The following is a 56,975-nucleotide window of genomic DNA, read 5'->3' on the forward strand; positions in this document are numbered from 1 at the left end:
CTGGCATTAGGGCAAGCCCCCTCCCACAGTGTTGATCGCCGTCAGTGTTGGGTCAGTTGGATTTGTGCCTTGGCCTGCTTCACCACATTCTCGACAGTAAACCCAAATTTCTCCTGCAACTTGGCCAACGGCGCCGATGCGCCAAAGCTGTTCATCACCACCTTGGCCCCGGTTTGCCCCACATACCTATCCCAACCCAAAGGTCCAGCCTGCTCCACCACTACCCGTGCCTTCACGGCGGGCGGCAGTACGCTGTCGCGATAGGCCGGGTCCTGGTCTTCAAACAACTCCCAGCTGGGCATTGAAACCACCTGCGCGGCAATCCCTTCGCTTTTCAATTGTTCATAGGCCGCCACGGCGAGGCTGACTTCACTGCCCGTCGCCAGGAGCAGGACTTTGGGGTTATCCGCCGCTGCCAACACATACGCCCCTTTGGCCGCCCCTGATGCCGCCGCATATCGGGTCCGATCCAACGTCGGCAACGGCTGGCGCGACAACACCATACAACTGGGCCGGTGGGTTTGCGCCAGTGCGACTTTCCACAGCTCCAGGGTTTCATTCCCATCACCCGGGCGCAGTGTCAGCAACCCCGGCGTCGCCCGCAGTTGCGTCAGGTGCTCGATGGGCTGGTGCGTCGGCCCGTCTTCGCCCACCCCAATCGAGTCATGGGTAAACACGAACACCACCGGCAATTCCATGATCGCCGCCAGACGAATCGGCGGTTTCATATAGTCGCTGAACACCAGGAACGTCGAGGTGTACGGCCGCAGGTACGACAGCGCCATGCCATTGGCAATCGCCCCCATCGCGTGTTCGCGGATGCCGAAGTGCAGGTTGCGGCCACTGTAATCCTCGGCACTGAAACGTCCGGCACCGTCAAACGTGAGGTTGGTCTTGGTCGACGGCGACAAGTCCGCTGAACCACCCAGCAGCCAGGGGATGTGTTGCGCGAAGGCATTCAACACTTCACCGCCCGCCGCACGGCTGGCGATACCTTTGGCGTCCGCTTCAAAGTGGGGCAGTTCGGCCTGCCACTGTGCAGGCATTTCCCCGGCGCGCATCCGCTTCAGCTCATCAGCCAGTTTCGGATCGAGGCTCGACAGGGTCTGGTTCCATTGCTGATACAGCGGCTCGGCGCGCTCCAGCAACGCGTCACGCAACACCGTGCGCGCTTCATCCGGCACCAGGAAACTCGAATCCTCGGGCCAGCCATAGGCCGCCTTGGTCAGACGGATCTCCTCTTCACCCAACGGCTCGCCATGGGCCGATGCGGTGTTGTGCTTGTGGGGCGAACCGTAGCCGATCACGCTGTCGACCACGATCAAGGTCGGCGCGCCGGTGTTGGCCTTGAAGGTTTCCAGGGCCTGGCTGAGCGCCTGCAAGTCATTGGCGTCGGTGACATGCAAGGTGTGCCAGCCGTAGGCCTCAAAGCGCTTGATCACATCCTCACTGAACGCCAGCTCGGTATGACCTTCGATGCTGATGGTGTTGTTGTCGTAGATCCAGCACAGGTTATCCAGCTTCAAATGCCCGGCCATGGACGCGGCTTCACTGCTGATGCCTTCCATCATGTCGCCGTCACCGCACAGGCTGTAGACGTTGTAGTCAAACAGCACCCGGCCATCCCGGTTGAACCGTTCACCCAGCCAACGCTCGGCCATCGCCATGCCCACACTGTTGGCACACCCCTGGCCGAGTGGCCCGGTGGTGGTTTCCACGCCGGTGGTCATGCGGTACTCGGGATGCCCTGGCGTCTTGGAGCCCATCTGCCGAAATTGCTTGATATCGTCCAGGCTGATCGCCGGTTGGCCGGAGCGCTTGCCGTGGGCATCGATCTCGACCACGCCCGCCAGGTGCAGCAGTGAGTAGAGCAGCATCGACGCATGCCCCACCGACAACACAAAACGGTCGCGGTTGGGCCAGTCGGGATGCTCGGGGTGGTAGCGCAGGAACCGACTCCACAACGCATACCCCACCGGCGCCAGGCCCATGGGCGTGCCGGGATGGCCGGAGTTGGCCTTCTGCACGGCATCCATGGCCAGGGTGCGCAGGGTGTTGATGCATTGGGTATCGACTGCGGTGGCGGCGTGAGTCATGAAACCGGTCTCCCTAGGTGGCTATCTAGAGTGGAGGGCAGGGCCGCACAAAGGTTTGATCCCATCCTTGGCGTTGCGACGAACGGGGATGCATTGACCTCGAACATGACAAGACCCCTCGCAATGGTCTAGCTTCTAGGGCGAAAGCCATTGATGAACGTGCGGAGGTAAGCCATGCCAGTGAAACACGACCTGTATCAGGATTTGGGGTTGAGCAAGGAAGTCGTTCACGAACGCAGGGCGAGCGACAAGCGTCTGGACTCGCTGCTCACTCAATACCACGCTGCCGACGGGGAGGTGCTGAAGGCGGAGTCGGCAAGTGCCAGCGATGAGGATGTGGAGAAGCTGAAGAAGAAGCGGCTGTTGATCAAAGATGAAATCGTGGCGAAGCTGGGTTAGATGAAGGTCCGCGTTCCTACAGGGCGCGGACATATTTCTTCAGAATTGTCTGAGGGACAGTGCGCTTTTCGCTCCCTATGATCCACACCGCCCACCCGGCCCTGGGGACTGTTACAGCGTAAGGATTGCGCTGGTGAGCCGGGCGGGCACCTTCTTTCAGGCCAGCAGCGCCTGGGTGCATTCATCCACCGAACGCTGTTGCGTTTCCCCGTATAGCTTCAATTCATCAATCGTTGGCCGCCCCAGCGCCTTCTCAAACTCGGCCTGGTTCGAATTGGCGGCATAGTGACTTTGTGCGGCATCTCCCAGGTTCGACTGGAAGATCCCCGCCGCACTCACTGGCAGGAAATCCTCATACACCAGCGGTTCCACCGCCACATGTCCGGCTTCGATCAATGCGTCCACTGTGCGCGGTTGATCGGCGGTGCCGCGTGCGGCCAAGCCCTGTTCGGTCGGGAAGTAGCGGAAATACGCCAGGCCCTGTTCACGCATCTGCGCGTAGGTATCCGGGAAGGCTTCGAAGTGTTGTTCCATCAACTGCGTATAACGTGCGGCATTGCCTTCATTGGGAAACGCGCCGAGTTCATCCCGTGCGGCGTTCAGCAGTTGGTCGTACAGGGCGCGGCCTTTGGGGGTGAGGGCGACGCCGCGTTGTTCGATCTCGCCGAAGCGCGCGCTGTGGCTGCCTTGGGCGTCGGTAAAGGCGATGGGTTCGTCGAGGGCCTTGAAGCTGGTCTGGCGCAGCAGGATCGGGCAGCGGCGGCGCGGCGGGCCTTCGATCACGGCCTTGGGGGTGATGCCTTTGCCGGGCATGGCGGCTTGCACTTGGTCGATGTCCAGAGTGCGTGGGGTCAGGTGATTGATATGCGGGCCCTTGAACGCCACCACGTCGGCGATCAGGCGATGCTGGTCACTTAGCTGCCGGTATTGGGCGCTGGTGACAGTGGCGGCGGGGTGCCAGCGGAAGGTTTCCAGGGCCTGGCGGATAAATTCATCGGCCTGCGCAGCATTCAGGCCGCCGTGTTGTTCTGCTTGTTCGATCAGCGCCAGGGCGCCAGGGGTGAAGATGGCGCGCTGGGCCAACGCGGTTTCGGCGAAGGCGCGCAGCTCGGGGTTTTCGATCAGTTCCAGGCGCAGCAGTGAGGTGAACACGCGGAACGGACTGGCTTGCAGCGCCTGTTCATGCACGGCGCGGAACGCGGTGGAGTGCACCGGCACGCCCGCCGGGGTCAGGTCGTAATAGCCCACCGGTTGCATGCCCATCACTGCGAACAGGCGGCCAATGGTGGCCAGTTCATAAGCCGTGCCGAGGCGGATGGCGCCGTGGCGTTCCATGTCCAGGCGCTGGATTTCGCCGGTGCGCTGCAACTGCTGCGCCAGGTCAGGTTCGCTGTCGAGTACGCGAGTGTTGGTCTCGGCCACCAGTGCCATCAATGCGCCGTAGAGCGGAACTTCATCTCGGTACATATCGGACATGGCCTTGGAGAAGCCCTTGCGGATCTCGTCGGGGCTGACATGGGCGGCAGTGGGCATAGAAAAATTCCTGATCACGGTGGTGGTGGAGGTAGCCGATGCCTGGATTTTGTTGGGCGCAAGCCTTGGGTGCAAACGAAGAATCTTCAGGACTTCATTCTGCAAATGAATGAGATGACCTGAATATGACAAAAAACCGCCCGCGTGAAATTTCATTTTAGCCCCGATTTTCCTAACTAATTCTTCACGGAGTCCGCCCCGGTCGGCATGAAAGAATCGTCACGTTTGCAAGGATGAAAACGCCGTTATGCACATCACACACATAAAAAAATGTTTAGGGGCCGTCGTTAATGAAAATTTCTACACTGGCGTTATCCATCACCGCCGCCATGCTTGCACAACAGGTTTACGCCGGAGATTTCGGGCTCGGCTCATTGGGCACGGGCGACGGTCACAGCGGCTTCCTTGAAGACAGCCATGCGTCCGTCAGTTCACGGACCATGTACTACAGCGCCGACAACCGCTCGGGCACCAACAACGACCTGCGCGAAGCCGCCACGGCGCTGCGTTTTGACTACAAATCCGGCTACACCCAGGGCACCCTGGGCGTCGGTTTTGACGTGATGGCCTTCGGCGCCTTGCGCCTGGATGGCGGCGATGGTCACACCGCAGGCGCGGGCCTGTCGGGCAACGGCAACAGCTTCTTCCCGACCAAGAACAACGGCACCGAACCTGCCGACTCCTTTGGGCGCGCAGCGGGAAATGTGAAGTTCCGGATTTCCCAGACCGAATTGCACGTGGGTGGCGGCCTGGCGCCGGTGTTGCCGATCCTGGTGTCCAACGACAGCCGTGTGGCACCGCAGACCTTTGATGGCGGCATCCTGACGTCGAGCGACATTCCCAATGTGACCTTCACCGGTGGTGAGCTGAACCATGCCCAGGGCCGCGCGTCGAGCAATTCCACCGGCTTGAGCGTGGCCGGCGGCACCCGCGACAGCAACAGCTTCAAGTTCGGCGGCCTGGACTACAAACCTTTTGGTTCGTCCGACAACGCCATCGCGAAAAACCTGACGTTGCAGTACTACTACGCCAACCTTGAAGACTTCTACAAACAGAACTACGTCGGCCTGGTCCACGTGCTGCCCCTGGGCAATGACCAGTCGTTCAAGACCGATCTGCGCTATTTCGACAGCAGCAGCGATGGCAAGAATGGCGAGACCGGCTACAAGTTCAACAACAACGGCGGCTACGCCAAACACGCCGGCGAAGTGGACAACAAAACCTACAGTGCGGCCTTCACCTACCAGTTGGGCGGCAGCAGCTTGATGCTCGGCCATATTGGCGTGGGCGGCGACGGTGGTTTTGTCTGGGTCAACCAGGGCAGTCTTGCCGACCCGACCGCCCAAGGCGCGGGTGGCAGCGACTTCTACCTGTTCACCGATGCGGTGGTGGGCCAATTCTCCCGTGCGGGCGAGCAGGTCAACTTTGGCCAGTACTCGTATGACTTCAAGGCCTACGTACCGGGCTTGCGAGCGTCGGTGGCCTATCTGGACGGCAAGGACATCAAGTCGGCAGTTGCCGGTGGCCCTGACCAGAAGGAAAACGAAACCGACTTGCGTCTGGACTACGTGGTACAGGCCGGTCCGCTGAAGGGCTTCGGCACCACCCTGCGTACCGGCACCTATCACGGCAAAAACACCGGCACCCCGGACCAGGATCAAACCCGCCTGATCTTCAACTACACCTACGCGATCTTCTAACGCGGGATGTGCACACGGGCGTGGATGGGCTCTACACTGCTCCTCACCTTGTAGGCGACGGAGGACCCCATGACGGCCACGCCCGTAACCCGGATGCTTGACACGATTGAAGGGCAACGCCTGGCCGCCCAGGAGGCCGAGCATTGGCGTGAGTGGGGCCCTTACCTGAGCGAACGCCAATGGGGCACGGTGCGCGAAGACTACAGCGCCGACGGCGACGCCTGGGCCTACTTCCCCCACGAACACGCCCGCAGCCGCGCCTATCGCTGGGGCGAGGATGGCCTGGCCGGCTTCAGTGACAAGGCGCAACGCTGGTGCCTGGGCCTGGCCCTGTGGAACGAGCGCGACAGCATCCTCAAGGAGCGCCTGTTCGGCCTGAACAACGCCGAGGGCAACCACGGTGAAGACGTCAAGGAACTGTACTTTTTCGTCGATGGCGTGCCGAGCCATGCCTACATGCGCATGCTCTACAAATACCCCCATGCTGCATTCCCCTACACCGACCTGATCAACGAAAACGCCCGCCGCGGGCTGGCCGATGCCGAGTACGAGATCCTCGACACCGGCGTGTTCGAAGACAACCGTTACTGCGATGTCAGCGTCGAATATGCCAAGTACCAGCCCGACGATATTTTCATGCGAGTCACGGTGCATAACCGCTCCGATCAACCGACGCGTTTGCAAGTGTTGCCCCAGCTGTGGGCGAGAAATGATTGGAGTTGGACCTTTGATGCACCCAGGCCGCAGTTGAGCCTGGCGGGGGCGTCGGTGTTGGCGCAGCATCATGAGTTGTCCGACCGCCACCTTAGCGCCTGGGGGCAGGACGGGGTGGAATGGCTGTTCTGCGAGAACGACAGCAACGTTGCGCTGCTGGATGGGCAACCGGCGTCGGGGCCGTTCAAGGATGGGATCAACGATTACGTGGTACAGGGTGTTCAAACGGCCATTCGCCGTGATCACGGCACCAAGGTCGCGGCGCGGTTTATCCTCGAATTGGCCGGTTTGGAAAGCAAAGTCCTGTACCTGCGCTTTGCTCCGGTGGACGCTCCCGAAATAAACGCGCGCAAGCTGTTTGAACAGCGTCGCCAGGAGGCTGACGATTTCTACGCCGCGTTGCAGCAGGGCATCGCCTCGGACGATGCGCGTAACGTCCAGCGCCAGGCATTGGCGGGTTTGCTGTGGTCCAAGCAACTCTATTATTTCGACGTCAACCAGTGGCTTGACGGCGACCCGGCCCAACCCGCGCCGCCGCCCGAGCGCTTGCATATCCGCAATACCCATTGGCGGCACCTGTCCAACTTCGACATCCTCTCGATGCCCGATACCTGGGAATACCCGTGGTACGCCTCGTGGGACCAGGGTTTTCAGGCGGTGGCCTTTGCGCTGATCGACCCGGGGTTTGCCAAGCAACAGCTGCTATTGCTGGTGAAAGACCGCTTTATGCACCCCAACGGCCAATTGCCCGCCTACGAATGGCGTTTCGACGACGCCAACCCACCGGTACACGCCTGGGCCAGTTGGCGCGTGTACCAGCAGGACAAGGCGTTGACTGGCGTAGGCGACATGGACTTCCTGGAGCGGATCTTTCACAAGCTGCTGCTGAATTTTTCCTGGTGGGTCAACCGCAAGGACGCCGAGGGACGCAACCTGTTCCAGGGCGGTTTTCTGGGCCTGGACAATATCGCTCTGTTCGACCGCTCCGCCGCGTTGCCGCCGGGGTATCAGCTGGATCAAGCCGATGGCACCGCGTGGGTCGCGGCGTATGCGCTGGACCTGATGCGCATCGCCCTGGAACTGGCCAAGCGCAATGGCGTGTACGTGGATATCGCCGTGAAGTTTTTCGAGCACTTCCTGTATATCGCCGGCGCCATCAACCGCGTCGACGACAGCGCCGAAGGTTTGTGGGACGAGCAGGACCTGTTTTTCTACGACGTGCTGCACCGCCCCGACGGCCAGAGCGAGCCGGTGCGCCTGCGCTCCATCGTTGGCTTGATGCCGTTGTTCGCGGTGTTGGTGCTGGAGCAGCGCGAGCATGAAGGCCTGGACGGTTTGCGTGAGCGTCTACTGGGTTTTATGAAGCACCGTCCCGACCTGGCCAAACTGGTCTCGCGCTGGAACGAACCGGGGCAGGGCAACCGCCTGTTGCTGGCGTTGCTGCGCGGTGAGCGCACCAAGGACCTGCTGCGGCGCATGCTGGATGACAGTGAGTTCCTCTCGACGTTTGGCGTACGCTCATTGTCCAAGGCCTTCGCCGCGCAGCCCCTGGCGTTGAAGATGAATGGCAATACCCTGTGCGCGAGCTATCAGCCGGGAGAATCCGACTCACGCCTGTACGGCGGCAACTCCAATTGGCGCGGGCCGCTGTGGATGCCGGTGAACTACATGCTGATTGAATCGCTGCGCGAGTTTCATCGGTACTATGCGGATAATTTCTCGGTGGAGTACCCGACGGGCAGTGGGTATCTGTCTTCACTGGAGGACGTGGCTGACAGCCTCAGCCAACGGCTGACCGGGTTGTTTCTGCGGGATGAGAATGGACTGCGGCCGTCGATGGCAGGGTATGCGCAACTGGAGGCGGACCCGGCGAGTCGGGATTTGGTGTTGTTCCATGAGTATTTCCATGGGGACACCGGGCGGGGGTTGGGGGCGTCTCACCAGACCGGCTGGAGCGCCTTGATTGCGTTATTACTACAACCCAAAAATTAAGACTTGATGAAGATCCAAATGTGGGAGGGGGCTTGCCCCCGATGGCGGTGGTTCAGTTGACACATCTGTGACTGATACACCGCCATCGGGGGCAAGCCCCCTCCCACACAAGCCCGCACCCACAGGGGGCGGCGTTGCCCTTGGATCAGGCCGGGAACAGCTCGCTCAGCTTCATCGCCAGCATCATGTCGCCTTCGGTGCGCAGCTTGCCGCCCATGAACGCCTGCATGCCGTCGGTCTCGCCGCTGACGATGCCTTCCATGGTTTCACCGTCGGTCACCAAAGTGACTTGGGCGTCAGGGTTTTCGCCTTCCAGCAGTTCGCAGGTGTTGTTCTTTACCACCAGCGAGAAGTTCTGGGTGTCGTCGATACGGAAACCGAACACCAGGTCCAGGCCGTCGGCGGCTGCTGGGTTGAATTTGGCTTTCATTGCTTCTACAGCTTTGGCTACGTCAGTCATGGTTTCGATCCTTTAGGGTAGAGTCCAGTGACCTTGGGGTCACGGTTGGCCGCAGCTCATCGGAACGTGATGAGCTGCGGCGCCTTCAACAGCTGCAAGTGCGCATGACTGTTGAAGGAAGCCAGTGCCACCTCGCGACCACGGAATTTCAGCTGGTTGAGCGAGGTGTTAACAATTTGCCAGTTCAGTTCGAACGCCTGCGCGGCAGGCATCTGGGTAATCAGGTGGAGCAGGGCGGTGATGGTGCCGCCGGAGGTGAACACCGCGATCTTTTGCGCGTTGTCCGCCCCTTCAAGAATGCGTTGCAGGCCGCCTTGCACGCGTTCGACAAACCCCAGCCAGCTTTCCAGCCCCGGTGGGTCGTAGGTGCCGGCCAGCCAGCGCTCGATGATCAGGGCGAAGATGCGTTGGAATTCACTGCGGTTCTGCGCGGCATTGCGCAGGATCTCCAGGGCGTCGGGTTCACTGCTGAGCAAGTCGGGGAGCAGGGCGCGGATGATTGCGTCGGCGTCGAATTCGTTGAAGGCGCTGTCGATTTCCAGCGCCGGCACCGGCAGGTCGAGGGCGCGGTATTGATCGAAGGCAGCGGTGGCGGTGTGCTGCTGGCGGCGCAGGTCGCCGGCCACGCAGCGGTCGAACACCAGGCCCATGTCGGCCAGGTGGCGACCCAGGATTTGCGCTTGCTCCACGCCAACAGGTGACAGCACGTCATAGTCGTCTGCACCGAAGGAGGCCTGGCCATGTCGAATCAGATAGATGCTGCCCACGTCCGTTTTCCCGGTACGTTGAAAGTCTGGCGAGGTTATGAGGATGCCTGCGAGCTGTCAATGAAAAAACATACGCTTGTTTTAAAAGCTCGTTGGAGACGCCTTGCTGGCGGTTTGATCGCTAGCCCCAAGGCGGTGCCGCCGGTATGCTGGGCCGATCCGCGCTAGGCGCACAGCACTTGTAAGGAGCAACATGGATTTTTTGGCCGAATATGCGAGCTTTTTGGCGAAGACCGTCACCCTGGTGGTCGCTATTTTGGTGGTACTGATCAGCTTTGCGGCCCTGCGCAGCAAAGGCCGTCGCAAATCCGCCGGCCAATTGCAGGTCAGCAAGCTCAATGACTTCTACAAAGGCCTGCGTGAGCGCCTGGAATCGACCCTGCTCGACAAGGACCAGCTCAAGGCCCTGCGCAAATCCGAAAGCAAAACCGAGAAAAAGAACAGCAAGAAAAAGCCCGAGGCCAAGCCACGGGTGTTCGTGCTGGATTTCGACGGCGATATCAAGGCCTCCGCCACCGAGAGCCTGCGTCATGAAATCACCGCGTTGCTGAGCCTGGCCACGCCCAAGGACGAAGTGGTGCTGCGCCTGGAAAGCGGCGGCGGTATGGTCCACAGCTACGGTCTGGCCTCGTCGCAACTGGCGCGTATCCGTCAGGCGGGCGTGCCGCTTACGGTGTGCATCGACAAGGTCGCGGCCAGCGGCGGCTACATGATGGCGTGCATCGGCGAGAAGATCATCAGCGCGCCGTTTGCCATCCTCGGTTCCATTGGCGTGGTGGCGCAGCTGCCCAACGTCAACCGCCTGCTGAAAAAGCACGATATCGACTTTGAAGTGCTCACGGCCGGTGAGTACAAACGCACCCTCACCGTGTTTGGCGAAAACACCGAGAAGGGCCGCGAGAAGTTCCAGGAAGACCTGGACATCACCCATCAACTGTTCAAGAACTTTGTGTCGCGCTACCGCCCGCAATTGGCGATTGATGACGTTGCGACCGGTGAAGTGTGGCTGGGTGTTGCAGCACTGGATAAGCAGTTGGTGGATGAGCTGCAAACCAGCGACGAATACCTGGCGACCAAGGCCAAGACCGCCGAGGTGTTCCACCTGCACTACGCCGAGCGCAAGAGCTTGCAGGAGCGCGTAGGGCTGGCGGCCAGCGGGTCGGTGGACCGGGTGCTGTTGACTTGGTGGAGTCGGTTGACCCAGCAGCGGTTCTGGTAACCCAATCCAGCAAATGTAGGTGAGCCCTGTGGGAGGGGGCTTGCCCCCGATGGCGGTGGGTCAGTGATGAATGTATCAACTGACACTCCCTCATCGGGGGCAAGCCCCCTCCCACATTTGTTTCCCTGTGATGTTTAGGGCTCCAGCACAACCTTCAGCGACTTATCCCCCCGCTCCATCACCGCAAACGCTTCCTTGAAGTCCGCCAGGGCAAACTTGTGGGTCACCACGTCCCGCATGTCGATCTTGCGGTTGCCGATAAAGTCGATGGCACGCGGGTACATGTAGGGCCCCAGGTGCGAGCCCAGCACGTCCAGTTCCTTGCGGTCGCCGATGATCGACCAGTCCACCGTGGCCTCGTCGTTGAAAACGCTGAACTCGACGAACCGCCCCAGCTTGCGCAGCATCGCCAGGCCCTGGTTCACCGCTTTGTGATGGCCGGTGGCTTCGATGTAGATGTCGCAGCCGTAGCCGTCGGTGATCTCGCGGATCTTCGCCAGCACGTCCACTTCGGCCGGGTTCCATACTTCGTCGGCGCCCATGCGCAAGGCGAGGGCGCTGCGTTCGGGTTTCATGTCCAGCACGATCAGCTTCTTCGGGTTGCGCATGCGCACTGCGCCGATAATGCCCAGGCCCAAGGTGCCGGCACCGGCGACCACCACGACGTCGTCGAAATCCACATTCGCCCGTTCGGCGGCATGCAGTGAGCAGGCAAGCGGCTCGATCAGGATCGCTTCGTCCGGTGCGATGGAGTCCGGCACTTTGTGGATGATGCCTTCCTTGGTAAAGATCATGTACTGGGCCATGGCGCCCTGCACGTTGTTCTGGAAACCGTACAGGTCGTGCTTCTGGCACATCCAGTACTGCCCGTGATTACAGAAGCGGCAACCCCAGCACGGCACGATCTGCTCGGAGATCACCCGGTCGCCGACCTTGACGCCGCGCTTCTCCGCGCCGGGGCCGAGGGCGACCACGCGGCACACGAACTCATGGCCGGGGATCATCGGCGGTTTCACATAGCGCGGTTGTTCTGCATCACCCCAGAACGAGGGCGCGCCGCGATAGGTCTTGATATCGCCCATGCAAATGCCGCACAGCTCGACCTTGGTCAGGATTTCCTCGGGGCCGGGCGTGGGCACATCGACTGTTTCCAGCCGATAGTCTTCGGGGCCATGGCAGACCACCGCCTGCATGGTTTTCGGGATAACGGGGGACAGTTGTTCCTGCGGGCGTTCGGTGACAGTGGACATGGCAGACCTCAGGGCAAAGATGGGCGTATCGCTCCCGCACGGGGAGCGACGGACTATTTGGCGCCGCTGACTTGCTTGTACAGCGCGTCGGCGTTCGCGTTGGTCACCGGCACCCAGGGCAGGATGTAGTTCTTCGCGGTGCCGTCGCCCCATTTCACGTCCTTGGCGTAGCGTTCCCAGATCACCGACTTGGGTTTGTAGTCGTCACCGGTCAGTGCGCGCAAGGCCACGTCCAGTGCACCCTGGGACTGGGCCTGGGCGTCTTGCAGGAAGGTGGTCACTTCGTCTTTCTTGGCCGCCTGGATCGCGTCCGGCATGCCATCGATGGAGGTGACTGGCACCTCCTTGGAGGTCAGGCCGTGGGATTTCAGGGCCTGCACGGCGCCGAGCGCCATGTCGTCGTTCTGCGCGATCACGCCGTTGATGCCTTTGGGGTGGGCGTTCAGCCAGTCTTCGGTCAGGGTCATGGCCTGGGCGCGGTCCCAGTTGGCGGTCTTTTTCTCGATGATCTTGATGTCGGGGTGTTTGCCCAGCACTTCCAGCTCGCCTTTTTCGCGGTCGATCTGCGCCGATTGGCCAATCGGCCCCTGGATGATCACCACGTTGCCCTTGCCATTGAGCTTGTCGACCATGGCCTGGGCTTGCAGGCGGCCGCCTTCCACATCGTCGTTGCCTACGTACGGCACCGACGGGTCAGCGACCTTGGTGTTCGAGGCGATCACCACCACGTCATTGCTCATGGCCTGCTTCACCGTGCCGACGCCGGCCTTGGTGTCGATGGGCACGAACAGGATGGCGTCGTAGCGCTGGGTCACCATGTTTTCGATCTGGTTGTTCTGGGTCAGTGCGTCGTAGTTGCCGTCGAACACGGTCAGTTGCACGGTGCCGTCTTTCACGGCGGGGTGTTCCTTGAGTTCGCGTACCCAGTTTTGCATGAACTGGCCCTTGAGGCCGTAGACCGCGGCGCCGACCTTGTAGGTCTTGCCGTCGGCGGCCAGGGTGATGCTGCTGGCGAGGAGGGACAGGGCCGCAACAGCGGCGAAGGACATAACAGGTTTCATGATGAGCACCCCATTTATTGTTGTAGTCAGTCGTTCATTCATTGCCTTGTTGTGATCATATGTTTATCAAATGAAAATCTGATCAGTCAAATCCTTTTCTTTAAAACCTAAAAAAAGCGCGAATTAAGCATTTTATGGGCTTTTTTAGCAGTCTTGGTCGACAATTGGCATGATATTTATTTCATTGAATGATCATTTGATCGAGTCAGTGATTCCTGCGTTACAGATCTTGTAATAGTTTTGCGTTGTGGGAAATTTCCATTTCGACTGTACGATTCAAGTCCTTTTCTAATCGCAGGACTTGCATGAACACCCTCTCGGAGCCTCCCAGTCGTCTTTCCCCAAGACATTTGCTCTTTGCCCTAAAGCTTCCCTTCTTTCGACTGCTAACCTTGTACCGGTCCACTGACCGCGCCTTGCCCTGTCTGGCTTTCTGAAAATCGACTTCAAGAGACTCTATAAATGGAATGGTTAGCGGATCCAACGGCCTGGCTCGGCCTGTTGACTTTGATTGTGCTGGAACTGGTACTGGGTATCGACAACCTGGTGTTTATCGCGATTCTGGCGGACAAGCTGCCGCCGCATCAGCGTGACCGTGCGCGGTTGATCGGCTTGTCCCTGGCCCTGCTGATGCGCCTGGGCTTGCTGGCGAGTATTTCCTGGTTGGTCACCCTGACCCAGCCGCTGTTCGAGGTGTTCGACAAGAGCTTCTCCGGCCGTGACCTGATCATGCTGTTTGGTGGTGTGTTCCTGTTGTTCAAGGCCACCATGGAGTTGCATGAACGCCTCGAAGGCCATGTGGCGCAACGTACCGGCAATGTGGCCTACGCGATGTTCTGGCCTATCGTGGCGCAGATCGTGGTGCTGGATGCGGTGTTCTCGCTGGATGCGGTGATTACCGCCGTGGGCATGGTGGACGAGCTGGCGGTGATGATGATCGCCGTGATCGTGTCGATCGGTGTGATGATTGTCGCGAGCAAGCCGCTGACCCGCTTCGTCAACGCGCACCCGACGGTGATCATGCTGTGTCTGGGCTTCCTGATGATGATTGGTTTCGCCCTGACTGCCGAAGGCCTGGGCTTCCATATTCCGAAGGGCTACCTGTATGCGGCCATTGGTTTCTCGATCCTGATCGAAGTGTTCAACCAGATCGCCCGTGCCCGTCGCAAGAAGTCGGCCCAAGGTGTGCTGCCGGTGCGTGAGCGCACGGCCCATGCGGTCATGCGCTTGCTGGGTGGCCGCAGCCTGGCAGTGGAAGAGGTGGGTGAAGAAGTTGCCGACCTGCTGGGTGAGCCGGATGCCACACAAGGCCCACTGTTCGACCGACGTGAACGCGTGATGATCAGCGGCGTGCTGCAACTGGCTGACCGGCCGATCCGCACGCTGATGACGCCGCGTGCCAAGGTGGACTGCATCGATCTTGCGGACGACCCCGAGACCATTCGCCTGAAACTGATGCACTCGTCCTACTCGCGCCTGCCGCTGATTCGCAACGGCGCGGTGGATGAGCCGTTGGGCTTCGTGCACAAGAAGGAACTGCTCAAGGAATACCTGGCCGGCAACGAGCCTAACCTGGAGCACCTGGCGCGCCGGGCGATCAACCTGCTGGAGAGTTTCTCGGTGCTCAACGCCCTGGAGCAGATGCGCCAGGAATCGACCCACATCGCCTTCGTGATCAACGAGTTCGGTGACTTTATGGGCGTGTTGAGCATGACCGACATCCTTGAATCCATCGCCGGCGAGCTACCCGACGCCAGCGAAATCGAGGGGCCGGACATTGTCGAGGAGGGCGAAGGCTTCCGGGTCAATGGCGCCTTGAACCTCAACCAGATCCGTCAGCGCACCGGCTTCCAGGCGCAGGCGACCGAGGACTACCAGACCCTGGCCGGCCTGGTGATGAGCCTGCTGGACCGCCTGCCCGTGGTGGGTGACAGCCTGGTGTATGAGGGCTGGCGCTTGACCGTGGCGGCTGTTGAAGAGCGGCGGGTGACCCAGGTGTCTATGACCCGTGAAACGTAAACCGGTCCTTGCCCGCATGCTTTGATACATACAGCGCCTGGTCGGCCTTGATCAGTGCCTGGTTCAAGGTTTCACCGTCCTCCACCCGGGCCAGGCCGATGCTGATGGTCACCGGGTGTTGGGTCGGTTCTTCGCGTACACGACGGCAGAGCAGGGTGGCCAACTGTTCAACGTCGTCGTGGCGCACCCCCGCCATATAGATCCCGAATTCCTCGCCGCCCAGGCGGGCGTAGTCGAACTCGGCCATCACCCCCTTGATGTTCTGGGCGACGCGCTTGAGCACTTCGTCGCCGATGTCGTGGCCGTACACGTCATTCACTTTCTTGAAATTATCGATGTCGATCATCGCCAGGTAGTGGTCATGCACTTTTGGCAGTTGGTTGAGTTTTTTTCCGGCGCTGGTAATGAACGCGCGGCGGTTGGGAATCTCCGTGAGGGTATCGAGGTAGGCCTGGTCCAGCAGCAGCTTGGCCATGATGAAGTTGTACAGCTTGGCCCTGCGCAGTTTCAAGAAGGTGTAGAGCGTGAGGAACGTGAGGAAGGTCGAATAGAAGATCACCAGGGCGCTGCGCACTTCCAGCAGGGTCAGGTGCGTGAAGTAAAACGGGTTGAGCAATACCCAAGTGATCACCATGGTGGTGACGAACGACCAGTGCTTGAGCGGCAGCACCGACGCGCTGTAGAGAATGCTCGACGCCGCGAGGATCAGCCAGCTGGTGTGCAAATCCATTGGCAGGCCTTCGATCAGCAGGCGGGTACCCAGGGCGATCACCAGTACGAATATCAGGTTGATCCACTGGAAATAGCGAGCGTCACGCGTGAACGCCAGGGCGATGGTGTTGATCGTCAATACCGCCAGGAAGAGTATCGATAGCCCGGAAAAGCCTTGGCCTCCGGGAAAGCTCACAATCAGGTCGAACACCAGCCAGATGCAGATACTCGCGATGTAAACCAGCAGGCAAAACGGTTTGAGCCGCTCGAAATCGTGTTGCGCGAATTCGTGCTTGAGCGGCTCGGGTACGGTTTTTCTCAGCACGTCGTCTTCAATGGTCTTGAACATGCTTGTCCTTCACGGTGTCGAGGAGTGGCTTGCCTTGGGGCAGGTAGCGTAGGGCAAATACCGCGTTAGGGTGGCAGCCCGATGCCAAGGCGGGCCGTGCCGGTTCGGCATGGAACGGCTGGCCTTCGCGGCTAGTCTGGCGGAACGCTTCATGCACGACGCCGACCGAACACGGCAGGGCGCCCAGGTAGGCATTGCGTACCAGCGGTGGCAGGCGCCCGGTGCCAGCACCGTCCTGGGCCCAGGGGTGGATGCCGGCCGCAGCCAATTCCCCAAGCCAATTGCCATACACCGCAGGCGCCAGCTTGCCGGCGCTGAACGCGCTGATATGCAGCGGGGCATCGAGCTTTTTGCTCAGGTCGACTAACTGGCGCTGCAGCTCTGTGCGGCGGTCGATGGCCAGAAAGTGCAGGTCATCCAGCTCCATCGGCACATACCAACCTGTCACTGGCAGTTTCCACTCATCCCGCACGCGCTGTTGCTGTGCCAGCGAGCGGCCCAGTTGCGCACGCCAGTAAGCGGCCAGCCCGGCGCTGTCCAGTTCCTGGATGCGCTGGTAATAGGCCGGGTCCATGTATAAGCCCAGCACCAACTTCAAGCCTTGGGCATGAGCCTCTCGCAGGCTGTTGGCCAGCCAGCCCTGGGCGCCACCAAACTGCGCACCGTCACCGTAGGCGGTCCATTGCACGATGACGGTGTCGGCGCCGCTGTTGGCCGTGGCTTGCCAGACCTGCTGCCATTGCCGCGCAGTGATCGCTGCATCACTGTCGAGGGGCTGATAGAACACGCGTGGCCCGGCGAATGCGGCCTGTACGGCGACCATCAACAAGCACACAACCAGCATCAATCGTTTCATCAGAAATTCAGCTCCACGCCCAGCAGCACACCATTGCCGCCTTCATACAAGTTGCCGCCCAAGGACTGCTGGTACTCGGTGCGCACGGTCAGGTGCGCACGGTAGGCATTGTATTTGTCGTCATTGAACCAGTATTGCCAGCGCAGGCCGACGCCGGTGCGCAGGTCCTGGCGCCAGGCATTGCTCGGGTCCTGGGCGGAGAACTCGACAAAGCCATAGGGCATGATGGTTTGCGGGCTGTTGTACGGCAGCTTCCACACATGACCTTGCTGGTAACGCGACAGCCATTGGTGGTCGCCAGCCTTGGTCCACCAGGCGGCATCGAGGTACAGGAAGCGCTCGTTCCACTGGCTCTCGTCCACCCGCCAGTCGTTGCGCCAATCGCCTTGGTCGAGGAATGACGCGGTGCTGCGCAGCAGGTAATCCGTGCTGGTGCGACCGTCCTTGCGGTGATCGTTGAGCTGGTCCCACAGATGGCCAGGATTCAGCAGTTCGCCCAGGCTCAGGCCGTGGTTGTCATTGGCGTCGAACTGGCTCTGCTTGTAGATCTCGCCGTAAAAATTGATGTTGGCCGTGCCCCACGGCTTGTAGCGCAGGCCCACGCCGGTGGCCAGGGATTGCGCGTAGGTCGAGCGACCTTCGCCCCCCAGCAGCACGCGACCGTAGACCGACAACGTGCTGCCGGCACGGCTGGGTTCTTCGCCCAGCGCATGGTCCCACATGGCGATCTGTACGTTCTGCGACGCGGCGCGGCGTTGGCCGCTGCGTTCGTCCGGGCGGAAGTTGTCGTTGGTCGCCACGCCCGCCGGCGACCAGGTGCTGGCGAGGGTCACGCTGTCGCGCCGCGACAGGCTTTCGTGGGCGCGGCGCTGGCGATAGCGACGGGCTTCGAGGCTGCCGTTTTCATCATCACCGGCCACTGGATGTTGCTCCAGGTCGATGACCCGCCGCAGTTCGGCGCGGGCCGAAGCGCTGTCGGCGATTTCGTCGTAGCGCCAGGCCAGGGTTTCGCCCAGGCTGTAGTCCTCCGGAAAATTCCGCGTGGCCTGTTGCAGGAAAGGGATGGACAAGCGACGTTCCTCCGGCGTTTCCGCTGCCGCCAGGCGCATGCCGTAATCCGCCTGGTAACGCGGATTACCGGGGGCACGCCGCACGGCCTCGGCGAGCCACGCCGTGCTTTGGGGCAGGTCGCCGGCTTTTTGCGCGGTGACCGAGGCCGCGTAGAAGGTGTCCGCGTCCGGTGTCTGTTGCAGTGCCTGGCGCTGGCGTTCCAGGGCTTGCGGGTAATCACCCCTGCGCTCGGCAATGGCGGCGCCCAAGGCCCATTCCTGGGCACCACGGGTTTTGCTGAGCTGCCAGTAATGTTCGGCCGTTGTGGTGTCATTGAGGTTGAGGGCACTGCGGCTGGCGGTGAGCAGGGCGTTGTCGCTTAGGGTGTCCTGGGGCGCGCTGCGCCAGATACGCAGGGCGCCCGCCGAGTCCCCGGCGGCTTCCAGGGCGTACGCCAGGGGCAGGGAGTCCTTGCTGGGATCCAGACGTTGCGCCGCCTGGTAATACGCGACGGCAGCGCCGGGTTGTGAGGGCATCGCACAACGTCCCAGCGCGCGCAACGATCCCGCGTCGGCGGGTGATGGGCCGACCGCCGACTGCACTGTTGTGCACTGGCCGTTCTCGGCCAATTGTGCGAGCAATTGCCCGCGCGTTGCCGGGTCAACCTGGTTGAGCAGGCGGGTCATGCGTTGCAACTGCGCAGCGTCCGGCGTGCCGCTGGCGTAGAGCATGGCCAGGCGTTGCAGCAACGCTGCGGGGAGGCGTGGCTTGCGGTCGTAGGCGTGCTCCAGCAAGGCTTGGGCCTGGGGTTGATGACCTTGCCGGATCAACAGGTAAGTCGCTTGGTCGAGGGCGCCAAGGTTGCCGGTTTGGCGGTAACTGCGCTCCCAGAGTTGCGCGGCCTCGGCGTTACGGCCGCTTGCTTGCAGCAGTTCGGCGCGTTTTTTCAGCACGGCCGGGGTCTGCGGTTGCCGGGCCAGCCAGTCCATGGCCTGGCCGCGTTTGCCCGTGGCTTGCCAGGCGTCCAACAGGCTGTCACGGCGTGTGGTGTCCCAAGGTTCTGGCAAGCGTTGGCTTTGCAACAGGTCGACAGCTTGCAGGCGCTGGGCGAGAACCAGCCAGGTGTGTGGATCGCTTTGCGCGTCGCAGCGTTTGAGTTGCGCCAGCGCCGCGTCCGGGTCGTGGCGCGACAGCCATTCGGCGGTTTCCAGGCAGGGGCGCTGCAATTGCTCGCTGAGGCGCTGCACGGTGGGTGCGTCGTCGGTCTGGCGTGCCAGTTCCCACAGGCGCTGGCGTTGCTGTGGGTCGGCCAGGTCTTCGGACGGCAAGGATTGCAGCCAGCGCTGGGCTTGGGCGGTATGGCCCACGGCGATGGCGCGGTCGACCATGGCCAGGCGCGCCCAGCGTGCATCCTCTGCACCGGGAGCTTGTTTCAGCAAGGCGTCCAGGCCGGGCTCGTCCAGGCGTTGTACGTAAGCGTTCGCCAGGCGCCGCCAGCCTTCGCGGTCCAATTGCTTGCGCTCGGCCACCGGTGCCAGTTGGCGGATGGTGTCGTTCCAGTCGCGCAGTTGCTCGGCCCAATTGGCGCGGGCCAGGCGCAGGATGTTGTCATCGCCCTGAGGCGGCAGTTGGGCCAGCCAGTCATGGGCGCGGCCGGCACCGCCGTGTTTGGCCAGGCTCAAGCTGTACGCCTGCCAAAGGCGGATGCGCTGGGGCAGGGTGGCGTGGGCCATCCAGCTTTCAACCAGGGTGCTGTCGGGAGGGTCCTGCTCGATCCAGGTCAGGCGCAGTTCCAGCAAGGCGTCGCTGCTTTGGGGTTGATCGGCGAGCACCAGGGTGGCGTCTTTGTAGCGGCGCTGCTTGGCCAACGCCTGCACCAGCAGCTCGCGGGCCTCCTCGTTATTGGGCACCCGTTCAAGCAGGTGGCGGGTCAGCCGTTCGACCTCCTGCCAGTTACCTTTTTTGGCCTCGCGGTAACTGCGGTCCATATAGGGGTAGCTGCGAAACTGTTCGAAATCGGTCAGCGGGGCGGCCGACAGCGGGGCGCTGCACAGGCCCAGCAACAGGCCGGCAATGACCAGGCGCGGTGGCGGTGTCATGGGGCAAGCTCCTCCGTGAGCTGGTAGGCGGCGCGTTGTTCCTGCTGTTGATCGGCCAGGGCCTGCTCAAGGACCTGAGGCGTGATGATGCCGCGTTCGATCAGGTATTCGCCCAGGGACGCCTGTTCTGCGTTGAAGTCGATCAATGCCTGGTTGAACAGCGTCGGCGGCACCAGCCCGCGCACCTGCAACAGGTTGCCCAGCAGCACCTGATGACGGCTGACCCGTTCGATCAGCGCTTCGTCATCCTCATGGGCCTTGAGTACCGCCAGCATCTTGCGCGTTTCGGCATTTTGCCGCGGGCTGGGGTACCAATAGCGGATACCCAGCGTCACTCGGCCCTGAGGCGCCAGGCGGCTGCGCACCGGGCGTTTGAGCTGGCGGCTGATGGCGCCTTGTGACACGTGGCTCAACGGCCCTTCGCAGGCCAATATCAGGGTTTCACCGTCTTCTTCCACCGGCAGCACGCCGTAATGCACGGCGACTTTGCGCGGCACCGAACGGATCAGCTGTTCGTCCAGCTTGAACGGGTTGAGCGGTGCCCATTCCAGCTCCAGTTGCGCGGCCAGGGCCTGTACCAGTTGGGTGCTGTTGATATAGCCGCGCAGCAACAGCTCACGCCCCAGGCGCCGGCGTACCCCGCTGGTCAACGCCTCGCTCAGTTGCGCTTCGGTGAGCAGGCCCTGTTCCACCAGGCGACGGCCCAGGGGCGTGCGCTGGGCCTTGGTCAGTGCGGGGAATTCGTGGGTGGTCTTGTCCCAGGCCACGCGTCGTGAGTCGCCCATTTCCATGACCTGGCGCAAGGCACGCAGGTTGGCGAAGAAGTTGACGAAGTTGCTCCACATCATCCGTGGCGCGGACAACAGGCCCTCGAAAATCCCGTAGAAGCGCGTCACAAACCAGGCGCGCTGGAATAACCGGTTGAGCAGCATCAGGCCGTTGAGCCACAACAACGCGGAAAGCAACGCGCTGTCCGCCAGGATCGACTGGAAGCGCCACGCATCCGGCAGCAGCAGGGTGGTCAGCCACATGGCTACCAGTACCAGGAACAACAGGTTCACCAGGAAACTCAGCAGATAGGCGATCAACCCACGACGATCACGCCACAGGAAATAGTTGAGCAGGCCCTTGCGGCTCCAACCCAGGTTGGTGGTGCCCTGGAACACGATGCCGACGATCCAGCGCGATTTCTGGCGGATGGCGTGCTGCCAGTCGCGGGGGAAGTGTTCGCGCACGCAGATAACCTGCGAGAAGTCGCGGTTCATGCCCAGCACCCACGGCTGTTCGAGGGCCAGCTTGGGGTCGGTGATGGAATAGCGGGCGAAGATACATTTCATGCCCTTTTGCTTGAGGCGAAAGCCGATGTCGTAGTCTTCAGTCAGGCTCTGCACATCGAAGGCAATGCCATCGCCGTCTTCCAGTAGCGCACTGATGGCCTTGCGGCTGAAACACGTGCCCACCCCGGCGCTGGGCACCTGGCCGGTGAGGGCTTCGCGCACGATCACGTCCTTGCCGTGGTTTTCGGCGAATTCGTCGACGTAATGCCCGGCGGTAAAGCCCTGCCATTCGGGTGCGTAGGGATAGACCGGAATCTGGATCAGGTCTTTGTTGGGCAGCAGGTAATTGAACAGCCGCAGTTCCATGGGCGAGATGACATCTTCGGCGTCGTGCAGGATAAAGCCGGCAAACTCGATCTTGGCCTCGTCTTCAAAGCGCAGGATCGCGTCGATGATGTTGTTCAGGCAGTCAGCCTTGCTGGTGGGACCGGGGCGGGCGCAGACGACTTTGTGCACGTTGGGGTAGTGCAGGCACACGGCGTCGACGTCGGCCTGGGTGTCCGGGTCGTTGGGGTAGGTGCCGACGAAGATCTGGTAGTTCTCGTAGTCGATGGTCGAGGCGGCCAGACGCGCCATTTCGCCGATGACGCCCACCTCGTTCCAGGCCGGCACCATGATCGCCAGGGGTTGCTCGGTGCGTTCGAACAGGCGCTGCTCGTCGGCGTGGTCGAATTTTTCGTAAATGCGCCAGCGCCGGATCAGTCTGCGGGTCCAGTAGACGAGGTCGATAAACAGGTCATCCAGGCCGAGGATAAACATCAGCAACGCCAGGGTGATCGCCAGGTATTTGAGGCCGAACAACACATAGGTAATGAAGTCGATGGCCGTCAGACTCATAGGCCTTGGCCTCCCGACTGCGCCTGCCACCAGCGTTTGAGGCGCTCAGTGATGCGTTCGCTGGCGTGACCGTCGCCGTAGGGCGTGTGCACCCGGCTCATGCGCTCGAAAACCGCCGGGTCATCGAACAGTGCGCTGGCATGCTGGACGATACGTTCGGCATCGGTGCCCACCAGCAGCACGGTGCCGCCTTCCAGCACCGAAGGTCGTTCGGTCACATCGCGCAGCACCAGCAAGGGTTTGCCGATGGCCGGGGCTTCCTCTTGCACGCCGCCGGAATCGGTGAGGATGAAACGGGCGCGGCCCATCAACCAGACGAAGTGCTGATAGTCCTGCGGTGGCACCAGGTAGATGTTCGGCTTGTTGGACAGCATGCCGTACACCGCATCCTTGACCTTGGGGTTGAGGTGTACCGGATAGACGAATTGCGCATCGGGATAGCGCTCGGCAAGTTGGGCCAGTGCCTGGCAAATATGGTTGAAACCGTCGCCGAGGTTTTCGCGGCGGTGGCCGGTGATCAGTACCACCGGGCGCTGCGGCTCCAGCACCGCCAATGGCGAATCGGCGGCCGGGCGCCAGTGGCTGGCCTGTTGTTGCTCGCGCATCCACAGCAGGGCGTCGATCACCGTATTGCCGGTGACCTCGATATGCTCGGCGGGCACGCCTTCGCGCAGCAGGTTATCCCGTGCCTTGGTGGTGGGCGCAAAATGCAGATCGGCCAACACACCGGTCAAGCGGCGGTTGGCTTCTTCCGGCCAGGGCGCCTTGAGGTTGCCGGTACGCAGGCCAGCCTCAACATGGCCGATGGGCAACTGGCGGTTGAAGGCGGCGAAGCTGGCGATAAAGCTGGTGGTGGTGTCGCCGTGCACCAGCACCATGTGCGGTTGCAGGCGTTCGTAGGCTTGGTCGAGTGCACCCAACAGATGTTGCGATAAACCATTGAGGGTTTGGCCTTGGGTCATCACTTGCAGGTCTTCATCGACCGCCAGTGAAAACCCCTCGAGCACTTGCTGGAGCATTTCGCGATGCTGGCCGGTGGAGCAGATTTTCAACTCGATACCGGGGGTTTGCTTGAGGATACGGGCCAGCGGGGCCATCTTGATTGCTTCGGGGCGGGTGCCGAAAACCATTGCGATCTTGAAGTTCATGGGCTGATCTCTGACTGCGAGGCCGTTTATTCAAGAACTTCATACAAGCAGCGAAACAGAGGGTTGTCCAATCGTCCTGGAATGGTTTATGCGGGTGGCTCAGCCGGCAACGGTGGTCATGGCATGGCGCTCAAATACCTCCTTCAATGTGTCTTCCTGGTCTTCCCAGGCACCGAGTCCCCTGAGCTTTTCGACTTGTCGGGCGTTCTTGAACACCAGCAGCGTGGGCGTGCCGGTGACCTCGGGATGCCTGGGCGTCTCTGCGGTGTCCAGTACCAGGCTTTTCACGTTACCCGCGTATTGGGCGGCAACCCGCTCAAACAACGGCCCGGCGTCTGCGCAGGCCGGGCAGTGCTGCGAGACAAACAGCATGAACACAATGGGGTGCGCCGCCAGCACTTGCTGATATTCCTCGGCGCTGGCGATAACCGCTGTTGCTATACCCATGACGATCTCCTTGTGCATAAGGCCTATAAGGCAGCTTTGGGCACGCTAAACCGAGAGATCGGTACGGTCTACTGTCAACCTTCACAGGTCAGGTCACGCGTCGCGATCACGCTCCAGCCGCTCACGGGCCTTGCGCGCCTGGCTCGCGCATTTCTTGTATTCCTCGTTGTCCCGGGAGGCCTTGGCCTTGCGGTAGCCGTGGTGGTTTTGGCTGGTGTAGTTGGTGCTCAGGGCGTCGTTGAGCTTGCGCAGTTCCAGCTTGCACTCACGGCGGTCGTTGCTGGCCAAGGCGTTGCCGGCCAGCAGGAAGGAAAACAACAGCAGGATAAAACGCAGCTTCATCAGGAAGGGCACCATGTCAGCAGGGATGGGGCAAGGCTTCACCCCGGTAATCGCAGTCTGTAGTGAGCGGGCTTGCCCCGCGCTGGGGGGCGAAGCCGCCCCAAATCCATCCACCTCGGTCTTACTGAAACACCGAGGTGCCTGGGTGTAGGGCGGCTTCGCCCCCCAGCGCGGGGCAAGCCCGCTCACTACAACTGCGGTCGGTTTGTGTCGTTGGGGCAAGGCTAGCCCAGCACGGGCATTTTTCCACACAGTGTGTGCACTGCAACGATGCGGGGTAACGCCGTTGTGGGGCGTTGCGTAGCAATGTGAAATCACACGCGTGCTTCACCGCTTGCCGCACAGGCCTGGTCATCCCTCTGATTTATAAGCTTTTTATCCGGTGCATATTTTTCTGTTACTGCGTGTGGCACACTTTCTGCTGTCTATTCCGTTGTTACATACTATGTTCCGGTATAGCGGAATACACAGACCCTGGAGTGCTTGTCATGCATCACCGACCTTCCGTATTCAAAGCGTGTGTTTTTCTCTTCGCCGCATCGGCTTCCCTCGCAAGCGTGGTACAGGCGGCGGACAGCAAGCTCGATGATGTGCTCAAGCGTGGGCACCTGATCGTGGGTACAGGCAGTACCAATGCGCCGTGGCACTTCCAGGGAGCGGATGGCAAGTTGCAGGGGTTTGATATCGACATCGGCCGCATTGTGGCCAAGGGCTTGTTCAACGACCCGAGCAAGGTCGAGTTTGTGGTGCAGTCTTCTGACGCCCGGATTCCCAACCTGCTGACCGACAAGGTCGACATGAGTTGCCAGTTCATTACCGTCACCGCCAGCCGTGCCCAGCAGGTTGCATTCACCCTGCCGTACTACCGCGAAGGCGTGGGCCTGCTGCTGCCGAACAACAGCAAGTACAAAGAGATCGAAGACCTGCAAGCCGCCGGCGATGGCGTGACCGTGGCCGTGCTGCAAAACGTGTACGCCGAAGAACTGGTGCACCAGGCGCTGCCCAAGGCCAAGGTCGACCAATACGACAGCGTCGACCTGATGTACCAGGCCGTGAACTCCGGCCGTGCCGATGCCGCCGCCACCGACCAATCCTCGGTCAAATACCTGATGGTGCAGAACCCCGGTCGCTATCGCAGCCCAGCTTATGCCTGGAGCCCGCAAACCTACGCGTGCGCGGTCAAGCGCGGCGACCAGGATTGGCTGAACTTCGTCAACACCGCCCTGCATGAAGCCATGACCGGTGTGGAGTTCCCCACTTACAAAGCTTCGTTCAAACAATGGTTCGGCGTGGACCTGCCGGAACCGGCGATTGGTTTCCCGGTGGAATTCAAGTGAATAACCGGGGCGTCGGTGACGACGCCCCATTCAGGTACTGCTGACCATGAACTATCAGTTGAACTTTGCCGCCGTATGGCGCGATTTCGACACCTTGCTGGCGGGGCTCGGGTTGGGCCTGCAACTGGCATTGCTGTCGATCGCCATCGGTTGCGTGATCGGCCTGATGATGGCGTTTGCCATGCTGTCCAGGCACCGCGCGTTGCGAGTTTTCGCTTCGGTGTATGTGACGGTGGTGCGCAATACGCCGATTCTCGTGCTGATCCTGTTGATCTACTTTGCGTTGCCGTCGTTGGGGATTCGCCTCGATAAAATCCCTTCGTTCATCATCACCCTGTCGTTATACGCCGGTGCCTACCTGACCGAAGTATTCCGCGCCGGGCTGTTGAATATTCCCAAGGGCTTGCGTGAAGCCGGCTTGGCCATTGGTCTGGGCGAATGGCGTATCCGCGCCTACATCACCGTGCCGGTGATGCTGCGCAACGTGCTGCCAGCCTTGTCGAACAACTTTATTTCGCTGTTCAAGGACACCTCGCTGGCCGCTGCGATTGCGGTGCCGGAGCTGACCTATTACGCCCGCAAGATCAATGTCGAAAGCTACCGGGTGATTGAAACCTGGCTGGTCACGACTGCGCTCTACGTGGCTGCCTGTTACCTCATTGCCATGCTGCTCCGTTACCTGGAACAGCGTCTGGCGATCCGTCGTTAAGGAGGGCGGTCATGTACGAGTCCCCAAGCTGGCTGCATGAGTTGTGGATCGCCCGCGATACGTTGTGGGCGGGCTTTCAGGCCAGCGTTTATGTGTCGGCGCTGGCGATTATCTTCGGCACCCTGATCGGCATCGTCGCCGGGTTGATCCTGACCTATGGCAAGTTCTGGATGCGCGCACCGTTTCGCCTGTACGTGGATTTGATCCGCGGCACGCCGGTGTTTGTGCTGGTGCTGGCGTGTTTCTACATGCTGCCGGCACTGGGTTGGCAGATCAGCGCGTTCCAGGCCGGTGCGGTGGGGTTGACGCTGTTTTGCGGCTCCCACGTCTCGGAAATCGTGCGCGGTGCACTGCAAGCCATTCCCCGTGGGCAACTGGAGGCGGGCAAGGCGATTGGCCTGACGTTCTACCAGTCCCTGGGCTACGTGCTGCTGCCACAGGCGCTGCGCCAGATCCTGCCGACCTGGGTCAATTCCTCTACGGAAATCGTCAAGGCCTCCACCTTGCTCTCGGTGATCGGCGTGGCCGAGTTGCTGCTGAGCACCCAGCAAGTCATCGCACGCACCTTCATGACCCTGGAGTTCTACCTGTTCGCAGGCTTTATGTTCTTTGTCATCAACTACGCCATCGAGTTATTCGGGCGCTACATTGAAAAGCGGGTGGCCTTGCCATGAACCAACCTCAAACCCAGCAACCGCTGTTGAATATTCGTGGCCTGCGTAAGCAATACGGCGAGGTCGAGGTGCTTAAGGGCGTCGACTTGACCATGCAGCGCGGCAACGTGGTGACCCTGATCGGCTCCAGCGGCTCGGGCAAGACCACGCTGCTGCGTTGCGTGAACCTGCTGGAAGAGTTCCAGGGCGGGCAGATCACCCTGGACGGCGAGTCCATCGGCTACAGCGACATCGCCGGCAAGCGCGTGCGTCATCCCGAGCGGGTGATTGCCCAGCACCGTGCGATGACGGGCATGGCGTTTCAGCAGTTCAACCTGTTCCCGCATTTGACCGCGTTGCAAAACGTCACCCTCGGCCTGCTCAAGGTCAAGAAGATGAGCAAGGACGAGGCCGTGGCCCTCGCGGAAAAATGGCTGGAGCGTGTCGGCCTGTTGGAGCGCCGTAACCACTTTCCCGGCCAGCTGTCGGGCGGCCAGCAACAGCGTGTGGCAATTGCCCGCGCCATTGCGATGAACCCGAGCCTGATGCTGTTCGATGAAGTCACCTCGGCCCTCGACCCGGAGTTGGTGGGCGAAGTGCTCAGCGTGATCAAGGGCCTGGCGGAGGAAGGCATGACCATGTTGTTGGTCACTCACGAAATGCGCTTTGCCTATGAAGTCTCGGACAAAATCGTCTTTATGAACCAGGGCCGCATTGAAGAGCAGGGTTCATCGAAAGACATTTTTGAGCGTCCGCAGTCGCCACGGCTCGCGGAATTTTTGAAGAATATTCGTTTTTAATCAGGAGCAACTTTTATGAGCATTACTCGTTACGGCACCGGCAGCACCGCCGGCGGTGGCCAGCCACGTCCGTTCGCCCGTGCAGTGGAAGCGGACGGTTGGTTGTACGTGTCGGGCCAGGTGCCAGCGGTGGACGGTGAAATCATCCAGGGCGGGATCGTCGAGCAGACCCGCCAGACTATGCGCAATGTGGTGGCGATCCTTGAAGAGGCCGGTTACGAATTGAAGGACGTGGTGCGTGTCGGCGTATGGCTGGAAGACCCACGGGACTTCTGGAGTTTCAACAAGGTGTTCAGTGAATACTTCACCCCGGAACATGCACCGGCACGGGCCTGTGTGCAGGCCAATATGATGGTGGATTGCAAGGTGGAGATCGATTGCGTGGCCTACAAGAAAAAAGGCTAAATGCCCCACTCTTGAGATCACCGCAGATCAAATGTGGGAGGGGGCTTGCCCCCGATAGCAGTGTGTCAGCCGCCAGAGGCATCAACTGACACTCCCTCATCGGGGGCAAGCCCCCTCCCACAGTGGATCGAAGCCAGACCCTAGAATTTTGACCGGACGCAAACTGCCATGACCGAAGACACCATCAAACGCCGCGCCAAAGGCCTGGACCGCGCGTTCGATATCCTCGATTTTCTCAAGGAAATCGGCCAGCCGCTGCGCCCGAACGATATCGCCAGCGGCATCGGCAGCCCCAAGTCCACGGTCTACGAATTGGTCGCGTCGCTGCTTGAGCGGCGCATTCTGGAAACCGTCGGCAAGGACGGCCACGTTTACCTAGGTCGCCAACTGTATTTCCTGGGTCAGGCCCACCTGCGTCATTTCGACCTGACCCGCGAGGCCGACCATGCCTTGCAGGAGATCGTCAGCCAAACCCGTGAGACCGCGCAGATGTGCCTGCTCAACGGGCGCAAATACACGGTGGCACTGATGCGTGAAGGGGAGCGACATTTCCGCATTTCTTCGGATATCGGCGAGAACGCACCGATCCCCTGGACCGCCTCCGGGCGCCTGTTGCTGGGGCACCTGAGTGACCAGCAGATTGTCGACCTGATCGACCACGACGACTTTATCCTGCCGGACGGCCAGCGTTTGCCGCTGGATACCTTCCTGGCGCAAATCCGCCAGGCCACCCTCGATGGTTTCTTTTCCTTCGACAGCGTGGCCGACACCTTCACCCACTGCTTTGCCGCCCCGGTGCGGGACGCGCAGGGTGTCAGCATTGCGACCTTGTGCATCGTCGCCCCCCGGGCCGATGCCATTAACAACTACAACGACTATCGCCGGGTGTTGATCGAAAGCGCCAACCACCTGGCCCGTCGCATCAACGAATAGGAGCATTTCATGTCTGCCATCAATGCCGTTGAAAAGGGCGCTGCCGCCGTTGGCGCCCATCTGGTCCGCGACGTCAGCCTGCCGGCCCTGGTGCTGCACCGCGACGCGCTGGAACACAATATCCGTTGGATGCAGGACTTCGTCAGCAACAGCGGCGCCGAGCTTGCGCCCCATGGCAAGACCAGCATGATGCCGGCGCTGTTCCAGCGTCAGATCGAGGCAGGCGCCTGGGGCATCACCCTAGCCAATGCCGTGCAAACCCGCGCCGCCTATGCCGGTGGCGTGCGCCGGGTGTTGATGGCCAACCAACTGGTGGGCGCGCCGAACATGGCGTTGATCGCCGACTTGTTGGCCGACCAGAATTTTGATTTCCACTGCATGGTCGATCACCCGGACAACGTTGCCGACCTGGGCCTGTTCTTTGCCGCCCGTGGCCTGCGCCTGAACGTGATGATCGAATACGGCGTGGTTGGTGGCCGTTGCGGGTGCCGCAGCGAGCAGGAGGTGCGTGAGCTGGCCAAGGCGATCAAGGCCCAACCCGCGCTGGCCCTGACCGGCATCGAAGGGTATGAAGGCGTGATTCACGGCGAGCATGCCATCAGCGGTATTCGCGACTTTGCCGCGAGCCTGGTGCGTTTGGCGGTGGACCTGCAGAACAACGGCTCCTTCGACCTGCCCAAGCCGATCATCACCGCCTCGGGTTCGGCCTGGTATGACCTGATTGCCGAGTCTTTCGAAGCGCAAAACGCCGCTGGCCGCTTCCTCAGTGTGTTGCGCCCTGGCAGCTACGTGGCCCATGACCATGGCATCTACAAGGACGCGCAATGCTGCGTGCTTGATCGCCGCAGCGACCTCAGCGAAGGCCTGCGCCCGGCGCTGGAGGTTTGGGCCCATGTGCAATCGTTGCCCGAGCCAGGCTTCGCCGTGATCGCCCTGGGCAAGCGCGATGTGGCCTACGACGCCGGATTGCCGGTGCCGCTCAAGCGCTACAAGGCGGGGATCTTGCCGGCAGAAGGTGATGACGTCGGCGAGTGCAAGGTCACCGCAGTGATGGACCAACATGCGTTCATGACCGTGGCGCCGGGGGTGGAGTTGCGTATTGGCGACATCATTACCTTTGGCACTTCGCATCCGTGCCTGACCTTTGACAAGTGGCAGGTGGGGTGTTTGGTGGACGAGCAGTTGCAGGTGATCGAGAGTTTGCATACCTGCTTCTAGACCGAGTCGCTCCCATCGGGGGCAAGCCCCCTCCCACACTGGACCGCATTCTTTCAGATAAAACCCGGTCAATGTGGGAGGGGGCTTGCCCCCGATGAGGCCATCAGCCCCACCCGAGATGCTAGCCATGACCACCCACCCAAGAATCGCCCTCATCGGCGAATGCATGATCGAACTGCAACACCGCGCCGACGGCAGCCTGTACCAGAGCTTCGGCGGCGACACCCTGAACGCGGCGGTGTATCTGCGCCGGGAGCTGGGCGACATCGGCCATGTCGATTACGTGACTGCGCTGGGCGACGACAGCTTCAGCGACGCCATGTGCCAGCAATGGACGGATGAAGGTCTAGGCCTGGGCATGGTCCAGCGCCTGCCCGGACGCTTGCCGGGTTTGTACTGCATCCAGACCGATGCCAACGGCGAGCGTAAATTTCTCTATTGGCGCAACGAAGCCGCCGTGCGCGACTGCTTCACCACGCCCGCCGCCGAACCGATCCTGGCAGCGTTGCCGGATTACGACGTGGTGTATTTCAGCGGTATCACCCTGGCGGTGCTGGGGGACATCGGACGTGAACGCTTGTTGCAAACGCTGATTGAAACCCGACGGCGGGGCGGCAAGGTGGTCTTCGACAACAACTATCGGCCGCGTTTGTGGGCGAATGTCGAGGCTGCCCGCGCGGCGTATCACCGGGTATTGACGCAGGTGGATATCGCCTTGCTGACCGAGGATGACGAGCGGGCGTTGTTTGGTTATGCCGACAGTGAGCAGGTGTTTGCGGCGTATCCACAGATTGAAGAAGTGGTGCTCAAGCGTGGCGCGGATGCGTGTTTGATGCGTTGCGCAGGTGAGCGGTTTGCGGTGCCGGCGATGAAGGTTGAGAAGGTGGTGGATACCACGGCGGCGGGGGATTCGTTCAGTGCGGCGTATTTGGCTTGTCGGTTGAAGGGGGGCTCGCCGGAGCAGGCAGCGGTCGCTGGGCATCGGTTGGCGAGTCGGGTGATTCAGGTGGCGGGGGCTTTGATTCCGCGGTGAATGGCCGCCTGTGGCGGATCGGGGGCAAGCCCCCTCCCACATTTGACTGTGCCCCCAATCCAGTGTGGGAGGGGGCTTGCCCCCGATAGCGGTCTTGAGCCAAACCCTCAATCCCGGTAAAACACCTGCACCAAGTGATACCCAAACTTGCTCTTGATCGGCCCATGCACCACCCGCAGCGGCTTCTTGAAGATCACCGCATCAATCGCTCCCACCATTTGCCCCGGCCGAATCTCGCCCAAGTCCCCGCCACGTTTGCCCGATGGGCAGGTGGAGTACTTCTTGGCCAGCACATCAAAGGCTTCGCCCTTGGCAATGCGCTGCTTGAGTTGTTCGGCTTCTTCGCTGGTTTTCACCAGGATATGACGGGCTTGGGCTTTCATTGATCTCTACCAGGTGGGCGACGGCGCGCGATTATGCCTGAACTCATTCGACGACGTTGATCATGCTGCGGATTTTCGTGGCCAGCAGGTCAATGGAAAACGGCTTGGCCACCATGTCCATGCCGTCCTCCAGGAAACCCTGGCGCTCGGCGGCTTTTTCCGCATAGCCGGTCATGAATAAGACGCGCAGGCCTGGGCGATGCTGGCGGGCGATTTCCGCCAGTTGCCGGCCATTCATGCCCGGCAGGCCGACGTCGGTCACCAGCAAGTCCACGCGCAAGTCCGACTCCAGCAACGGCAGCGCCGTGCGTGCATCCGCCGCTTGGTGCGCGGTGTAGCCCAGTTCATCCAGCACATTGACCACCAGCATGCGCACCGCCGGGTCGTCCTCGACTACCACCACGGCTTCACCGGCCAGGGCCACCGGCGCTTCGCTTGAGGTGGCGGGCAGCGTGCATTCCAGCGAGGTGCCATGCAGGCGCGGCAAGTAAAGGCGTACACACGTGCCCTGGCCCGGTTCGCTGTGAATGGTCACATGCCCCCCGGATTGCTGGGCAAAGCCGTAGATCATCGACAGGCCCAGGCCGGTGCCCTGCCCGATGGGCTTGGTGGTGAAGAACGGGTCGAACGCCTTGGCGAGGATCTTCGGCGCCATACCCGTGCCGTTGTCGCACACGCCGAGCATCACGTAGTCGCCGGCTTTAACCGGTTCAATCGTGGTGATGTCGGTGCCGTCCAGGTAGCTGTTGGCGGTTTCGATCAGCAGTTCGCCGCCATCGGGCATGGCGTCGCGGGCGTTGATCACCAGGTTGAGCAGAGCGTTTTCCAGTTGGCTGGCATCGGTATTGACTGGCCAGATATCCCGACCCAGTTGCATCTTGAGGCTGATATGTGCGCCTTTGGTGCGGCGGAACAAGTCTTCCAGAGACACCACTAACTGGTTTGGGTCCAGCGGACGTCGGTCCAGTGACTGGCGCCGCGAGAACGCCAGCAAGCGGTGGGTGAGGGCCGCCGCACGATGGGCCGACGACACGGCCACATCGGTAAAACGCCCGATCTCGTCGCTGCGCCCGGCGGCGATATAGCGCTGCATCAGATCCAGGCTGCCGATGATGCCGGTGAGCATATTGTTGAAGTCGTGGGCGATGCCGCCGGTGAGCTGGCCCACGGCTTCCATCTTTTGCGCATGGCGCAGGGCATCTTCGGCGCGCTCGCGTTCGAACATCTCGTTTTGCAGACGCTGGTTGGCCTCCGCCAGCGCCTGGGTGCGCTGGGCTACGCGCTCTTCGAGGGTTTCGTTGAGGTTGAGCAGGGCCTGCTCGGTGTGTTTGCGCTCGGTCAGGTCCAAGGCGGCGCCAAGGAAACGTGCCGGCCGGCCTTGATGGTCTTTGTAGCAACGCCCTCGGGCAAACACCCAGCGTACCTGGCCGTTGGCTTGCATCAGGCGGTATTCCTCGGCGTATTCAGTGCCGAAGGTGATGCAGTGCTTGATGCTGCGCGCCACCATGCCACGGTCTTCGGGGTGCACGCCGTGCAGGTATTCGCTGATGGGCAGTTGGCCGGATTCGCTGGGGTCGACGCCGTGCAGGTAGGCAAAGTGGGCATCGGCGATAAAGCGGTCTTCGCCGATATCCCAATCCCAGGTGCCCACTGCGTCGGTCGCCGCCAGTGCCAGTTGCAGGCGTTGCTCGGTGTTGTGCCGGGCCTTGCGGCGTTCGTTGGTCTCGATGGCGGTGACCAGGATACCGGCCACGCGGGCGCTTTCATCGCGAATCGGGCTGTAGGTCAGGTCCAGCCAGATTTCGGTGTCGCGATTGTTGCGTTGCAGGATAAAGCGCTGTTCGGTGAAGGTGCGTACCTGGCCGTCGAGCACCGCCTCGTAGATCGGCCCGGTGAAGCTCTCCAGTTCCGGCCACGTCTGGTGCGCCGGTTGGCCGAGGGCCTCAGGGTGCTTGTTGCCCGCGAGCGCGGCGAAGCCGTCGTTGTAGAGTTGGGTGAGTTGGCTGCCCCATAGCAGCAACATGGGCATCGGCGAGTGGACGACGATGTCCACCGCGGTGCGCAGGCTTTGCGGCCAATCGTTGGCCTCACCGAGCGGGCTGTGTGCCCAGTCCAACCGCGCAATCAATGCGGCGGTTTCGCTGACGGTGGATGTTTCCTTCATGTAAAAGCCCTGAGCGTAACGCTTTGAAAGATGACAACACCCATTATCCCGTGAGGGGTGAACAGGTGACTACCCCCGAAAAATAGCATGCATTGGGGATTTGTCTTCAAACGCGTGTGTCAGGGCTGAAACCTTTCATCCATCAGCCAATTCAGGGCGATTGCGAAACGCCTCCAGTGCCTGCGGGTTGGCCAGCGCATCGGTGTTTTTCACGGGTTCGCCGTGTACGACATTACGCACCGCCAATTCGACGATTTTCCCACTGATGGTGCGGGGGATATCCATGACAGCGACGATCTTCGCCGGCACATGCCGTGGCGTGGTGTTGGCGCGGATAACCTGGCGGATGTGCTGTTGCAGCGCGTCATCCAGCTCGACGCCATCGTCGAGGCGCACAAACAGCACCACGCGCACGTCGTCCTGCCAGCGTTGGCCGATGGCCAGGCTTTCCAGCACCTGCGGGACTTTTTCCACCTGGCGATAGATCTCGGCCGTGCCGATGCGTACGCCGCCAGGGTTGAGCACCGCGTCGGAACGCCCATGAATCAGCAGGCTGCCGTTTGGCCGTTGCTCGGCGTAGTCACCCTGAGCCCACACGCCGGGAAACTGGCTGAAATACGAGGCCCGCAGCTTCTTCTGGTCCGGATCATTCCAGAGGCCGATTGGCATCGCCGGGAAGTGCCGGGTGCACACCAGCTCACCTTTCTCACCGACCAACGATTGGCCCTGGTCGTCCCAGACCTCGATGGCCATCGCCAGGCTCTTGCACTGCATCTCGCCGCGTCGTACCGGCAGCACCGGGTTACCGATCACAAAGCAGGAAACGATATCCGTGCCGCCGGACATGGAGGACAGGCACAGCTCGCTTTTGATCTCGCGGTACACGTAGTCATAGCTCTGCGGCGACAGCGGTGAACCGGTGGATATCAACCCCTTGAGGCTGCCCAGGTCATGGCTGAGTCGTGGTTGCAAGCCGGCTTTTTCCAGGGTGGCGAGAAACTTGGGGCTGGTGCCGAAGACGTTGATCTTTTCTGCGTCAATCAAGTCGATCAAGCGTTCCGCTCCTGGGTGAAACGGCGAGCCGTCATACAGCACTGCCGTGGCGCCGATGGCCAGCACCGACACCAGCCAATTCCACATCATCCAGCCGCAGGTGGTGTAGTAGAACAGGCAGTCGTCGCGGCTCAGGTCGGCGTGCAGGCCGTGTTCTTTCAGGTGCGTGAGCAATACGCCGCCGGTGCCGTGGATGATGCACTTGGGCACGCCGGTGGTGCCGCTGGAATACAGGATGTACAGCGGGTGGTCGAAGGGCACCGCGACAAAATCCGGCGCACCGCCGGGTGGGTAGAAATCGCTCCACAGCGCGATCCTGGCATGGGTGCGATAGTCCTCGACCCGTGCCTGGGGTTTGGCATACGGCACGATGATCAGTTGCTCCAGGGACGGCAGGCGCTCAAGGATTTCATTGAGCTTGGCGGTCTGGTCGATCTCTTTGCCGGCATACCGATACCCGGCGCAGGTGATCAGCACCTTGGGCTCGATCTGGCCAAAACGGTCGATCACGCCTTGGGTGCCGAAGTCGGGCGAAGAACACGACCAGATCGCGCCGAGGCTGGTGGTGGCGAGCATGCCGACCAGGGTTTGCCAGGTGTTGGGCATGCACGCGGCCACCCGGTCGCCTTGGGTCACGCCAGCAGCCCGCAGGCTTTTCTGTAGGCCTGCCACATGGGCGGCCAGTTCGGCGTAGGTCAGTTGTTCGCGCTGGCCGTCTTCGCTGACGGCCACCACGGCAGGGTGATCGTCGCGACGGCGCAGCAGATGTTCGGCGAAGTTCAGGGTGGCGCCGGGGAACCACTGGGCGCTGGGCATTTCAGTGCCTTCGATCAAGGTCTCGGTGGGCGGGCTGCGAAAGTGCACGTCGAAGAACGCGACGATGGCCTGCCAGAAGTCGGGGCGTTGGTCGATGCTCCACTGGTGCAGGGCGGGGTAGTCGGCGAGCTGGAGGTTGTAGCGCTCGTTGATGTAGCGGCGGAACTGGTCCATGCGCGTGGTGGCGATGCGTTCCGGGGAGGGTTGCCAGAGGATGTCGGACATAAATACATCTCTTGTTCTTGTATGAAATCAACCAGCCAATGGAGGACCAATGTGGGAGGGGGCTTGCCCCCGATTGCGGTGCATCAGGCACCACATGTATCAGCTGACACTCCCTCATCGGGGGCAAGCCCCCTCCCACATTTGAATCTCCAGTGTCTGGGGTTACTGAGCCAACCAACCGCCATCAATGTTCCACGCGGCGCCACGCACCTGGCTGCCGGCTTCACTGCACAGGAACAGTACGAGTTCCCCCAACTGCGGCGGCGTCACAAACTCCAGCGACGGCTGCTTCTCCGCCAGCAAATCATGCTGGGCCTGCTGCGCGCTCACACCCTTGGCCGCACGATCATCAATCTGCTTCTGCACCAGCGGCGTCAGCACCCAGCCGGGGCAGATGGCGTTGCAGGTCACATTGCTGGTGGCCGTTTCCAGGCCCACCACCTTGGTCAAGCCGATGACGCCATGCTTGGCCGCTACATACGCCGCCTTGCCCACCGAACCGACCTGGCCATGCACCGAGGCGATATTGACGATCCGCCCCCAGCCCTTGGCCTTCATTTCCGGCAAGCTCAAGCGCGTGCTGTGGAACACCGAGGACAGGTTGATCGCGATAATCGAGTCCCAGCGCTCTGCCGGAAAATCCTCCACCGCCGCCACATGCTGGATCCCGGCGTTGTTGACCAGGATATCCACGCCGCCAAATTCACGCTCGGCATAGGCGATCATATCGGCGATCTGTGCCGGGTCGCTGACGTCCGCCGGGTGATGGCCGACCTTGCCGCCGAATGCCTGCACCTGGGCGATCACCGCGCTGGCGTCGCCGAAGCCGTTGAGGATCAGGTTGGCGCCGGCCTTGGCCAGGCTCAGCGCAATGCCCAAGCCGATGCCGCTGGTGGAGCCGGTAACCAGGGCGGTCTTGCCGTTCAATGTCGTCATACAAACCTCACACAATGCCGGTGGCGTAGAAAGTACCGATCACCACGAACACCGCAAGGGTCTTGATGATCGTGATGCCGAAAATGTCCTTGTAGGCTTCGCGGTGGGTCAGGCCGGTGACCGCCAGCAGCGTGATCACCGCGCCGTTGTGGGGCAGGGTGTCCATGCCGCCACTGGCCATGGCCGCGACGCGGTGCAGCACGTCAAGGGGGATATTGGCCGCATGGGCCGCCGAAATAAAGCTTTCGGACATGGCCGCCAGGGCGATGCTCATGCCGCCCGAGGCAGAACCGGTGATGCCGGCCAGCAGGGTCACGGTAATCGCTTCGTTGACCAGCGGGTTGGGGATGCCCTTGAGCCAGTCCGCCAGCACCAGAAAGCCCGGAAGAGACGCGATCACCGCACCAAAACCGTATTCCGACGCGGTGTTCATCGCCGCCAGCAACGCGCCGCTGACCGCGCTTTTGCTGCCTTCGGCGAGCTTGCTCTTGATTGCCGACCAGCCAAACACCAGTACCATGACAATGCCCACCAGCAATGCCGCCTGCACCGCCCAGATGGCGGTGAGCTTGGCGATTTCGGTGGTGACCGGCGCGCTCATGCCCGGCAGGCTGAGGCTGTGGGTCTTGCCGTACCACTGCGGAATCCAGTGGGTGAACAGCAGGTTCATCACGCCCACCAGAATCAACGGCGACAGCGCGATCCAGGGGTTGGGCAGGGCCAGGTTGTCCGCCGTTTCCGGCTCGTTGCGCAACTCGGTGCCATAGCCTTCACCCGCCCGCTGCGCCTTGTTGCGCTGGCGCGCCAGGTACAGCATGCCGGTGCAGAACACAAAGATCGTGCCGATCAGCCCCAGCCACGGCGCGGCCCAGGCAGTGGTGTTGAAAAAGGTGCTGGGCATGATGTTCTGGATCTGCGGCGTGCCGGGCAGGGCGTCCATGGTGAACGAGAACGCACCCAGGGCGATGGTTGCCGGGATCAGGCGCTTGGGAATATTGCTCTGGCGAAACATCTCGGCGGCGAACGGGTACACCGCAAACACCACCACAAACAGCGACACGCCGCCGTAGGTGAGCAGAGCGCAGACCAACACGATCACTAGCATCGCCTGGCGAGTGCCGAGCAGGCGGATCGCGGCGGCCACAATCGAACGGGAAAAGCCCGATAGCTCAATCAGCTTGCCGAACACTGCACCGAGCAGGAACACCGGGAAATACAGTTTGATAAAGCCGACCATCTTTTCCATAAACACCCCGGTAAAGGCAGGGGCGACGGCGGACGGGTCGGTGAGCAGCACCGCGCCGAGGGCGGCGATGGGGGCAAACAGGATAACGCTATAGCCACGGTAGGCAGCCAGCATCAGCAGCGCCAGGGCTGCCAGGGCGATGATTACACTCATGGAGTGTCTCCAGATCGGATTGTTATTGTTGTGGGGTGTTGCTGTAGGAAGGGGCTATAGCGAGATGTGTGCCAAATCACTAACTTATTGAAATAAAAGGTTTTTTTTCGAAGTTTAAATCTGAATTTCGAATGGTGTCTCTATCTCGAGACAAATGAGGGCAAATGTGGGAGGGGGCTTGCCCCCGATAGCAGTGTGTCAGCTGTCCCATGTGCCAACTGACACTCCCTCATCGGGGGCAAGCCCCCTCCCACATTAGAGTGTCTTGTTTTTGAGAGTTGAGTCTCCTTAAAGAGACTGGGCGATGCCCAACGCCACCATCTTCTTGTACAACGTCGACCGCCCCAGCCCCAACCGCTTGGCCGCTTCCACCACATTCCCCTCGCAGGCACTCAGCGCCGCTGCAATGACCTGCCGATCAAACCGCTCCCGCGCCGCACTGAAATGCTCCCCTTCAAACGACGCCACGGCATTGCGCTCCACAGGCGTAAATGTGCCGATGGCGGCGCGCAGGTCCTGGGCATTCAACACCAGGTCATCACTCAACAACGCCGCCCGCTCCAGCACATTGCGCAGCTCACGAATATTCCCCGGCCATGCATGCTGTGCCAGCAACGCCAGGGCTTCACGGTCCAGCTCATGCTGGCTGCGCAGTTCCTCCAGAATCGCTTCGCTCAGCGCCGGAATATCGTCCAGCCGCTCGCGCAACGGCGGGACCTGGATCGGCAGCACATTTAGCCGGTAATACAAATCCGCGCGAAACTCGCCGCGCTTGATCGCCGCTTCCAGGTCCATCGACGTGGCGGCAATCACGCGCACATCGCTGTGCAGCATTTCGTTGGAGCCCACCGGCTCGAATTCCTTTTCCTGCAACACCCGCAGCAATTTGCTTTGCAGCGGCAGGGGCATATCGCCGATTTCATCGAGGAATAGCGTGCCGCCCTGGGCAATCTGAAACTTGCCGGGACGGCCCTTGCGGTCGGCGCCGGTAAACGCGCCCGGTGCGGTGCCGAAAAACTCTGCTTCCAGCAGGTCGGCGGGAATCGCCGCACTGTTGATGCTGACAAACGCCTTGTGCGCGCGGTTTGACGCGCCGTGAATCGCCTGGGCCAGCAACTCCTTGCCGGTGCCGGTTTCCCCCAGCAGCAACACCGGCGAGTCGGCGCTGGCACTGCGCCGTGCGCGGCGTTTTACTTCGAGGCTGGCAGCGCTGGTGCCGATAAAGTGCGCGAAGTTGTACTTGCTCTGGCGTGAGCGCAACAACGAACGGGTCGAGGCCAACTCCTGCTGCATGCTCAGGTAGCGTTCGATCAACGGCGACAGGTTGCGCAGCTCATCAAACAGCGCAAAGCCGATGGCGCCGATCACCGCGCCGGCATCGTCGTGGATCGGCAGGCGCATCACCACCAACGGGCCTTTGGGCGTGTCCTGAATATCCAGCAGGATCGGCTGATCATTGCGCACCACTTGGCGCAACAGGCTGTTGGCGATCACCTGTTCGCACGGCTGGCCGATGGCTTCGTCGGCGCTTTTCAGGCCGAAACGCTTGGCGTAGCGCTCGTTCATCCACACGATGTTCGCGTCGCGGTCGACAATCACCGTGCCTTCGCTGGACTGCTCGATGATCTCGAACAGCGACTGGATCGCGAGGCCGCGAACCTGTTGGTAATCCGTGAGGCGGGTACTCATGTCGACAGCCCGCAGGCCGCCGCCAACAGCTCCTGGGTGTACGGATGCTGCGGCGCATCAAACACCTGATGGCTCGCGCCAGCCTCCACCACCTTGCCGTCCTTGATCACCAGCATGTCATGGGCCATGGCCCGTACCACCGCCAGGTCGTGGCTGATAAACAGGTAGGTCAGGCCGTACTTCTCTTGCAGCTCACGCAGCAATGCCACCACTTGTTTTTGCACCGTACGGTCCAGGGCCGAGGTGGGTTCGTCCAGCAGCATCAGCGCCGGTTTCAGCACCAGCGCGCGGGCGATGGCGATGCGTTGGCGCTGGCCGCCGGAGAATTCATGGGGGTAGCGGTGGCGCGTTTCTGGGTCGAGGCCCACATCCTTGAGCACCTGCACCACTTGTGCGTCGCGCTCGGCCAGGCTGCACGGCGCATGCACCTCCAGGCCTTCGCTGATGATCTGCTCCACGGTCATGCGCGGGCTGAGGCTGCCGTAAGGGTCTTGAAACACCACTTGCATCTGTTTGCGCCACGGGCGCATTTGCTGATGATTGAGCGGGTCGAGGGCTTCACCCTGGAAGCGAATGCTGCCGGTGGAGTCCAGCAGGCGCAGGATCGCCTGGCCCAGCGTGGACTTGCCCGAGCCGGACTCGCCGACGATGCCCAAGGTCTTGCCGCGCTGCACGCTGAGGCTGATGCCATCCACGGCGCGCAAGTAGGTCTTGCGCTGGAACAGGCCACCGCCGAGGGGGAATTGCACGGTCAGGTCATCCACTTGCAACACCGTCTCGCGTTCATCGCTGCACAACGCATCGCCCGCGGGCTCTGCGTCCAGCAACAGGCGGCTGTAGGGATGTTGCGGCGCGTTGAACAGGGTCTGGCAATCGGCCTGTTCGACGATCTCACCGGCCTTCATCACGCACACGCGCTGGGCAATGCTGCGCACCAGGTTGAGGTCATGGCTGATCAGCAACAATGACATGCCCAGGCGTTGTTGCAGGGACTTGAGCAGCAGCAGGATCTTGCGCTGCACGGTCACATCCAGCGCCGTGGTGGGTTCGTCGGCGATCAGCAGTTCCGGCTCGCAGGCCAGGGCGATGGCGATCATCACGCGCTGGCGTTGCCCGCCGGACAGTTGGTGGGGGTAGGCCTTGAGGCGTTTTTCGGGATGCTGGATGCCCACCAGGTCCAACAACTCCAGGATCCTCGCTTGCGCGGCCTTGCCTCCCAGGCCCTTGTGCAGCAGCAGGGTTTCGCCGATCTGCTTTTCGATGCTGTGCAGCGGGTTCAAGGAGGTCATGGGCTCCTGGAAGATCATTGCGATGCGGTCGCCGCGCAGTTTTTGCAAGGTGGATGCCGAGGCGCCCACCAACTCCTGGCCACGGTAACGAATGGACCCCGTGGTTTGAGTGCCAGCCTCGGGCAGCAGTTGCAGGATCGAGTGGGCGGTCACCGACTTGCCCGAGCCCGACTCGCCCACCAGTGCCAGGCATTCGCCGGGGCGTACATCCAGACTGAGAGTGCGCACCACGGTCTGGCCGCTGAAAGCGACGCTGAGGTCGCGAATTTCGATCAGGTTCATCTCGCCGTCACTCATGAGCGTGGGTCGAAGGCATCACGCAATGCCTCGCCGATAAAGACCAGCAGCGACAGGATCAGCGCCAGTGTGAAAAACGCCGTCAGCCCCAGCCACGGCGCTTGCAGGTTCTGCTTGCCCTGGGCGATCAGTTCGCCCAGGGACGCGCTGCCTGCGGGCATGCCGAAGCCAAGGAAGTCCAGGGCGCTCAAGGTGGAAATCGCACCGGTCAGGATAAATGGCAGGTAGCTCAAGGTGGCGGTCATGGCGTTGGGCAGGATATGCCGGCGGATGATCTTGCCGTCGCCCAAACCCAGGGCCCGTGCGGCCTTGACGTATTCCAGGTTGCGCCCTCGGAGAAACTCGGCGCGCACCACGTCCACCAGGGCCAGCCAGGAAAACAGCGCCATGATCCCCAGCAACCACCAGAAATTCGGCTCGACAAACCCCGACAGGATGATCAGCAGGTACAGCACCGGCAGCCCCGACCACACCTCCAGCACGCGCTGGCCGATCAGGTCGACCCAGCCGCCGTAGTAGCCCTGCAACGCGCCCGCCGCAATGCCGATCGCCGCGCTGATGGCGGTGAGCGCCAGGGCAAACAGGATCGACACCCGCGCGCCAAAGATCACCCGTGCCAACACATCCCGCGACTGGTCATCGGTGCCCAGCCAGTTCACCGCCGAGGGCGGGCTGGGGGCAGGGCGGGTCAGTTCGTAGTTGGGTGTGTCTTCACTGAACGGGATTGGCGGAAACAGCATCCAGCCGCCGTCCTGCTTGATCAGCTTTTGCACGTAGTCACTGCGGTAGTCGGCCTGGAACGGCAGCTGACCACCGAATTGCTGCTCGGTGTAGCGCTTGAACACCGGGAAATACAGCTCGTTCTTGAAGCTCAGCACCAGAGGTTTGTCATTGGCGATCAATTCGCCGCCGAGGGTCAGGATAAACAGGCCAATAAACAGCCACAGTGACCACCAGCCGCGCCGGTTCTTCTTGAACCGTTCGAAACGTCGACGGGCTACAGGGGACAGATTAAGCATCAGGCGTTCCTCGCGGCGAAGTCGATACGCGGGTCCACCAGGGTGTAGCAGAGGTCACCGATAAGTTTTATCAAGAGGCCGAAGAGCGTGAAGATAAACAGCGAACCGAACACCACCGGGTAATCCCGGGACAGCGCGGCTTCGTAACTCATGCGGCCCAGGCCGTCGAGGGAGAAGATCACCTCGATCAGCAGGGAACCGGCAAAGAACACCGCGATAAACGCCTGGGGGATGCCGGAGATCACCAGCAACATGGCGTTGCGAAACACGTGGCCGTATAGCACCCGTCTTTCACTCAGGCCTTTGGCGCGGGCGGTCACCACGTACTGGCGCGTGATTTCATTGAGGAACGAGTTTTTGGTGAGGATGGTCAAGGTGGCGAAGCCGCCGATCACCAGCGACGACACCGGCAGGACCAGATGCCAGAAGTAGTCGGCGATCTTGCCCACGGTGCTCAGCTCGTCGAAGTTCTCCGAGACCAGGCCGCGCACCGGGAACCAGTTCAGCGAAGTGCCCCCGGCGAAGACCACGATCAGGAACATCGCAAACAGAAATGCCGGCATCGCATAGCCGATGACGATGGCGGTGCTGCTCCACACATCAAAGCTGCTGCCGTGACGCACCGCCTTGCGAATCCCCAGGGGGATCGACACCAGGTAGGTGATCAGCGTGGCCCACAGACCAAGGGAAATGGTGACCGGCATTTTTTCGAGGATCAGGTCGATCACGGTCTTGCCGCGAAAGAAGCTGTTGCCGAAGTCCAACTGGGCATAGTTCTTGAGCATCAGCCACAGACGTTCCGGGGCGGGCTTGTCGAAGCCGTATTGCTTTTCGATGTCCTTGATCAGCTTCGGGTCCAGGCCACGGCTGGCACGGGAGCCGGTGCTGGGGCCTTCGCCACCGGAACCACCGATACCGCCGCCGCCGACGCCTTGCAGGTGGGCGATAGCCTGTTCCACCGGGCCACCCGGTGCGGCTTGGACGATCACGAAGTTCACCAAGAGGATGATCACCAGCGTCGGGATGATCAGCAGCAGGCGCCGCACGATATAAGCAAACATCAGTGGCTCCCTGTGCGTTGTTTCATCTGTTCGTTGGTCAGCGGCGTGGGGCTGATCTCCCACCAGGTTTCCAGGGCTTCATCGTTCTTCGCCTCGATGGCGGGCCGGCCGAAGCGGTTCCACCACGCGGCGGAGGTGCCCGGTGGGTAGAAGTTTGGAATCCACAGGTAGCTCCATTGCAGCACGCGGTCCAGGGCGTGGGCGTAGGTGAGCATCTGCGCCTGGGTGTCGGCCTTGACCAGGCCTTTGATCAGGCTGTCGACGGCCGGGTCCTGGAGCACCATGTAGTTGTTGGCGCCGGGGTCAAAGGCGGCGTCCGAGCCGAAGTAGTTGTACAGCTCCATCCCCGGAGACGTGCTGACCGGAAAGCCAATGACGATCATGTCGTAGTCGCGGGCCATGATCCGGTTCACGTACTGGGAGGAGTCGATGCGGCGGATATTCAGGGTGATGCCGATCTGCGCCAGGTTGCGCTTGTACGGCAGCAACAGGCGCTCCATGCCGGCTTGGGCATTGAGGAAGGTGAATTCCAGCGGCTCGCCTTCGGCGTTGACCAGTTTGTCGCCCTTGGGTGTCCAGCCGGCTTGTTCCAGCAGGGCCAGGGCCTGCAATTGCTTGTCGCGGATCATGCCGCTGCCGTCGGTTACCGGGGCCTTGAACACCTGGGTGAACACTTCGTCGGGCACTTGGCCGCGCAATGGTTCAAGAATCGCCAATTCCTCTTGGGTCGGCAGTTGGCTGGCGGCCAGGGGACTGTTGGAGAAAAAGCTCTGTTGGCGGATGTACATATTGCGCATCATCTGCCGGTTGGCCCATTCGAAGTCCCACAGCATCGCCAGGGCCTGGCGCACGCGGCGGTCCTTGAACATCGGTTTTTGCACGTTGAACACATAACCCTGGGCCGGTTGCGGCATCTCCTTGGCCAAATGCGCACGTTGCAGGCGGCCATCATCGAGGGCCGGGCCGTTGTAGCCGATGGAATAACCGGTGGCGGAAAACTCGCGGTTGAAGTCGTAGGCGCCGCCACGCAGCACCTGGCGCGCCACTTCGGTGTCGCCGAAATACTCCAGGCTCAGCTGGTTGAAGTTGTACAGGCCACGGCTGACGGGCAGGTCCTTGCCCCACCAATCCGGATCGCGGGTGAAGGTAATGGTGCTGCCGGAGTCGATCTTGCTGATTTTGTAAGGGCCGCTGCCGAGCGGGGCCTCGTAGCCGCCGCCGTTGGCGAAATCGCGGGTTTTCCAGTAGTGCTCGGGGAAGACCGGCAGGGTGGCGATGTCCAGGGGCAGGGTGCGGTTTTCGTTGCTGGAAAAGTCGAAGCGCACCTGGCGTTCGCCTTCGACCTCGACGTGCTTGACGTCGGCGAACAGGGTGCGAAAACGCAGGCTGCCTTGGGTCATCAGCAGGTCGAAGCTGTAGCGCACGTCTTCGGCGGTGATGGGCGTGCCGTCGGCAAAACGTGCCTTGGGGTTGAGGTAGAAGCGCAGCGACAGGCCATCGTCGGCGCGCTCCATCTTCTCCGCGACCAGGCCGTAGACCGTATACGGCTCGTCGAGGGAGCGTTGGGCCAGGGGGGAGTAGAGCCAGCCGTCGACCTGGGACACGCCGATGCCTTTGTCGATATACGGCAGCACATGGTCAAAGCGCCCGATCTCGATGGCCGAGCGCTTGAGGCTGCCGCCTTTGGGGGCGTTGGGATTGGCGTAGTCAAAATGCGTGAAACCGGCAGGGTACTTGGCCGGTTCGCCGTACACCGTCAGGTACGGTTGGGGCGCCGCGATCACGGCGGTACTGGCCAGCAGCAGGGCCAGGGTAGAGCTAAACAGGGTAGAAAAAGCCAGTCGCATTATCAGCCTTGAACGCCGCGTGTAGAAGAATAGGGGTTTGTACGCTATTGGCTTGCACGTCGCCAGTCACCAGATGCACAACGGCCCACCAAAAGGCGGGCCGTTGTTTAAAGCACCAGCGCAGACTGAATCAGTCCTGGCGGCTGGTGACTTCCAGCAGGTGGTAGCCGAACTGGGTTTTTACCGGGCCTTGCACGGTGTTGACCGGGGCGCTGAATACGACGGTGTCGAATTCCTTGACCATTTGGCCTGGACCAAACGAACCCAGGTTACCGCCGTCGCGGCTGGATGGGCAGCTGGAGTTGGCTTTGGCGATTTCTGCGAAATCAGCGCCGCCTTCGATTTGGGCCTTGAGTTCGTTGCACTTGTCTTCAGTGGAAACGAGGATGTGACGGGCGGTGGCTTTGGCCATGGGAAGTAACTCCTTGAGTGAAAAGGGTGAGCCTACCGGATTCAGGCGGTTATTTCCTGGCAAAGTTCCCGTTGGATGTCTGAGTGGCTAACGAGGTGACACAGGGCACGCACATTAAAGCTACAGGCGGCGCAGAAAGGATTTGACGATATGCCGGGTAGCGTCGGTAGTGTCCAGTTGATCCACCGCGCCATACGCCTGCCACTGGCAATCGACGATCTCGTTCAGCGGCCGGGCATCGGAGATGTTCACCACCGAAGCCTCGAACACATGATGCACGGTGTCGCGCGCCTTCAGCTCCTGCAAATACAGCAAGCCGTCCACGTTCAGTCCGGTTTCTTCTTGCAGCTCGCGTTCGGCAGCGCCCACCGGACGTTCGTCGCGTTCGACCTTGCCGCCCGGCAAGGCCCATTTTGACCGGGCCTTGCGGACGAAGAGGATATGCCCCTCGTGTTCACAAATGACTGTTGCACGTATTTTCATCGTCTGTGCCCCCGCAGTGGGATGAATGTCATAAAAGTGTAATGCAATTGTCATGCTAAGCGGTTGTGGCACGGGACGGTCGGTACGTGGATACTGCCCGATTGATGAAAACCCGCGAGGAGAACTGATGACCACCGTACGTTGGGGCATGATCGGCTGTGGCAGCGTCACTGAGTTAAAGAGTGGACCCGCGTTCTATAAAGCGCCAGGTTCGGCCCTGGTGGCCGTGATGGGGCGTCGTGAGGACGCCGTGCGCGATTATGCGGCGCGCCATGGCATTGCGCGTTTCTACACCGACGCCCAGGCGCTGATCGACGACCCTGAGGTGGACGCGGTCTACATCGCCACACCGCCCGACAGTCACCTCGAATACAGCCTGATGGTGGCGGCGGCCGGCAAGCATTGCTGTGTCGAGAAACCCATGTCCCTGAATGCCGAGCAAAGTGCGTTGATGCAACGCACCTTCGAGCGTGCCGGCCTGCATTTGTTTGTGTCCTACTACCGCCGTTCGCTGCCGCGCTTCCAGCAAGTGCGTGATTGGCTGCGCGAGGGGCGCATCGGCGAACTGCGCCAACTGACCTGGAACCTGTGTAAACCCGCCGCTGCGGCTGATGTCAGCGCCGCCAATTGGCGCATCGATCCGGCCATTGCCGGTGGTGGTTACTTTGCCGACCTGGCCAGCCATGGGTTCGACCTGTTCCAGTACCTGGCGGGCGATATCGTTGAAGTCAGCGGATTTACTGCGCGCCAGGCCGGGCGTTATGCCGCCGAGGACGCGGTGACGGCGTGCTGGACGTTCACTTCGGGTGCACTGGGCATGGGCTGCTGGAACTTTGTCGCGGATCGTCGCGAAGACCGGGTGGAGCTGATCGGCAGCCTTGGCCGCATCCAGTTCTCAGTCTTTGAAGATCAGCCGATACGCCTTGAAGGCGAGGTCAATGAAGTGTTGGAAGTGCCGTGCCACGCCCATATCCAGTGGCATCACGTGCTGGCAATGAACGCGCATATTCGTGGCGAAGCCGAGCATCCGTCGTTGGCCATCGAGGCGCTGAAAACCGATCGAATCCTGGACAAGGTGCTACAACGTAACCCCCATCTGCCGGGCTAGGCGCGATAGGGTTTTCTCTTTGCAAGGATCATGCGGATGAAATACTGGATGGCGTTGTGGCTTGTAATGGCCACAAGTGCAATGGCGGCCCCACGAAGCCAAGGGACGCCTGGGGAATTTGATTTTTACGTGCTGTCGTTGTCCTGGTCACCCACCTTTTGCCTGACGCACCCGGACAACGAACAGTGCTCGGGCAAGGGCTACGGGTTTGTGTTGCATGGCCTATGGCCGCAGTACGCGCGGGGAGGGTGGCCGGCGTCGTGCGCGCCGCAGGCGCAATTGAGCCGTGAAGCGGTCGACAAGGGTGCGGCGCTGTTCCCTACCCGCTCTCTGCTGCGCCACGAATGGGCCAAGCATGGCAGCTGCAGCGGGCTGGGGCCCTTGGCCTACCTGGAAAAAACCGACGCGGCGCTGGGGGTGGTGAACATTCCGCAGCAACTGCAGCCGTTCAATACGCCGCCCTCGTTGCAAGCCCGTGAGATCGAGGCACTGTTCCGCGAAAGTAACCCTCGCATGGGCAACCACGGGCTGGCGGTGATTTGCAAAGGCAAGGTGCTGTCGGAAGTGCGGGTGTGCCTGACCAAGGACCTGGCGTTCGCCGGTTGCCCGCGCAGCGTAAAAACCCAGTGCCGCGCCGGTGATATTCGTATTCCCGCGCAGCGCTAGGGCAACATTGCGACGCGATAACGTTCGTCGAAATCCTCGGCCAATTGCGCCAGGGTGACTTTGCCCAGGCGCTTGAGCAGCAGCGCCTGGGCCTGTTCGAAGGCATCCGTGAGCGCGGCATTCACAGCCTGTTCCACCAGGCATTCCGGATGGTCGGTGGACAGGCCAATCGCGAAGATCGACGGCGTGCCCAGGGCATTGTGAATGTCCAGCAGGGTGATTTCACTCAAGGGCTTGCCCAGGCACCAGCCGCCCTGATGGCCCTTTTCCGAGCGTACGTAGCCTTTTTCCTTGAGCAGCCCGAGGGTGCGCCGCACCACCACCGGGTTGGTGCCGAGCATCTGGGCGATGGTTTCCGAGGTGGCGCGCCCTTCATGGCGTCCCATATGGATCAGCACGTGCAGCATGCGCGACAGACGGGTGTCGTTTCTCATCAAAAAACCTCAGGTCGATTCCTACGGAAGTATCCTTCGCAACCTGAAAAGTTGCGAGACTATTGACGGAGTATTTTCACGTAACATATGGTGTGTCGTGAAAGCGCGCGGATAACCGTGCGCAGCTTATTCGGGGTCACTTTCATGATGCATGACGTCATTATCGTGGGCGGCAGCTATGCCGGCCTGTCAGCGGGCCTGCAATTGGCGCGGGCGCGGCGCAAGGTACTGGTGATTGATGGGGGGCAACGGCGTAACCGTTTTGCGGCCACCTCCCATGGTTTTCTTGGGCAGGACGGCCAGCCGCCACAGGTGATTGCCGCTGAAGGTCGCAGCCAGTTGATGGAGTACCCAAGCGTCACCTGGGTGCAGGACAACGTGCTGCAGGCCACGGGTCAATTGGATGAATTCAGCGTAAGCACCCAATGCAACGGCACGTTCCAGGCCCGCCGCCTGATCCTTGCCACCGGTGTAGTGGACGAGTTGCCCGCCATCGAAGGCCTCAAGGAACGTTGGGGCACGCGGGTATTCCATTGCCCTTACTGCCACGGTTATGAACTGGACCAAGGCCGCATTGGTGTATTGGCCACCTCACCGTTGTCGATGCACCACGCGCTGATGCTGCCGGACTGGGGCACCACCACCTTGTTCACCAATGGGGTCCTTACACCCGATGCTGAACAGCAAGCGCAGTTGGACCGACGGGGTGTGCAAGTGCAAAACAGCCCGGTCCGCCGCATCAGTGGTGAGCGTGCCGACCTGGAGTTGGACGATGGTCAAGTATTCAGCCTGGATGGGGTGTTCACGATCTCACGCACGCGAATCAGCCCGCTGGGTGAGCAGTTGGGGTGTGAGCGGGTCGACGGCCCAACGGGGCCGTACCTTCACACCAATGAAATGCGCCAGACCTCAAGGCCTGGCGTGTTTGCCTGCGGTGACACCTCGCTTGCCGCGGGTTCCGTGGCACTGGCCGTGGGCGAGGGCGTGCGCGCCGGCACCGGCACGCACTTTTCGTTGATCAATGGTTGAGGTAGACCGGGCTGTCGGTGGACAACGACGCCTTGACCCCATGGGAGGTGTCACTGACCAGCACTTCTTCGCGGTCCTCGCTCAGCGCTTGCAGGGTGAGGCCGACCACTTCCTGCGGCGTGCTTTTGGGTGCGTCCACACCGGCTACCATGTCGGTGTCGATATAGGCCGGGTGTACGCCGATCACCAGGGTATTCTGTTCGCGCAATTCACCCCGCAAGCCGTTGGTAAGACCCCACTGGGCAGACTTTGAAGTGCTGTAGCCCCCGGCGCCAGGCGGGCTCAGCCAGCTCAATACCGACAGCACGTTGATCAGCGCGCCACCCCCTTGGCGGGCCAGGATCGGTGCGAATGCGCGGCTTACCCGCAGTGTGCCGAAGGTGTTTACGTCAAAGTGCTGTTGCAGGTTTTCCAGGCTGTCGTCGGCCAGCAACGAGCCGTATTTGAGGAAGCCAGCGTTGTTGATCACCACGCTCACGTCTGCGCAGTGCTCGGCGGCGCGCTGCACACTGGCGGGGTCGGTAATGTCCAGGGCGATCGGCGTGCTGCCTGGAATATCCACGCTGCCCGGGTCCCGCGCACCGGCATACACCTTGGCCGCACCGCCTTCCAGCAGCGCAGTGACAAACGCTTTGCCCAGGCCGCGATTGGCGCCGGTGACCAGTACCACTTTTCCACGAATATCCATGATGAGCTCCACGCTGAATTTAGGTTTAATAATGAAACCGTTTTTATCCTGCGGGCTTCGGTCCTATAATGCAACTGAATTTTTCAGCTACAGGGAGAACCGTCGATGAAACGCAAATGCATGGAGGGCAATTGCTGCCCGGTTGCCCGCGCCCTCGATGTGGTGGGTGACTGGTGGACATTGCTGATCATCCGCGATGCCTTCGCCGGCGTAACCCGCTTCGGCGACTTCCAGAAAAACCTGGGCGTTGCGAAAAATATCCTCGCCACCCGTCTCAAGGACATGGTCGAGCAAGGCCTGCTGGAAACCCGTGAAGTCGGTGCGCGCAGTGAGTACCAACTCACCGATAAAGGCCGCGCATTGATGCCGGTGCTGGTGACCCTGGCGCAGTGGGGGGAGGCGTTTACCGAGCCGGACGAGGTCGGCACCCAAGTGCTGGATGCGCGCTTGCTCAAACCGTTGCGCAGAGTTGAAATCAAGGCCGAGGACGGACGGGTGCTGGGGGTTGAAGATATCGTCACCCAGGCTGCTGTGACGGATAACTAAGTACAGGGTCATTTTGTTCAATACTGCACCTGCGCTGCCCTTTACCGTGACGCCATCGTCACCATAAAAAGGGAATCGCAATGAGCTTGATCATCTCCATGGCCGCGTTCGCCTTGGCCACCTCCATCACGCCGGGGCCGGTGAATGTGGTGGCGTTGAGTACAGGGGCGCGCTTCGGTTTTGCCGCCAGCCAGAAGCATGTATTCGGCGCTGCCGCCGGCTTCACCTTACTGCTGGTGTTGATCGGCCTGGGGCTGCATGAAGTGTTGGCGCGCTGGCCGATCCTGACGCAACTGATCCAGTGGGGCGGGGTCGCCTTTCTGCTCTACATGGCGTGGAAACTGGCGACGGATGATGGCCGCCTCGACGCCGAGGGCACCGCCACCGCGCCCTCGATGCTCTACGGCGCGATCATGCAATGGCTCAACCCCAAGGCCTGGTTGGCCTGTGTGGCGGGAATGGGATTGTTCGTAGCGGATGGCGACGCCCGGCAAGTCTGGCTGTTTGCGCTGCTCTACCTGGTGATCTGTTACCTGTCGGTGGCTTGCTGGGCATATGCCGGCACATTTTTGCGACGCTACTTGAGCAACCCGCAGGGGATGCGGCTGTTCAACCGTTCGATGGCCGCGTTGCTGGTGGCCAGTGTGGGTTATTTGCTGATGGCTTGAGCAGGTCGCGGTACTGCCCGGGCGTGGCGGCGAAGTGCAGCTTGAAGGTGCGCTGGAAATGCGCCTGGTCGGCAAAACCTGCCGCCAAAGCGACATCGGCGATCAACTCACCCTGGCGCAGTTGGCCACGTGCAAACTGGATGCGCTGGTTGATCAGATAGGCATGGGGTGTCAGCCCGTAATACTGTTTGAACGCGCGGATCAGGTAGGACGGTGATAACTCGGCCGCCAGGCAGATGTCTTCCAGCTTCAACGCGTCGGTGCAGTGCGCGCGGATATACTCGGCGGCCCGCTCCAGCTTGTGGTTTACCTCCCGCAAAGGCGCGTCGCAGGGATTGAGGCGTTGTTGCACCTCGCTGAAGTAACTCACCAGGGCGCTTTGTTTTTGCAGGTGTTCGGCGTGCTCATCCACCAGGATGCGATACAGCTCCAGCAGGCCGCTGTACAGCACGCCGTCCCGTGTGTACGGCGTGCCGAACGGGCGGTAACCCTGATCGGTGCTGAACCCCAATTGGTGCTGCAACTCGGTCAACCAGGGCGTATCGATGTACAGCATCTGGTAGGACCACAGCTCGTCCTTGATCGGGTTGCAGGCGTGCACGTCGCCGGGGTTCATCAGTACCACCGTCCCTGCGCTGATTTCAAAGGTCTGCGTCCCATAGTGGTAGTAGCTGCGCCCGCAGGTTACCGCACCAATGGAAAAATGCTCATGGGCATGACGCGTATAGGTGACTTTGCGCCCATCGGCGATGGTCCGCGCCTCGATAAACGCGAGCGCGGGGTCACGCCAGAAAGACGGAGCGGTGGCGGTGGTCATTGGCAATGACTCCTTGGACGCAGCACAAAGGGGCAGGGCAGCAGACTTCACTAAAATCGGTGATTGTTCAAGGTGTCAGTGGGCGGCGGGCGCGACGGTGTCCAGGAAATCCGTCCATGGGTCTTCATCGCTGGCCGCTTCGGCCAGGCTCAAGGGGAGTTTGGCTTTTTCCCGCAGCGCGAATCCAGTGCGCAGGTAGTGTTCCACGATCACCGTCGCCAGGGCGTAAGACCTTGGGGAATCGAAGCTGCGCGGAACCCGCTCGCCCTCGGCGTTGATGGGGGGCAGATCAGCCACCTCCGCGAGCTCATGATCAAGCTTTTTTAGGATCAGGCTGGATTCCGGTGTGGCGGAGATTGCCGCGGGGTGGGCTCCACCCACATAGGCCGGCCAGTCAAAGCGTATCAACGATGGGCGTGCTGGCTTATCTGCTACTTGCATCATTTGTTCGTAATTCAGGTCACGACGAAGACGAATAAGCAGGTGTTTCGGGAATATCTCGAAGCAGTAGTGATCGCTGTAGAAGCTCACGTAGACCAGCAAGCCAAACTGTCCCAATTGTTCGTCCGGCGTTGACGTCAAGGGGGCAGTGACATGCCGGCTGAGGCTGAAAAACACGACGTGGCCGTACTCCAGCGCCTGGCGCTGCGGCAGTGTGAGGTGTGAGAACCAGTATTGGAGGGAGTGCACAAACGCTGCCTGTAGCCGGTCAAGCTTTTGTGCAAAAGCCTGGGAGAACGTCGCATTGATCAGACTGAGCAAATGAAAGTGCTTGGCCATTTCATTGAATCGAATGGCGTTGTCGGTTGAGTACCAATGTGTATCGGTGCCATCCAGGCAGCCTGCCATGTGCAGATCGGTAAAGGAAAACTTGTGGTCAATGCGCAAACCATGGAATCGGCCTGCGTCATAGAACGGCGATCCTTCTGGCAGCCAAACCAATACCCGAGCGTCGAGCATTGGGTTGTGTGGATAAACGGTGTTCAAGTCGTTGCGTGCGGTATCACGCAAGCTTGGGACCTGCACGGCAAACTCTTCCAGCGCGGTTGCCAGCTGCGTTCGTTGCTGGTTGAGCGCCGCGAAGGCAAGGTTGATCGACACGGTGCCGTAGCGCGCCTGCGGCGAGAGCACGCCATTGACCAGGCCCCAATCAAGGATCGGACGGGCCGCTTCCGGGCTGAACAGAAAGGTCTTCCAGCCACCCCGTGGCGGCAGGTACGCCAGGTACATGATTTGGCTATAGGTCATCTGACGGGAGGATCCCGGCATGACCTTCTCCATATACGCCACGTACTGTCGAAACAGAACCCAGGTCTGCGCGCTCACGTAGGGGGTTGACGCACGTATGTTGCGCACCAGCAACTGCGGGCCTTTGCCGCAAAGCAGCAAGTGCGCCGCGAGGGCCGAGGCAGCAGGGCTGAGAGGACTCAAGCCCGCCTCGATCTGGTCGCGCACGAAGGCAATGGATTCGCCCCAGTAATAACTGCTGTGCCAGTCGATGAAGCGGATGCGCGTCGGGTGTGCGTCGGGATGGGGCCCCAGGTTCAGTATCAAGGCCGCGAGGATCAAGGCGTTGCGACTGCCGCGATCGGTGCGTTCACTGGCGTGACGCCCATGCCAGCGCACATGTCTTGACAGTGTTTCTCCCAGCTCTTGGGACGTGGGTGATTTCAGCAGTCGAACCATGAGAAAGTCGGCCTCGGCGCGCACATCGGCGACGGATTTACCGGCCATTATGTCCTGGGCGAGACGCTCGATCAGCGATAGATTTTGGCCAGCCTGAAAATCTTCGGTGATGGACACGATGCGCTGCTGCTCTGTCTCCGATAGCCGCCATTGCGCCGGCTGTGACTCCAGCAACGGCTTGAGTGCCCGCCAGTAGTGGCCTTGGCTCCACTGCATGGGGTGACCGACCTCCAACCGTTGGACTGTCAGGCGAGCTTCGCTCAGGGTGGTGGGCACGCTGAGGTTGTAAAGACGCAGTGCCTGCGACAGGTTGACATCGGGAATGGTGCGCAATTGGCCCCCGTTCTTGCTGGCTACTTCTGTCAAGTGGATGGCGATGTCCGACAGCTCCGGATGGGCCAGGACTGGAGCCGTCAGTGATTTCCATACACCGTCCAGCCCGCGTGCGCCGATTTCGGCCGATGCACTGAGCAGCACATGACTGTCGGGGTCGATGCCGTGTTTGACGCAAATGGCTTGGAACGCAGGGGCTTCGGTCAGCATTGACAGTTGGGCATTGGGTTTCTCGACGGTGGCTTGCAGGGTGTCCGGGTCTCCGCTGATCAGCATGCCGAGGCCAGTATCGCCCTCGAGCTCACCGCCACTGATCACCTGAGTCAGCGCGGTACGAATGGTGTGGCGGTCATTGAGCAGGCCGACATACTGGCGAAAGCGGTAGAGCTCGCCAAAGGAGCGTGCCGCGGTCAATATCACAGGCACCGGCGGAGCTGGCCAATCACGCAGACGCTGAATCAGGGCGTCAATAGTCTGTGTGCTAAAGGGCCGTTCGATACCATACACCTGCAGCACACTGGCGATGCTCAAGGTCTGATCCGGATAAATATCGGTGCCGGCTTTGTCGGCCAATTGCCCCAAACGATCCCAGCGCTCGTCGGGCTCATTGGGCACCAGCTCCTTGATCTCGCCTCTGATGTCCTGAGCCTGGGCGCAGAGTACCTGTCGTTGACAATCGAAATAGACGGTTTGCGCGGCGTCGGCGCCCGGGCCATTGTCGCTGAGGAGTGCCTGTAACAGTTGCGCTGCCTCTTTCACGGCGCTGGCCAACATGGAGTCGGAATTCAGTTGTACACGCGTGCCATATACGGCCAATCCGGCGAATGGTGTGTCGCTCTCATCGTAGGCACCCAGGCTATCAGCCAGTTGCTGATAATCGTGCTGCTGTTGGGTCAGCTCAGCGTGAATCTTGGATTTGCTGCAACCGTTATCGTCAAACCCTGGGAAACTCTGCAAGGTTTGCAGCTCTTCAAGGATGGTTTGCATCAGGGGACGATTGGTCGGTATGGGATAACCGTAAAATGCCAGCGTCAGGTTCAGGGGCAAGGTGCGTTCGGTATTGTCGATGCGCGGTCCGATATAGGGCATGCCCAGGTCGCTGGGGTCGACCAACTGGCTGATGTCGATAATTGGCGTGGCATGCTGCCACCAACCTGATGTGTCGGCGAGCGTATAGACCTTGTCTTGGCCATTGACCTTGGCTTTGAGCGTACTGGTATGAATGTGCAGGGTGTTGAAGTCCAGTGGTTGCGCGTCTGCCCAGTCAAGGAAGTCTTGTTGATTGATGGCCTTGCAAAAGGCATCGCCCCATTGGCCCAGCAGTGCATGTGCGGCGATTTTCACCGGTTGCGCGGGAGACGGCAGAAGAGCGCCGGGCGAGGTTGCCAGGACCTCAAGCAGTTGTGCGATCAACGCCTGGTCGCCTTCCAGGCGCCGGGCTTGGCGTTCATTCAGGTAGGACGTGGAGGGGCTGGCGACGGGGGCACGCGGGGTGTCGCTGTCAAGGCCACTCCAAGACAATGCAAGGGCAGGAAAGTCATCCATGAATACAGCTCCGGGTCGATAGAGACCCGGATAATTACGTCTTCTGCATTGCAACAGAAAGCAGGCGTTTCCTTGTCCTTCGTGGCTTGTGTCAGTCACGCTGGCATCAGGTCAGAAATCCCACCGGGTTGCGAGTTGCAGGCTGCGAGGCTCGCCGTAGAAACCGGTGCCGAAGTTGCCAAGACCGGTGTAGTACTTCTTATCGAACAGGTTCTTCACGTTGAGCGTGGTGCTCAGGTGATCGTTGAAGCGGTAGCGGGCCATCAGGTCCACCAGGTAGTAGCTGTCCTGGGTGATACGCGAGTCGTGGCCGAAGTTCACGGTGTCATTCGGGTCCGGTTGAAACACATTGCCAAAGAACTCACTCTGCCAGTTCACGCCACCACCCACGGTGAGGTTCTCCAGGGCGCCGGGCAGGCGATAGGAACTGAACAGGCGCACCACCTGCTGCGGCGTGGTGGTTTGCAGCACTGAGCTGTACACGTAACCATCGTCGCCATCACGGGTGTGCTGGTAGGTGTAGCCGGCGGAGAGGTTCCAGCCGTCCAGCACTTCACCCGAGAGCTCGGCTTCGAAGCCTTTGGTGGTAGCGCCGGCAATCGCGCGGTACACCGAATCGGTATCGAAGCCGGACACGTACTGGGCAACGTTGTCCTGCTCGATGCGGAACACCGCGAAGCTGGCGTTCAGCCGCCCGTCATAGAACGCTGCCTTAAGCCCGGCTTCATAGGTGTTGCCTTCCACCGGGTCGAGCAGCTTGCGGTCCGCGTCCTTGCTGGTTTGCGGGCGGTAGATCTGGGTGTAGCTGGTGTACAGCGACCACGTATCGTCAAGGTCGTACACGATGCCCGCATACGGCGTGACCACGCCGGTCTGCCGGTAGGTGGTGCGGTTGTCGGTTTGGGCCG

The 56,975-nt window shown here is 61.1% G+C and carries 48 protein-coding genes (1 of these 48 running past the window's edge); 18 read left to right on the forward strand and 30 right to left on the reverse strand.

The annotated features are described in order from the left end of the window. Window positions 1–41: 41 nt before the first annotated feature. Window positions 42–2,096 (reverse strand): transketolase, encoded by a 2,055-nt coding sequence (tkt, locus tag DYL61_RS15765; RefSeq protein ID WP_135309083.1) that lies wholly within the window; start codon window positions 2,094–2,096, stop codon window positions 42–44. A gap of 174 nt (window positions 2,097–2,270) precedes the next feature. Here tkt and DYL61_RS15770 point away from each other — a divergent pair, with 174 nt between their 5' ends. Next, on the forward strand, window positions 2,271–2,495 hold the full coding sequence (locus DYL61_RS15770) for a DUF465 domain-containing protein (protein ID WP_135309084.1): 225 nt from the start codon (window positions 2,271–2,273) through the stop codon (window positions 2,493–2,495). A gap of 156 nt (window positions 2,496–2,651) precedes the next feature. Here the strand turns inward: DYL61_RS15770 and hglS are convergent, their stop codons facing one another. Continuing rightward, the gene (gene hglS / locus DYL61_RS15775; protein ID WP_135309085.1) at window positions 2,652–4,028 is read right to left on the reverse strand and encodes a 2-oxoadipate dioxygenase/decarboxylase HglS; all 1,377 of its coding nucleotides are present in this window, start codon (window positions 4,026–4,028) and stop codon (window positions 2,652–2,654) included. Between the two features lie 290 nt (window positions 4,029–4,318). Here hglS and DYL61_RS15780 point away from each other — a divergent pair, with 290 nt between their 5' ends. Both DYL61_RS15780 and DYL61_RS15785 read left to right on the forward strand, forming a co-directional pair. Beyond that, window positions 4,319–5,728 (forward strand): OprD family outer membrane porin, encoded by a 1,410-nt coding sequence (locus tag DYL61_RS15780; protein WP_135309086.1) that lies wholly within the window; start codon window positions 4,319–4,321, stop codon window positions 5,726–5,728. Between the two features lie 69 nt (window positions 5,729–5,797). Then, window positions 5,798–8,434 carry an MGH1-like glycoside hydrolase domain-containing protein gene (locus DYL61_RS15785; RefSeq protein WP_135309087.1) on the forward strand — a complete coding sequence of 879 codons (2,637 nt, stop codon included), beginning with the start codon at window positions 5,798–5,800 and terminating at the stop codon, window positions 8,432–8,434. A gap of 145 nt (window positions 8,435–8,579) precedes the next feature. On the opposite strand, the gene DYL61_RS15790 is transcribed toward DYL61_RS15785, so the two are convergent. Further along, a complete protein-coding gene (locus tag DYL61_RS15790) occupies window positions 8,580–8,894 on the reverse strand; it encodes an SCP2 sterol-binding domain-containing protein (RefSeq protein ID WP_110621287.1) in 315 nt (104 codons plus the stop codon). Between the two features lie 56 nt (window positions 8,895–8,950). Beyond that, window positions 8,951–9,661: a histidine phosphatase family protein gene (locus DYL61_RS15795; protein WP_135309088.1), complete on the reverse strand. Its 711-nt coding sequence runs from the start codon at window positions 9,659–9,661 to the stop codon at window positions 8,951–8,953. A gap of 193 nt (window positions 9,662–9,854) precedes the next feature. On the opposite strand from DYL61_RS15795, the gene sohB reads away from it, so the two are divergent. Then, complete coding sequence (gene sohB / locus DYL61_RS15800; RefSeq protein WP_135309089.1) at window positions 9,855–10,880, forward strand: protease SohB; 1,026 nt, start codon at window positions 9,855–9,857, stop codon at window positions 10,878–10,880. A 134-nt stretch (window positions 10,881–11,014) separates the two neighbouring features. Here the strand turns inward: sohB and DYL61_RS15805 are convergent, their stop codons facing one another. Together DYL61_RS15805 and DYL61_RS15810 are read right to left on the reverse strand one after the other, a co-directional pair. After that, window positions 11,015–12,130, reverse strand: a complete 1,116-nt coding sequence (locus DYL61_RS15805) for an MDR/zinc-dependent alcohol dehydrogenase-like family protein (RefSeq protein ID WP_135309090.1) — start codon at window positions 12,128–12,130, stop codon at window positions 11,015–11,017. Window positions 12,131–12,183: 53 nt separating this feature from the next. Beyond that, on the reverse strand, window positions 12,184–13,191 hold the full coding sequence (locus DYL61_RS15810; RefSeq protein WP_135309091.1) for a substrate-binding domain-containing protein: 1,008 nt from the start codon (window positions 13,189–13,191) through the stop codon (window positions 12,184–12,186). A 462-nt stretch (window positions 13,192–13,653) separates the two neighbouring features. Here DYL61_RS15810 and DYL61_RS15815 point away from each other — a divergent pair, with 462 nt between their 5' ends. Beyond that, window positions 13,654–15,210, forward strand: coding sequence for a TerC family protein (locus DYL61_RS15815; RefSeq protein ID WP_135309092.1), 1,557 nt, complete (start codon window positions 13,654–13,656; stop codon window positions 15,208–15,210). Here the strand turns inward: DYL61_RS15815 and DYL61_RS15820 are convergent. The 7 genes from DYL61_RS15820 to DYL61_RS15850 form a co-directional block, all read right to left on the reverse strand. Beyond that, window positions 15,191–16,270: a GGDEF domain-containing protein gene (locus DYL61_RS15820; RefSeq protein WP_135309093.1), complete on the reverse strand. Its 1,080-nt coding sequence runs from the start codon at window positions 16,268–16,270 to the stop codon at window positions 15,191–15,193. The genes DYL61_RS15815 and DYL61_RS15820 overlap by 20 nt on opposite strands. Beyond that, window positions 16,254–17,126, reverse strand: a complete 873-nt coding sequence (locus DYL61_RS15825) for a DUF4434 family protein (protein ID WP_135309094.1) — start codon at window positions 17,124–17,126, stop codon at window positions 16,254–16,256. Before DYL61_RS15825 ends, DYL61_RS15820 begins: the two co-directional genes overlap by 17 nt. Continuing rightward, complete coding sequence (locus tag DYL61_RS15830; RefSeq protein ID WP_135309095.1) at window positions 17,126–20,275, reverse strand: NfrA family protein; 3,150 nt, start codon at window positions 20,273–20,275, stop codon at window positions 17,126–17,128. Before DYL61_RS15830 ends, DYL61_RS15825 begins: the two co-directional genes overlap by 1 nt. After that, on the reverse strand, window positions 20,272–22,449 hold the full coding sequence (nfrB, locus tag DYL61_RS15835) for a cyclic di-3',5'-guanylate-activated glycosyltransferase NfrB (RefSeq protein ID WP_135309096.1): 2,178 nt from the start codon (window positions 22,447–22,449) through the stop codon (window positions 20,272–20,274). The genes DYL61_RS15830 and nfrB overlap by 4 nt, the downstream gene beginning before the upstream one ends. Continuing rightward, a complete protein-coding gene (wecB, locus tag DYL61_RS15840; protein ID WP_135309097.1) occupies window positions 22,446–23,597 on the reverse strand; it encodes a non-hydrolyzing UDP-N-acetylglucosamine 2-epimerase in 1,152 nt (383 codons plus the stop codon). The genes nfrB and wecB overlap by 4 nt, the downstream gene beginning before the upstream one ends. Window positions 23,598–23,696: 99 nt before the next feature. Continuing rightward, window positions 23,697–24,044 (reverse strand): thioredoxin family protein, encoded by a 348-nt coding sequence (locus DYL61_RS15845; RefSeq protein WP_135309098.1) that lies wholly within the window; start codon window positions 24,042–24,044, stop codon window positions 23,697–23,699. 93 nt (window positions 24,045–24,137) lie between these two features. After that, window positions 24,138–24,386 (reverse strand): hypothetical protein, encoded by a 249-nt coding sequence (locus DYL61_RS15850; protein WP_105699206.1) that lies wholly within the window; start codon window positions 24,384–24,386, stop codon window positions 24,138–24,140. Window positions 24,387–24,874: 488 nt separating this feature from the next. On the opposite strand from DYL61_RS15850, the gene DYL61_RS15855 reads away from it, so the two are divergent. The 8 genes from DYL61_RS15855 to DYL61_RS15890 all read left to right on the forward strand — a co-directional run bounded on the left by DYL61_RS15855 (window position 24,875) and on the right by DYL61_RS15890 (window position 31,474). Further along, a complete protein-coding gene (locus DYL61_RS15855) occupies window positions 24,875–25,723 on the forward strand; it encodes a transporter substrate-binding domain-containing protein (protein WP_012723817.1) in 849 nt (282 codons plus the stop codon). Between the two features lie 46 nt (window positions 25,724–25,769). Further along, window positions 25,770–26,432: an amino acid ABC transporter permease gene (locus DYL61_RS15860; protein WP_135309099.1), complete on the forward strand. Its 663-nt coding sequence runs from the start codon at window positions 25,770–25,772 to the stop codon at window positions 26,430–26,432. An 11-nt stretch (window positions 26,433–26,443) separates the two neighbouring features. Beyond that, window positions 26,444–27,106, forward strand: coding sequence for an amino acid ABC transporter permease (locus DYL61_RS15865; RefSeq protein WP_065907739.1), 663 nt, complete (start codon window positions 26,444–26,446; stop codon window positions 27,104–27,106). After that, on the forward strand, window positions 27,103–27,885 hold the full coding sequence (locus DYL61_RS15870; RefSeq protein ID WP_135309100.1) for an amino acid ABC transporter ATP-binding protein: 783 nt from the start codon (window positions 27,103–27,105) through the stop codon (window positions 27,883–27,885). The genes DYL61_RS15865 and DYL61_RS15870 overlap by 4 nt, the downstream gene beginning before the upstream one ends. A 15-nt stretch (window positions 27,886–27,900) precedes the next feature. After that, on the forward strand, window positions 27,901–28,290 hold the full coding sequence (locus DYL61_RS15875; protein WP_135309101.1) for a RidA family protein: 390 nt from the start codon (window positions 27,901–27,903) through the stop codon (window positions 28,288–28,290). A 168-nt stretch (window positions 28,291–28,458) separates the two neighbouring features. Beyond that, window positions 28,459–29,223 (forward strand): IclR family transcriptional regulator, encoded by a 765-nt coding sequence (locus DYL61_RS15880; protein ID WP_135309102.1) that lies wholly within the window; start codon window positions 28,459–28,461, stop codon window positions 29,221–29,223. Between the two features lie 9 nt (window positions 29,224–29,232). After that, window positions 29,233–30,441 (forward strand): amino acid deaminase, encoded by a 1,209-nt coding sequence (locus tag DYL61_RS15885; protein ID WP_135309103.1) that lies wholly within the window; start codon window positions 29,233–29,235, stop codon window positions 30,439–30,441. A gap of 127 nt (window positions 30,442–30,568) precedes the next feature. Beyond that, window positions 30,569–31,474 carry a sugar kinase gene (locus DYL61_RS15890; RefSeq protein ID WP_135309104.1) on the forward strand — a complete coding sequence of 302 codons (906 nt, stop codon included), beginning with the start codon at window positions 30,569–30,571 and terminating at the stop codon, window positions 31,472–31,474. 107 nt (window positions 31,475–31,581) lie between these two features. Here DYL61_RS15890 and DYL61_RS15895 read toward each other — a convergent pair whose 3' ends face one another. The 12 genes from DYL61_RS15895 to DYL61_RS15950 form a co-directional block, all read right to left on the reverse strand. After that, on the reverse strand, window positions 31,582–31,857 hold the full coding sequence (locus DYL61_RS15895; protein ID WP_034098324.1) for a peptidylprolyl isomerase: 276 nt from the start codon (window positions 31,855–31,857) through the stop codon (window positions 31,582–31,584). Between the two features lie 43 nt (window positions 31,858–31,900). Next, the gene (locus DYL61_RS15900) at window positions 31,901–34,021 is read right to left on the reverse strand and encodes a PAS domain-containing hybrid sensor histidine kinase/response regulator (RefSeq protein WP_135309105.1); all 2,121 of its coding nucleotides are present in this window, start codon (window positions 34,019–34,021) and stop codon (window positions 31,901–31,903) included. A gap of 135 nt (window positions 34,022–34,156) precedes the next feature. Then, window positions 34,157–36,115, reverse strand: a complete 1,959-nt coding sequence (locus DYL61_RS15905) for an acetoacetate--CoA ligase (RefSeq protein ID WP_135309106.1) — start codon at window positions 36,113–36,115, stop codon at window positions 34,157–34,159. Window positions 36,116–36,277: 162 nt separating this feature from the next. Next, window positions 36,278–37,051: a 3-hydroxybutyrate dehydrogenase gene (locus DYL61_RS15910; RefSeq protein ID WP_135309107.1), complete on the reverse strand. Its 774-nt coding sequence runs from the start codon at window positions 37,049–37,051 to the stop codon at window positions 36,278–36,280. 7 nt (window positions 37,052–37,058) lie between these two features. Further along, window positions 37,059–38,450, reverse strand: coding sequence for a GntP family permease (locus DYL61_RS15915; protein ID WP_135309108.1), 1,392 nt, complete (start codon window positions 38,448–38,450; stop codon window positions 37,059–37,061). 288 nt (window positions 38,451–38,738) lie between these two features. Beyond that, a complete protein-coding gene (locus DYL61_RS15920; RefSeq protein WP_135309109.1) occupies window positions 38,739–40,139 on the reverse strand; it encodes a sigma-54 interaction domain-containing protein in 1,401 nt (466 codons plus the stop codon). Beyond that, window positions 40,136–41,710 carry an ABC transporter ATP-binding protein gene (locus DYL61_RS15925; protein WP_135309110.1) on the reverse strand — a complete coding sequence of 525 codons (1,575 nt, stop codon included), beginning with the start codon at window positions 41,708–41,710 and terminating at the stop codon, window positions 40,136–40,138. The genes DYL61_RS15920 and DYL61_RS15925 overlap by 4 nt, the downstream gene beginning before the upstream one ends. A gap of 11 nt (window positions 41,711–41,721) precedes the next feature. Beyond that, a complete protein-coding gene (locus tag DYL61_RS15930) occupies window positions 41,722–42,744 on the reverse strand; it encodes an ABC transporter permease (protein WP_167497968.1) in 1,023 nt (340 codons plus the stop codon). Further along, window positions 42,744–43,805: a microcin C ABC transporter permease YejB gene (locus DYL61_RS15935; protein WP_135309111.1), complete on the reverse strand. Its 1,062-nt coding sequence runs from the start codon at window positions 43,803–43,805 to the stop codon at window positions 42,744–42,746. Before DYL61_RS15935 ends, DYL61_RS15930 begins: the two co-directional genes overlap by 1 nt. Then, window positions 43,805–45,652: an extracellular solute-binding protein gene (locus DYL61_RS15940; RefSeq protein WP_135309112.1), complete on the reverse strand. Its 1,848-nt coding sequence runs from the start codon at window positions 45,650–45,652 to the stop codon at window positions 43,805–43,807. The genes DYL61_RS15935 and DYL61_RS15940 overlap by 1 nt, the downstream gene beginning before the upstream one ends. 130 nt (window positions 45,653–45,782) lie before the next feature. Then, window positions 45,783–46,064, reverse strand: a complete 282-nt coding sequence (locus DYL61_RS15945; RefSeq protein WP_010210937.1) for a peptidylprolyl isomerase — start codon at window positions 46,062–46,064, stop codon at window positions 45,783–45,785. A 120-nt stretch (window positions 46,065–46,184) separates the two neighbouring features. Then, complete coding sequence (locus tag DYL61_RS15950) at window positions 46,185–46,547, reverse strand: NUDIX hydrolase (protein ID WP_135309113.1); 363 nt, start codon at window positions 46,545–46,547, stop codon at window positions 46,185–46,187. Window positions 46,548–46,674: 127 nt separating this feature from the next. Here DYL61_RS15950 and DYL61_RS15955 point away from each other — a divergent pair, with 127 nt between their 5' ends. Together DYL61_RS15955 and DYL61_RS15960 are read left to right on the forward strand one after the other, a co-directional pair. Next, entirely contained in the window at window positions 46,675–47,655 is a 981-nt protein-coding gene (locus DYL61_RS15955) for a Gfo/Idh/MocA family protein (RefSeq protein WP_135309114.1), read from the forward strand. A gap of 36 nt (window positions 47,656–47,691) precedes the next feature. Beyond that, the gene (locus DYL61_RS15960) at window positions 47,692–48,321 is read left to right on the forward strand and encodes a ribonuclease T2 family protein (protein WP_135309115.1); all 630 of its coding nucleotides are present in this window, start codon (window positions 47,692–47,694) and stop codon (window positions 48,319–48,321) included. Here DYL61_RS15960 and DYL61_RS15965 read toward each other — a convergent pair. Next, complete coding sequence (locus DYL61_RS15965) at window positions 48,318–48,755, reverse strand: Rrf2 family transcriptional regulator (RefSeq protein ID WP_135309116.1); 438 nt, start codon at window positions 48,753–48,755, stop codon at window positions 48,318–48,320. The two genes, DYL61_RS15960 and DYL61_RS15965, sit on opposite strands and share 4 nt — an antisense overlap. 144 nt (window positions 48,756–48,899) lie before the next feature. Here DYL61_RS15965 and DYL61_RS15970 point away from each other — a divergent pair, with 144 nt between their 5' ends. Beyond that, window positions 48,900–49,784 (forward strand): NAD(P)/FAD-dependent oxidoreductase, encoded by an 885-nt coding sequence (locus DYL61_RS15970; protein WP_135309117.1) that lies wholly within the window; start codon window positions 48,900–48,902, stop codon window positions 49,782–49,784. Here the strand turns inward: DYL61_RS15970 and DYL61_RS15975 are convergent. Next, window positions 49,774–50,472, reverse strand: coding sequence for an SDR family oxidoreductase (locus tag DYL61_RS15975; protein WP_135309118.1), 699 nt, complete (start codon window positions 50,470–50,472; stop codon window positions 49,774–49,776). The genes DYL61_RS15970 and DYL61_RS15975 overlap by 11 nt on opposite strands. Window positions 50,473–50,577: 105 nt before the next feature. On the opposite strand from DYL61_RS15975, the gene DYL61_RS15980 reads away from it, so the two are divergent. Further along, the gene (locus DYL61_RS15980; RefSeq protein ID WP_135309119.1) at window positions 50,578–51,018 is read left to right on the forward strand and encodes a winged helix-turn-helix transcriptional regulator; all 441 of its coding nucleotides are present in this window, start codon (window positions 50,578–50,580) and stop codon (window positions 51,016–51,018) included. Between the two features lie 80 nt (window positions 51,019–51,098). Beyond that, window positions 51,099–51,686 (forward strand): LysE family translocator, encoded by a 588-nt coding sequence (locus DYL61_RS15985; RefSeq protein WP_135309120.1) that lies wholly within the window; start codon window positions 51,099–51,101, stop codon window positions 51,684–51,686. On the opposite strand, the gene DYL61_RS15990 is transcribed toward DYL61_RS15985, so the two are convergent. The 3 genes from DYL61_RS15990 to DYL61_RS16000 all read right to left on the reverse strand — a co-directional run. Further along, window positions 51,628–52,503, reverse strand: a complete 876-nt coding sequence (locus DYL61_RS15990) for an AraC family transcriptional regulator (protein WP_135309121.1) — start codon at window positions 52,501–52,503, stop codon at window positions 51,628–51,630. The two genes, DYL61_RS15985 and DYL61_RS15990, sit on opposite strands and share 59 nt — an antisense overlap. A gap of 75 nt (window positions 52,504–52,578) precedes the next feature. Continuing rightward, the gene (locus DYL61_RS15995; RefSeq protein ID WP_135309122.1) at window positions 52,579–56,067 is read right to left on the reverse strand and encodes a hypothetical protein; all 3,489 of its coding nucleotides are present in this window, start codon (window positions 56,065–56,067) and stop codon (window positions 52,579–52,581) included. Window positions 56,068–56,178: 111 nt separating this feature from the next. After that, window positions 56,179–56,975, reverse strand: partial view of a TonB-dependent siderophore receptor gene (locus DYL61_RS16000; RefSeq protein WP_135309123.1) — the 3' portion only. It continues 1,663 nt past the right edge of the window; only the last 797 of its 2,460 coding nucleotides appear in the window; its start codon lies beyond the right edge, outside the window; the stop codon is at window positions 56,179–56,181.

The organism is Pseudomonas nabeulensis (assembly GCF_004682045.1).
GTDB lineage: Bacteria > Pseudomonadota > Gammaproteobacteria > Pseudomonadales > Pseudomonadaceae > Aquipseudomonas > Aquipseudomonas nabeulensis.

What these genes read in the sequence shown, in the direction of transcription:
- DYL61_RS15965 (WP_135309116.1), bottom strand. Translation starts at nt 48,755, where the DNA reads ATGAGAAACGACACCCGTCTGTCGCGCATGCTGCACGTGCTGATCCAT.
- DYL61_RS15910 (WP_135309107.1), bottom strand. Translation starts at nt 37,051, where the DNA reads ATGACGACATTGAACGGCAAGACCGCCCTGGTTACCGGCTCCACCAGC.
- DYL61_RS15895 (WP_034098324.1), bottom strand. Translation starts at nt 31,857, where the DNA reads ATGAAAGCCCAAGCCCGTCATATCCTGGTGAAAACCAGCGAAGAAGCC.
- DYL61_RS15990 (WP_135309121.1), bottom strand. Translation starts at nt 52,503, where the DNA reads ATGACCACCGCCACCGCTCCGTCTTTCTGGCGTGACCCCGCGCTCGCG.
- DYL61_RS15875 (WP_135309101.1), top strand. Translation starts at nt 27,901, where the DNA reads ATGAGCATTACTCGTTACGGCACCGGCAGCACCGCCGGCGGTGGCCAG.
- hglS (WP_135309085.1), bottom strand. Translation starts at nt 4,028, where the DNA reads ATGCCCACTGCCGCCCATGTCAGCCCCGACGAGATCCGCAAGGGCTTC.
- DYL61_RS15920 (WP_135309109.1), bottom strand. Translation starts at nt 40,139, where the DNA reads ATGAGTACCCGCCTCACGGATTACCAACAGGTTCGCGGCCTCGCGATC.
- DYL61_RS15865 (WP_065907739.1), top strand. Translation starts at nt 26,444, where the DNA reads ATGTACGAGTCCCCAAGCTGGCTGCATGAGTTGTGGATCGCCCGCGAT.
- DYL61_RS15900 (WP_135309105.1), bottom strand. Translation starts at nt 34,021, where the DNA reads ATGAAGGAAACATCCACCGTCAGCGAAACCGCCGCATTGATTGCGCGG.
- DYL61_RS15855 (WP_012723817.1), top strand. Translation starts at nt 24,875, where the DNA reads ATGCATCACCGACCTTCCGTATTCAAAGCGTGTGTTTTTCTCTTCGCC.
- DYL61_RS15925 (WP_135309110.1), bottom strand. Translation starts at nt 41,710, where the DNA reads ATGAACCTGATCGAAATTCGCGACCTCAGCGTCGCTTTCAGCGGCCAG.
- DYL61_RS15820 (WP_135309093.1), bottom strand. Translation starts at nt 16,270, where the DNA reads ATGTTCAAGACCATTGAAGACGACGTGCTGAGAAAAACCGTACCCGAG.
- DYL61_RS15995 (WP_135309122.1), bottom strand. Translation starts at nt 56,067, where the DNA reads ATGGATGACTTTCCTGCCCTTGCATTGTCTTGGAGTGGCCTTGACAGC.
- DYL61_RS15825 (WP_135309094.1), bottom strand. Translation starts at nt 17,126, where the DNA reads ATGAAACGATTGATGCTGGTTGTGTGCTTGTTGATGGTCGCCGTACAG.
- DYL61_RS15815 (WP_135309092.1), top strand. Translation starts at nt 13,654, where the DNA reads ATGGAATGGTTAGCGGATCCAACGGCCTGGCTCGGCCTGTTGACTTTG.
- DYL61_RS15810 (WP_135309091.1), bottom strand. Translation starts at nt 13,191, where the DNA reads ATGAAACCTGTTATGTCCTTCGCCGCTGTTGCGGCCCTGTCCCTCCTC.
- DYL61_RS15975 (WP_135309118.1), bottom strand. Translation starts at nt 50,472, where the DNA reads ATGGATATTCGTGGAAAAGTGGTACTGGTCACCGGCGCCAATCGCGGC.
- DYL61_RS15880 (WP_135309102.1), top strand. Translation starts at nt 28,459, where the DNA reads ATGACCGAAGACACCATCAAACGCCGCGCCAAAGGCCTGGACCGCGCG.
- DYL61_RS15845 (WP_135309098.1), bottom strand. Translation starts at nt 24,044, where the DNA reads ATGGGTATAGCAACAGCGGTTATCGCCAGCGCCGAGGAATATCAGCAA.
- DYL61_RS15935 (WP_135309111.1), bottom strand. Translation starts at nt 43,805, where the DNA reads ATGTTTGCTTATATCGTGCGGCGCCTGCTGCTGATCATCCCGACGCTG.
- DYL61_RS15830 (WP_135309095.1), bottom strand. Translation starts at nt 20,275, where the DNA reads ATGACACCGCCACCGCGCCTGGTCATTGCCGGCCTGTTGCTGGGCCTG.
- nfrB (WP_135309096.1), bottom strand. Translation starts at nt 22,449, where the DNA reads ATGAGTCTGACGGCCATCGACTTCATTACCTATGTGTTGTTCGGCCTC.
- DYL61_RS15770 (WP_135309084.1), top strand. Translation starts at nt 2,271, where the DNA reads ATGCCAGTGAAACACGACCTGTATCAGGATTTGGGGTTGAGCAAGGAA.
- DYL61_RS15890 (WP_135309104.1), top strand. Translation starts at nt 30,569, where the DNA reads ATGACCACCCACCCAAGAATCGCCCTCATCGGCGAATGCATGATCGAA.
- DYL61_RS15930 (WP_167497968.1), bottom strand. Translation starts at nt 42,744, where the DNA reads ATGCTTAATCTGTCCCCTGTAGCCCGTCGACGTTTCGAACGGTTCAAG.
- DYL61_RS15980 (WP_135309119.1), top strand. Translation starts at nt 50,578, where the DNA reads ATGAAACGCAAATGCATGGAGGGCAATTGCTGCCCGGTTGCCCGCGCC.
- DYL61_RS15805 (WP_135309090.1), bottom strand. Translation starts at nt 12,130, where the DNA reads ATGTCCACTGTCACCGAACGCCCGCAGGAACAACTGTCCCCCGTTATC.
- sohB (WP_135309089.1), top strand. Translation starts at nt 9,855, where the DNA reads ATGGATTTTTTGGCCGAATATGCGAGCTTTTTGGCGAAGACCGTCACC.
- DYL61_RS15885 (WP_135309103.1), top strand. Translation starts at nt 29,233, where the DNA reads ATGTCTGCCATCAATGCCGTTGAAAAGGGCGCTGCCGCCGTTGGCGCC.
- DYL61_RS15985 (WP_135309120.1), top strand. Translation starts at nt 51,099, where the DNA reads ATGAGCTTGATCATCTCCATGGCCGCGTTCGCCTTGGCCACCTCCATC.
- DYL61_RS15945 (WP_010210937.1), bottom strand. Translation starts at nt 46,064, where the DNA reads ATGGCCAAAGCCACCGCCCGTCACATCCTCGTTTCCACTGAAGACAAG.
- DYL61_RS15850 (WP_105699206.1), bottom strand. Translation starts at nt 24,386, where the DNA reads ATGAAGCTGCGTTTTATCCTGCTGTTGTTTTCCTTCCTGCTGGCCGGC.
- DYL61_RS15870 (WP_135309100.1), top strand. Translation starts at nt 27,103, where the DNA reads ATGAACCAACCTCAAACCCAGCAACCGCTGTTGAATATTCGTGGCCTG.
- DYL61_RS15940 (WP_135309112.1), bottom strand. Translation starts at nt 45,652, where the DNA reads ATGCGACTGGCTTTTTCTACCCTGTTTAGCTCTACCCTGGCCCTGCTG.
- DYL61_RS15915 (WP_135309108.1), bottom strand. Translation starts at nt 38,450, where the DNA reads ATGAGTGTAATCATCGCCCTGGCAGCCCTGGCGCTGCTGATGCTGGCT.
- DYL61_RS15955 (WP_135309114.1), top strand. Translation starts at nt 46,675, where the DNA reads ATGACCACCGTACGTTGGGGCATGATCGGCTGTGGCAGCGTCACTGAG.
- tkt (WP_135309083.1), bottom strand. Translation starts at nt 2,096, where the DNA reads ATGACTCACGCCGCCACCGCAGTCGATACCCAATGCATCAACACCCTG.
- DYL61_RS15950 (WP_135309113.1), bottom strand. Translation starts at nt 46,547, where the DNA reads ATGAAAATACGTGCAACAGTCATTTGTGAACACGAGGGGCATATCCTC.
- DYL61_RS15785 (WP_135309087.1), top strand. Translation starts at nt 5,798, where the DNA reads ATGACGGCCACGCCCGTAACCCGGATGCTTGACACGATTGAAGGGCAA.
- DYL61_RS15790 (WP_110621287.1), bottom strand. Translation starts at nt 8,894, where the DNA reads ATGACTGACGTAGCCAAAGCTGTAGAAGCAATGAAAGCCAAATTCAAC.
- DYL61_RS15860 (WP_135309099.1), top strand. Translation starts at nt 25,770, where the DNA reads ATGAACTATCAGTTGAACTTTGCCGCCGTATGGCGCGATTTCGACACC.
- DYL61_RS15905 (WP_135309106.1), bottom strand. Translation starts at nt 36,115, where the DNA reads ATGTCCGACATCCTCTGGCAACCCTCCCCGGAACGCATCGCCACCACG.
- DYL61_RS15960 (WP_135309115.1), top strand. Translation starts at nt 47,692, where the DNA reads ATGAAATACTGGATGGCGTTGTGGCTTGTAATGGCCACAAGTGCAATG.
- DYL61_RS15780 (WP_135309086.1), top strand. Translation starts at nt 4,319, where the DNA reads ATGAAAATTTCTACACTGGCGTTATCCATCACCGCCGCCATGCTTGCA.
- wecB (WP_135309097.1), bottom strand. Translation starts at nt 23,597, where the DNA reads ATGAACTTCAAGATCGCAATGGTTTTCGGCACCCGCCCCGAAGCAATC.
- DYL61_RS15970 (WP_135309117.1), top strand. Translation starts at nt 48,900, where the DNA reads ATGATGCATGACGTCATTATCGTGGGCGGCAGCTATGCCGGCCTGTCA.